The 57465-nt window shown below is 69.2% G+C and carries 53 protein-coding genes and 2 tRNA genes (2 of these 55 running past the window's edge); 31 read left to right on the top strand and 24 right to left on the bottom strand.

Annotated elements, in window-relative coordinates; translation table 11 throughout:
• Both CLV67_RS39025 and CLV67_RS39020 read left to right on the top strand, forming a co-directional pair.
• Positions 1-62, top strand: the 3' end of a protein-coding gene (locus tag CLV67_RS39025) for a chaplin family protein (RefSeq protein ID WP_106327812.1). The gene continues 1252 nt to the left of window position 1, outside the view; only the last 62 of its 1314 coding nucleotides appear in the window; its start codon lies off the left edge, out of view; its stop codon occupies positions 60-62.
• Between the two features lie 224 nt (positions 63-286).
• Positions 287-1444 (top strand): acyl-CoA dehydrogenase family protein, encoded by a 1158-nt coding sequence (locus CLV67_RS39020; protein WP_106327810.1) that lies wholly within the window; start codon positions 287-289, stop codon positions 1442-1444.
• 12 nt (positions 1445-1456) lie between these two features.
• Here the strand turns inward: CLV67_RS39020 and CLV67_RS39015 are convergent, their stop codons facing one another.
• Positions 1457-1942 carry a MarR family winged helix-turn-helix transcriptional regulator gene (locus CLV67_RS39015; RefSeq protein WP_239166495.1) on the bottom strand — a complete coding sequence of 162 codons (486 nt, stop codon included), beginning with the start codon at positions 1940-1942 and terminating at the stop codon, positions 1457-1459.
• Positions 1943-2042: 100 nt separating this feature from the next.
• Between CLV67_RS39015 and CLV67_RS39010 the strand changes: the two genes are divergently transcribed.
• Together CLV67_RS39010 and CLV67_RS39005 are read left to right on the top strand one after the other, a co-directional pair.
• Positions 2043-2621, top strand: a complete 579-nt coding sequence (locus tag CLV67_RS39010) for a YceI family protein (protein WP_106327806.1) — start codon at positions 2043-2045, stop codon at positions 2619-2621.
• Between the two features lie 157 nt (positions 2622-2778).
• Positions 2779-4251 (top strand): glutamate-cysteine ligase family protein, encoded by a 1473-nt coding sequence (locus CLV67_RS39005; protein ID WP_106327804.1) that lies wholly within the window; start codon positions 2779-2781, stop codon positions 4249-4251.
• A 6-nt stretch (positions 4252-4257) separates the two neighbouring features.
• On the opposite strand, the gene CLV67_RS39000 is transcribed toward CLV67_RS39005, so the two are convergent.
• The gene (locus tag CLV67_RS39000; RefSeq protein ID WP_239166496.1) at positions 4258-5460 is read right to left on the bottom strand and encodes a Hansenula MRAKII killer toxin-resistant protein 1; all 1203 of its coding nucleotides are present in this window, start codon (positions 5458-5460) and stop codon (positions 4258-4260) included.
• Positions 5461-5585: 125 nt separating this feature from the next.
• Here CLV67_RS39000 and CLV67_RS38995 point away from each other — a divergent pair, with 125 nt between their 5' ends.
• The gene (locus CLV67_RS38995; protein ID WP_170154169.1) at positions 5586-6227 is read left to right on the top strand and encodes a PASTA domain-containing protein; all 642 of its coding nucleotides are present in this window, start codon (positions 5586-5588) and stop codon (positions 6225-6227) included.
• Here CLV67_RS38995 and CLV67_RS38990 read toward each other — a convergent pair.
• A complete protein-coding gene (locus CLV67_RS38990) occupies positions 6224-6529 on the bottom strand; it encodes a hypothetical protein (RefSeq protein ID WP_106327800.1) in 306 nt (101 codons plus the stop codon). The genes CLV67_RS38995 and CLV67_RS38990 overlap by 4 nt on opposite strands.
• Positions 6530-6907: 378 nt before the next feature.
• On the opposite strand from CLV67_RS38990, the gene CLV67_RS38985 reads away from it, so the two are divergent.
• From CLV67_RS38985 to CLV67_RS38975, 3 genes are all read left to right on the top strand, one after another.
• Positions 6908-7789: a helix-turn-helix domain-containing protein gene (locus tag CLV67_RS38985; protein ID WP_106327798.1), complete on the top strand. Its 882-nt coding sequence runs from the start codon at positions 6908-6910 to the stop codon at positions 7787-7789.
• On the top strand, positions 7759-7977 hold the full coding sequence (locus CLV67_RS38980; RefSeq protein ID WP_373873166.1) for a DUF397 domain-containing protein: 219 nt from the start codon (positions 7759-7761) through the stop codon (positions 7975-7977). The genes CLV67_RS38985 and CLV67_RS38980 overlap by 31 nt, the downstream gene beginning before the upstream one ends.
• 221 nt (positions 7978-8198) lie before the next feature.
• On the top strand, positions 8199-8642 hold the full coding sequence (locus tag CLV67_RS38975; RefSeq protein ID WP_106327794.1) for a hypothetical protein: 444 nt from the start codon (positions 8199-8201) through the stop codon (positions 8640-8642).
• A 73-nt stretch (positions 8643-8715) separates the two neighbouring features.
• Here the strand turns inward: CLV67_RS38975 and CLV67_RS38970 are convergent, their stop codons facing one another.
• The 3 genes from CLV67_RS38970 to CLV67_RS38960 form a co-directional block, all read right to left on the bottom strand.
• Positions 8716-9339 (bottom strand): hypothetical protein, encoded by a 624-nt coding sequence (locus CLV67_RS38970; RefSeq protein ID WP_106327792.1) that lies wholly within the window; start codon positions 9337-9339, stop codon positions 8716-8718.
• A 174-nt stretch (positions 9340-9513) separates the two neighbouring features.
• A complete protein-coding gene (locus CLV67_RS38965; protein ID WP_203737243.1) occupies positions 9514-10338 on the bottom strand; it encodes a WecB/TagA/CpsF family glycosyltransferase in 825 nt (274 codons plus the stop codon).
• A gap of 471 nt (positions 10339-10809) precedes the next feature.
• Positions 10810-10892, bottom strand: a tRNA-Leu gene (locus CLV67_RS38960).
• A 232-nt stretch (positions 10893-11124) separates the two neighbouring features.
• Here CLV67_RS38960 and CLV67_RS38955 point away from each other — a divergent pair.
• From CLV67_RS38955 to pknB, 7 genes are all read left to right on the top strand, one after another.
• Positions 11125-11913, top strand: coding sequence for an FHA domain-containing protein (locus CLV67_RS38955; RefSeq protein WP_106327929.1), 789 nt, complete (start codon positions 11125-11127; stop codon positions 11911-11913).
• 5 nt (positions 11914-11918) lie between these two features.
• A complete protein-coding gene (locus CLV67_RS38950; protein ID WP_106327788.1) occupies positions 11919-12401 on the top strand; it encodes an FHA domain-containing protein FhaB/FipA in 483 nt (160 codons plus the stop codon).
• A complete protein-coding gene (locus CLV67_RS38945; RefSeq protein WP_106327786.1) occupies positions 12398-13762 on the top strand; it encodes a PP2C family protein-serine/threonine phosphatase in 1365 nt (454 codons plus the stop codon). Before CLV67_RS38950 ends, CLV67_RS38945 begins: the two co-directional genes overlap by 4 nt.
• 75 nt (positions 13763-13837) lie before the next feature.
• Positions 13838-15292 (top strand): FtsW/RodA/SpoVE family cell cycle protein, encoded by a 1455-nt coding sequence (locus tag CLV67_RS38940; protein ID WP_203737247.1) that lies wholly within the window; start codon positions 13838-13840, stop codon positions 15290-15292.
• On the top strand, positions 15289-16791 hold the full coding sequence (locus CLV67_RS38935; protein WP_106327782.1) for a penicillin-binding transpeptidase domain-containing protein: 1503 nt from the start codon (positions 15289-15291) through the stop codon (positions 16789-16791). Before CLV67_RS38940 ends, CLV67_RS38935 begins: the two co-directional genes overlap by 4 nt.
• Before the next feature lies 1 nt (position 16792).
• Positions 16793-18160, top strand: a complete 1368-nt coding sequence (locus CLV67_RS38930) for a serine/threonine-protein kinase (protein ID WP_106327780.1) — start codon at positions 16793-16795, stop codon at positions 18158-18160.
• On the top strand, positions 18157-19920 hold the full coding sequence (pknB, locus tag CLV67_RS38925; protein WP_106327778.1) for a Stk1 family PASTA domain-containing Ser/Thr kinase: 1764 nt from the start codon (positions 18157-18159) through the stop codon (positions 19918-19920). Before CLV67_RS38930 ends, pknB begins: the two co-directional genes overlap by 4 nt.
• Before the next feature lie 71 nt (positions 19921-19991).
• Here the strand turns inward: pknB and CLV67_RS38920 are convergent, their stop codons facing one another.
• The 4 genes from CLV67_RS38920 to CLV67_RS38905 all read right to left on the bottom strand — a co-directional run bounded on the left by CLV67_RS38920 (position 19992) and on the right by CLV67_RS38905 (position 23953).
• Positions 19992-20642 carry an aminodeoxychorismate/anthranilate synthase component II gene (locus tag CLV67_RS38920; RefSeq protein WP_106327776.1) on the bottom strand — a complete coding sequence of 217 codons (651 nt, stop codon included), beginning with the start codon at positions 20640-20642 and terminating at the stop codon, positions 19992-19994.
• Positions 20643-20646: 4 nt separating this feature from the next.
• Positions 20647-20910 (bottom strand): hypothetical protein, encoded by a 264-nt coding sequence (locus CLV67_RS38915; RefSeq protein WP_106327774.1) that lies wholly within the window; start codon positions 20908-20910, stop codon positions 20647-20649.
• A gap of 5 nt (positions 20911-20915) precedes the next feature.
• Positions 20916-22145, bottom strand: coding sequence for a class E sortase (locus CLV67_RS53840; RefSeq protein ID WP_203737249.1), 1230 nt, complete (start codon positions 22143-22145; stop codon positions 20916-20918).
• A gap of 986 nt (positions 22146-23131) precedes the next feature.
• A complete protein-coding gene (locus CLV67_RS38905; RefSeq protein WP_170154168.1) occupies positions 23132-23953 on the bottom strand; it encodes a DUF881 domain-containing protein in 822 nt (273 codons plus the stop codon).
• Positions 23954-24126: 173 nt separating this feature from the next.
• Between CLV67_RS38905 and CLV67_RS38900 the strand changes: the two genes are divergently transcribed.
• From CLV67_RS38900 to CLV67_RS38870, 7 genes are all read left to right on the top strand, one after another.
• Positions 24127-24390: a cell division protein CrgA gene (locus tag CLV67_RS38900; RefSeq protein WP_106327770.1), complete on the top strand. Its 264-nt coding sequence runs from the start codon at positions 24127-24129 to the stop codon at positions 24388-24390.
• 173 nt (positions 24391-24563) lie between these two features.
• Positions 24564-26717 (top strand): (Fe-S)-binding protein, encoded by a 2154-nt coding sequence (locus CLV67_RS38895; protein ID WP_106327768.1) that lies wholly within the window; start codon positions 24564-24566, stop codon positions 26715-26717.
• Positions 26718-26838: 121 nt separating this feature from the next.
• Entirely contained in the window at positions 26839-28173 is a 1335-nt protein-coding gene (locus CLV67_RS38890; protein WP_106327766.1) for a hemolysin family protein, read from the top strand.
• A complete protein-coding gene (locus CLV67_RS38885; protein WP_106327764.1) occupies positions 28166-29206 on the top strand; it encodes a hemolysin family protein in 1041 nt (346 codons plus the stop codon). The genes CLV67_RS38890 and CLV67_RS38885 overlap by 8 nt, the downstream gene beginning before the upstream one ends.
• Before the next feature lie 279 nt (positions 29207-29485).
• Positions 29486-30271 (top strand): LamG domain-containing protein, encoded by a 786-nt coding sequence (locus CLV67_RS38880; protein ID WP_239166499.1) that lies wholly within the window; start codon positions 29486-29488, stop codon positions 30269-30271.
• Positions 30272-30681: 410 nt separating this feature from the next.
• Complete coding sequence (locus CLV67_RS38875; protein WP_239166500.1) at positions 30682-32073, top strand: hypothetical protein; 1392 nt, start codon at positions 30682-30684, stop codon at positions 32071-32073.
• Positions 32074-32102: 29 nt separating this feature from the next.
• Positions 32103-33320 carry a glycosyltransferase family 2 protein gene (locus CLV67_RS38870; protein ID WP_249037981.1) on the top strand — a complete coding sequence of 406 codons (1218 nt, stop codon included), beginning with the start codon at positions 32103-32105 and terminating at the stop codon, positions 33318-33320.
• A gap of 868 nt (positions 33321-34188) precedes the next feature.
• Here CLV67_RS38870 and CLV67_RS38865 read toward each other — a convergent pair.
• Both CLV67_RS38865 and CLV67_RS38860 read right to left on the bottom strand, forming a co-directional pair.
• Positions 34189-34259, bottom strand: a tRNA-Gly gene (locus tag CLV67_RS38865).
• Positions 34260-34400: 141 nt separating this feature from the next.
• Positions 34401-34907 (bottom strand): pyridoxamine 5'-phosphate oxidase family protein, encoded by a 507-nt coding sequence (locus CLV67_RS38860; RefSeq protein ID WP_106327758.1) that lies wholly within the window; start codon positions 34905-34907, stop codon positions 34401-34403.
• A gap of 125 nt (positions 34908-35032) precedes the next feature.
• On the opposite strand from CLV67_RS38860, the gene dcd reads away from it, so the two are divergent.
• A complete protein-coding gene (dcd, locus tag CLV67_RS38855) occupies positions 35033-35611 on the top strand; it encodes a dCTP deaminase (protein ID WP_106327756.1) in 579 nt (192 codons plus the stop codon).
• A 15-nt stretch (positions 35612-35626) separates the two neighbouring features.
• Here the strand turns inward: dcd and CLV67_RS38850 are convergent, their stop codons facing one another.
• Positions 35627-36103, bottom strand: a complete 477-nt coding sequence (locus CLV67_RS38850; protein ID WP_106327925.1) for a YcxB family protein — start codon at positions 36101-36103, stop codon at positions 35627-35629.
• A gap of 114 nt (positions 36104-36217) precedes the next feature.
• Between CLV67_RS38850 and CLV67_RS38845 the strand changes: the two genes are divergently transcribed.
• A complete protein-coding gene (locus CLV67_RS38845) occupies positions 36218-36496 on the top strand; it encodes a YciI family protein (protein WP_106327923.1) in 279 nt (92 codons plus the stop codon).
• A 10-nt stretch (positions 36497-36506) separates the two neighbouring features.
• Here the strand turns inward: CLV67_RS38845 and CLV67_RS38840 are convergent, their stop codons facing one another.
• Entirely contained in the window at positions 36507-37049 is a 543-nt protein-coding gene (locus CLV67_RS38840) for a phosphoribosyltransferase (RefSeq protein ID WP_106327754.1), read from the bottom strand.
• 123 nt (positions 37050-37172) lie between these two features.
• Here CLV67_RS38840 and CLV67_RS38835 point away from each other — a divergent pair, with 123 nt between their 5' ends.
• On the top strand, positions 37173-38306 hold the full coding sequence (locus CLV67_RS38835) for a PP2C family protein-serine/threonine phosphatase (RefSeq protein ID WP_106327752.1): 1134 nt from the start codon (positions 37173-37175) through the stop codon (positions 38304-38306).
• Between the two features lie 2 nt (positions 38307-38308).
• Here the strand turns inward: CLV67_RS38835 and CLV67_RS52260 are convergent, their stop codons facing one another.
• Positions 38309-38464 carry a hypothetical protein gene (locus CLV67_RS52260; RefSeq protein WP_170154167.1) on the bottom strand — a complete coding sequence of 52 codons (156 nt, stop codon included), beginning with the start codon at positions 38462-38464 and terminating at the stop codon, positions 38309-38311.
• A 267-nt stretch (positions 38465-38731) separates the two neighbouring features.
• On the opposite strand from CLV67_RS52260, the gene CLV67_RS38830 reads away from it, so the two are divergent.
• Together CLV67_RS38830 and CLV67_RS38825 are read left to right on the top strand one after the other, a co-directional pair.
• Positions 38732-40588 carry an acyl-CoA dehydrogenase gene (locus CLV67_RS38830; protein WP_106327750.1) on the top strand — a complete coding sequence of 619 codons (1857 nt, stop codon included), beginning with the start codon at positions 38732-38734 and terminating at the stop codon, positions 40586-40588.
• Between the two features lie 166 nt (positions 40589-40754).
• A complete protein-coding gene (locus CLV67_RS38825; protein ID WP_146169465.1) occupies positions 40755-43247 on the top strand; it encodes a S8 family serine peptidase in 2493 nt (830 codons plus the stop codon).
• 3 nt (positions 43248-43250) lie between these two features.
• Here the strand turns inward: CLV67_RS38825 and CLV67_RS38820 are convergent, their stop codons facing one another.
• Positions 43251-43769, bottom strand: coding sequence for a SixA phosphatase family protein (locus tag CLV67_RS38820; protein ID WP_106327746.1), 519 nt, complete (start codon positions 43767-43769; stop codon positions 43251-43253).
• Between the two features lie 114 nt (positions 43770-43883).
• Between CLV67_RS38820 and CLV67_RS38815 the strand changes: the two genes are divergently transcribed.
• Entirely contained in the window at positions 43884-44162 is a 279-nt protein-coding gene (locus CLV67_RS38815; RefSeq protein WP_106327744.1) for a DUF6458 family protein, read from the top strand.
• Between the two features lie 57 nt (positions 44163-44219).
• Here the strand turns inward: CLV67_RS38815 and trhA are convergent, their stop codons facing one another.
• The gene (trhA, locus tag CLV67_RS38810) at positions 44220-44897 is read right to left on the bottom strand and encodes a PAQR family membrane homeostasis protein TrhA (protein ID WP_106327742.1); all 678 of its coding nucleotides are present in this window, start codon (positions 44895-44897) and stop codon (positions 44220-44222) included.
• A gap of 78 nt (positions 44898-44975) precedes the next feature.
• Here trhA and CLV67_RS38805 point away from each other — a divergent pair, with 78 nt between their 5' ends.
• The 3 genes from CLV67_RS38805 to CLV67_RS38795 are packed head-to-tail and all read left to right on the top strand — an operon-like array spanning position 44976 to position 47156.
• Entirely contained in the window at positions 44976-45581 is a 606-nt protein-coding gene (locus tag CLV67_RS38805; RefSeq protein ID WP_106327740.1) for a 5-oxoprolinase subunit B family protein, read from the top strand.
• A complete protein-coding gene (locus CLV67_RS38800) occupies positions 45578-46417 on the top strand; it encodes a 5-oxoprolinase subunit C family protein (RefSeq protein ID WP_106327738.1) in 840 nt (279 codons plus the stop codon). Before CLV67_RS38805 ends, CLV67_RS38800 begins: the two co-directional genes overlap by 4 nt.
• Positions 46413-47156, top strand: a complete 744-nt coding sequence (locus tag CLV67_RS38795; protein ID WP_106327921.1) for a LamB/YcsF family protein — start codon at positions 46413-46415, stop codon at positions 47154-47156. The genes CLV67_RS38800 and CLV67_RS38795 overlap by 5 nt, the downstream gene beginning before the upstream one ends.
• Here CLV67_RS38795 and CLV67_RS38790 read toward each other — a convergent pair.
• The 7 genes from CLV67_RS38790 to CLV67_RS38765 form a co-directional block, all read right to left on the bottom strand.
• Positions 47144-48007, bottom strand: coding sequence for a CU044_5270 family protein (locus CLV67_RS38790; RefSeq protein ID WP_106327736.1), 864 nt, complete (start codon positions 48005-48007; stop codon positions 47144-47146). The genes CLV67_RS38795 and CLV67_RS38790 overlap by 13 nt on opposite strands.
• Complete coding sequence (locus CLV67_RS38785) at positions 48000-48575, bottom strand: RNA polymerase sigma factor (RefSeq protein ID WP_106327734.1); 576 nt, start codon at positions 48573-48575, stop codon at positions 48000-48002. The genes CLV67_RS38790 and CLV67_RS38785 overlap by 8 nt, the downstream gene beginning before the upstream one ends.
• 31 nt (positions 48576-48606) lie before the next feature.
• Entirely contained in the window at positions 48607-50400 is a 1794-nt protein-coding gene (locus tag CLV67_RS38780; RefSeq protein WP_106327732.1) for an NHL domain-containing thioredoxin family protein, read from the bottom strand.
• An 818-nt stretch (positions 50401-51218) separates the two neighbouring features.
• Positions 51219-55250, bottom strand: a complete 4032-nt coding sequence (locus CLV67_RS38775; RefSeq protein WP_146169464.1) for an LppU/SCO3897 family protein — start codon at positions 55248-55250, stop codon at positions 51219-51221.
• A 339-nt stretch (positions 55251-55589) separates the two neighbouring features.
• Positions 55590-55730 (bottom strand): hypothetical protein, encoded by a 141-nt coding sequence (locus CLV67_RS52255; protein WP_170154166.1) that lies wholly within the window; start codon positions 55728-55730, stop codon positions 55590-55592.
• Between the two features lie 202 nt (positions 55731-55932).
• Positions 55933-57306, bottom strand: coding sequence for a dihydrolipoamide acetyltransferase family protein (locus tag CLV67_RS38770; RefSeq protein WP_106327729.1), 1374 nt, complete (start codon positions 57304-57306; stop codon positions 55933-55935).
• Between the two features lie 5 nt (positions 57307-57311).
• Positions 57312-57465 carry the final stretch of an alpha-ketoacid dehydrogenase subunit beta gene (locus CLV67_RS38765; protein WP_170154173.1) on the bottom strand. 836 nt of this gene lie beyond the right edge of the window, so 154 of the gene's 990 nt are visible here — the last part of the coding sequence; its start codon lies off the right edge, out of view; it ends in the stop codon at positions 57312-57314.

Below are 57465 nucleotides of genomic sequence, written 5' to 3'. Positions count from 1 at the left end.
ACCTCGGTGGCGTCGGCACCGCCGGTCTGGGTGGTCTGGACCTGCTGAACACGCTGCGCTGAACCCGCGTAGCGGAATACCGGGTTGCGCCGGTCCCGGGCGCGACTCGCGTCGGCTCCCTCAGGTGCCGATGACCGCCGGCGCTACTCCACGGTGCCGGTAGCAGTGAAAACGGACGGGAGTCCCCAGTGCTGGGGGCTCCCGTTCGCCGTTGCCCCGGTCCACAGAGTGAGATAGCCTAACGCTCGTTAAGTTCGGCGTCTCGGATGCGGATGCGAGGGTTGAGATGGTCGACTTCCGGCTCGACAAAGAATACGAAGAGTTACGGGACAGTGTCCGGCAGTTCGCCCGCGAACAGGTCGCTCCGGTCATCGCCGAGCACTACGAGAAGAAGACCTTCCCGTACGAAGTCATCCGCCAGATGGGCAGCATGGGACTTTTCGGGCTGCCCTTCCCCGAGGAGCACGGCGGGATGGGCGGCGACTACTTTGCGCTCTGCCTGGCTCTCGAAGAACTGGCGAGGGTGGACAGCTCGGTCGCGATCACCCTGGAGGCGGCGGTCTCGCTCGGCGCCATGCCGATCTATCGTTTCGGCACCGACGAGCAGCGCAAACAGTGGCTGCCCCGGCTGACCAGCGGTGAGGCGCTCGCGGCGTTCGGCCTTACCGAACCCGGCGCCGGATCGGACGCCTCCGGCACGCTGACCCGGGCGGTGCTCGACGAGAACACCGGCGAATGGGTGATCAACGGAACCAAGGCGTTCATCACGAACTCCGGCACCGACATCACCTGTCTGGTCAACGTGATGGCGGTGACCGGCACGAATCCGGACGGCAGCAAGGAGTTGTCGACCATCATCGTGCCGTCGGGGACCCCGGGCTTCACCGTGGCGCCCGGCTACTCCAAGGTCGGCTGGTGCGCGTCGGACACCCACGAGCTTTCCTTCGATGACGTACGGGTTCCGGCCGCCAACCTGCTCGGCGAGCGCGGCCGGGGGTACGCCCAGTTCCTGCGCATCCTCGACGAGGGCAGGATCGCGATCGCCGCGCTCTCGGTCGGCCTGGCCCAGGGGTGCGTCGACGAGTCGGTGACCTACGCGAAGAACCGCAGCGCCTTCGGGCACCCGATCAGCGACTACCAAGCGGTCAAGTTCCTGATCGCCGACATGGACCTGCGTGCGCACACGGCGCGGCTCGGCTACTACGACGCCGCCTCGCGGATGCTCGCCGGCGACGACTTCAAGCGGTACGCCGCGATCGCCAAGCTGAACGCCAGCAACGCGGCCATGGAGAACAGTCGCTGGGCCACCCAGGTGCACGGCGGCTACGGCTTCATGAACGAGTCGGCGGTCGGCCGGTTCTATCGGGACGCCAAGATCCTCGAGGTGGGCGAGGGCACGTCCGAGGTGCAACGCATGCTCATCGCCCGGGGCCTCGGGCTGTAGATCTCAAGGTCGTCAGGCGGGCAGTGCGGTCTCCGCGCTGCCCGCCGTCGCGCATGGGTTGACCGCGTCGCGGATCGTGCGCAGGGAGTCGAGCAGCTCGGCGAGTCTCGCCTCGGGCAGCAGACCCACATACCACCGCTGGACCAGCTCGAGGTGCCCCGGCAGGACGTCGGAGAGCCGCTGCATGCCGGCGTCGGTGATCACCGCGTAGGAACTACGCCGGTCGCTGGGGCACGCCTCCCGGCGGACCAGGCCGGTGCGCTCCATCCGGTCCACGACCCGGGTGACGCCGCTCGTGGACAGCGTGGTCTGCCCTGCCAGGTCGGTCATCCGCAGGTGGTTGCCGGGGGACCGGGCGAGCCGCATCAGCACCTCGAACTCCACCTGTGACAGGCGGTGCTCCTCGAACTGCGCGGCGAGCCGGTTCATCAATCCCGTGTACGCCTCCGCGAGCAGTCCGACTGCGGTGAGGCGTGGGTCGTCCAGGTCCTTGTTCACGAGGTCGACTCTAGCAGGCACTTGACAGGAGGAATATTGTCGAGCATATAGTTGCTCCGTCAGACAAGCATCCCGCAGAGCTTCGAGAGAAGGCAGTGTCATGACCGTCAGCACCCGTGAGTTCGAAGGCCTCCAGATCCCCGCCGCCGGCACCTACGAGCTGGACGCGGCGCACAAGCGGGTCGGCTTCGTGGTGAAGCACCTCATGGTGAGCAAGGTCCGCGGCCAGTTCGCCGAGGCCACCGCCACGATCGTCGTCGGCGAGAACCCGCTCGACTCCTCGGTCACCGCCACCATCAAGACCGGCAGCGTCGAGACCGGTCAGGTCGATCGGGACAACCACCTCCGCACCGGCGACTTCTTCGAGGTGGAGAAGTACCCGACCATGGAGTTCCGCAGCACCGGTGTGAAGTCGCACGCCGGCGCCGAGTTCGTACTCGACGGTGAGCTCACCATCAAGGACGTGACCCGGCCGGTCGAGCTGGTCGTCGAGTTCGAGGGCGCCACCACCAGCCCGTACGGGCAGCATGTCTTCGGTTTCAGCGCGCACACCGAGATCGACCGCGACGACTGGGGTCTGTCCTGGAACGTCGCCCTGGAGTCCGGTGGCTTCATGGTCAGCAAGAAGGTGAAGATCGAGATCGAGGGCGAGGCCGTCCTGCAGCAGCCGGCCGCCTGACGATCCACACTCGACAGCGCCGCCCGGGGATCCGGGCGGCGCTTTTCGAATCTCTGGCGGTCCTCTGCCCGAGATGGCAGGGTGAACCGAGCGCATGCGTTCGGTCACAGAGCGGTGATCGACGTCGGTTTCGTCCTCAGCCGTCCCGGGAGGGCACATGGGCAAGGATCTGGTGACCGCCGTCTTCTCGCCGCACGACCGGGTGCTCTTTCGCCGGAAGGTACGTGACTGCCTCGACGTGCTGGCGGGGATGCTGGACTCCGAACCGTTCGAGACGGACGGACCGACCACCGGCCTGGAGATCGAGATCAACCTGGTCGACGCGGACGCCGGCCCGGCCATGCGCAACGCCGAGATCCTCGCCGACCTCGACGATCCACGCTTCCAGCCCGAGCTCGGTCGCTTCAACCTCGAACTCAACGTGCCACCCCGGCGACTGGCCGGCTCGGGACTGGCCGAGTTCGAGGAGGACATATTGGATGCACTGCGCGGTGCGTCCGAGTGCGCCCGCAAGGACGAATGCCATCTGCTGCTGATCGGCATGCTGCCCACCCTCGCCCCGGATCACCTGGTGCTCGCCAACCTCTCCGACAACGAGCGGTTCCGGGCCTTGGACGCCGAGATCGCCGGGGCCCGCGGTGACGACTTCCGAATCCGGATCGACGGCACGGAGAACCTCGTGAGCAGCAGCGACACCATCGCGCCGGAAGCGTCGTGCACCAGCACCCAGTTCCATATCCAGGTCGCACCGGAGAATTTCGGGCGCTACTGGAACGCCTCTCAGGCCGTCGCCGGTGTGCAACTGGCGCTCGGCGCGAACTCGCCGTTCCTCTACGGCCGCCGGCTGTGGGCCGAGACCCGGATCCCGTTCTTCGAGCAGGCCACCGATGCGCGGCCGGAGGAATTCAGCGCGCAGGGGGTCCGTCCCCGGGTCTGGTTCGGCGATCGCTGGATCGACTCGGTCCTCGACCTCTACGAGGAGAACCTCAGGTACTTCCCGCCCCTGCTGCCGGAACTCAGCGAGGAGGACCCGGCCGCGACCCTCGCCTCCGGCGGCATTCCCCAGCTGTACGAGCTACGCCTGCACAACGGCACGGTGTATCGCTGGAACCGTCCCGTCTACGACGTCTCCGGCGGCCGCCCGCACCTGCGGGTGGAGAACCGGGTCCTGCCGGCCGGCCCCTCCGTCGCCGATCTGGTCGCCAACGCGGCGTTCTACTTCGGACTGGTGCGCCAGCTCGCCGAGGAGGACCCGCCGGTCTGGGCCTGTCTCGGGTTCGGCACCGCCGAGGCGAACTTCCGGGCCGGCGCCCGGGACGGCATCGCGGCACGTCTGACGTGGCCCGGTCTGGGTGAGGTGCCGGTCACCACCCTGGTCCGCGACGTGCTGCTGCCGCGGGCGCGAGCCGGGCTGGACCGACTGGGCGTGAACCCGGCTGAGCGCGACCGGCTGCTCGGGATCATCGACGACCGCTGCCGGACCGGCCGTAACGGCGCCACGTGGCAGACCGGAGCGGTTCACGCCGCCGAACAGCGCGGCCTGGACCGCGCGGCCGCGCTGCGCGAGATGACGCAGCGCTATCTCGAGTACCAGCGGTCGAACGAGCCGGTCCACACCTGGCCGGTCTGAACGCGCCTACTTGTCGGAAGCTGGTTTGTCCGGGTTGATCCGAGCGATCGTCGGGTTCGCCGGTGGCGGTGTAATGGTCTGACGAGGCGTTTCACCGTTGCCGTTCTTGCGCTTCGCCGGCGGACGGCCGGACGGCTTCGCGGCCGCGGCGATCTCCGGGTCGACGACCGGCGGCGTGGCCGGCTTCTCCGGGACGGTCGCCCGCTGAACCGGCGCCGTCGCGCGCCCGGTCGGCTTCGGCTTCGGCGTCTCCCTGACCTGCGTCGGCGCCTCGGCCTGCTGCGGCGCGGCGGGCAGGGCCGGCTTCTCGGCACGGTCGAGCCGGTTGCGCCAGCCCTTCCCGACACCCACGGCAAGCGCGGAGCCACCGATCCCGGCGAGAACGGCATAGGGAGCGATGAGGTACGCCGACTGGAGCGGCCCCATCGCAGCGGTCAACTGTGGAGCGAGCGTGAGGAACGAGAACGCCACGAGAAGCGGCCCGACCGCACCGGAGATCGCCGTACCCAGTCCGAACTCGCCCCGTGCCACCGCAGGACCGGCCGCGATGAGGCCGATGGCGAACGCCGCACCCAGGGTCAGCAGCGCACTCGGCCAATAGATCCCGCCGTACTGGAACGGGTTGACCGACTCGGCGAACTGCCAGCTGGTCAGATAGGTGGCGGACTCACCCCCGCCGGCCAGCTCGGCCACCACACCGGCGATCGCGAGGGCCCAGAGCCAGAGGGCTGTCCCGATCAGATTGACCGCGACCGGGCCGGACGACACCGCCCAGAACGCGATCACCAGGCCCGCGAGCAGACCGGCCAGCGCGTGACCACCGGCCACCAGCTGCGGTGAGAGGGTGTCGTCGCGGACCGCCTCACGCGCCGGCAATGCCACCAGGGCGACCGAGACGAGCGCGCCGAGTGCCGAGGAGACCGCCAGCGCGAACCGCCAGAGCGCACGCCACCGGCCGGGGTGACCCGCGCGGAGCCGCCCCGCGATCACCGCGCCGAGCACGGTCGCGCTCGCCGTGATCCAGGTGGCCCAGCCGAGACTGCCCAGCCAGACGCTGTCCGCCGCGGTGGCGGTCACCGGCCAGGCGATGACGCCCAGTCCGTATCCCAGACCCAGTTGCGCCGCGCCGGCGCCGGCCGCGATCCCGGCCGCCGTGGCGGCTTGTGATGTCCAGCCCTTGTCGGCCATGTCGCGCACTGTACTGGTCACCGCCGATGTCTGGGAAATGCTCCGCGGAGGTTGCTTTCCGCTGGTGGAAACCACACCGGTCCCGCATGATTCGATACCTTGACGCTGCGATGAGCGCGGATGTACGGAGCGGAAGGAACGCGGTGATGCCCGAGGAGCGCGATTCCGATCCCGTAGAAGACCGTCCAGAACCGGACGATCGTGACCGCGACGTGTGGACCGGCCGCGCCGGTGTCCGCCCGCACGGTGCCGTACCCCGTGATCCGTACGACGAGGAGGGCGACTGGGCCGACCGCGGACGCCCCGAGCCGTCCGGCCGCTGGTGGACACCGATCGCGGTCGGCAGCATCTCGCTCGTGCTCCTCACCCTTCTGGGGTTCGGGGTCGTGCTGATCGCGCAGAACCTCGGCGACGACACGGAGACACCGCAGGACACTCCTACGGCCGCTCAGCTTCCGACTGCGACGGGTCCTGGTGTCGCCACACCCGAGCCGGCGGTCACCGCGACGACGACTGAGCCCGCCGACCAGGAGGTCAACGTTCCGGCATTGCGTGGCATGCCGCTGGCGGACGCGCAGGCGGCACTGACCCGTAGCAATCTGGGATGGCGGGTGATCCGGCGGGAGAGCGACGCTGAGCCGGACACGGTGATCGACTGTGATCCCGCGGAAGGCCAACAGGTGCCCTCGGACACCCGGGTGACTCTGATCGTTGCCGCTGGGAGGGCGGGCACGCCGACATCGTCGACGCCCGTGACTACCACGCCCTCGATCGGCGTTTCCGACTAGCGGTTGGTGGTACGGACCGCCCGCGTGGGGAGAACCCCGGGACGCGTGGCGGGCTGGCGAGCGTTGCGTACTCGCGGGTCGGGTGCCTTTCCGACCGGGCGCAGGCCGTTGACCTGGACGAAGATGGATCGGCGTTCGACCGCGTCACCGGCCGAGTTCAGTTCGTAGCCGTCCAGCCAGACCCAGCCCTCATACGTCGGCCAGTCGTGGACCCGGATGACCCGGAACAGCATCGGTGATGCGAATTGGACGCTCGCCGCCTTCGTCACGTGGATGACATCACCGGACCGAGGTAAAACCACGTCATCTCCTGCCCTGAGACTCGTGTGGAGGATTTGGTGACAAGTGCATCAGTTTGCCGTCTGAGTGCACTTTGCAAGCCTTCGACTGATAGGACCATCGAAGGTGGTTGCGGAACGTCACTATCGCCGAACAACCCCACCCGTGTCAGGGCGAAAGTCCAAATCGGACTTCCCGAGGCTCGGCGCCCCGTGTTGGACGTCGTCTTGGTGCGTTTTGCCTGTCTTGCCCACGTCCCTCAAGAACATTAAGTGACGCTGGCCATACGGAAAGATTGCACCACCAGTCCCGTCGATGCAAGTTGCATGTCACGCTTCCGTGATTCTCCGTGATCATCCACTGTGCTTGAAGGATCATGGGCGGGTCGGGAGACTGGGCAGGTGAATCGACGCCGCAGTCCCACCCTTCGTCGACGCCGCCTCGGTGTGGAACTGCGCAGACATCGTGAGGCGGCCGGCGTGACCATCGACGTGGTGGCTGAGCGGCTTGGCTGCTCGACGTCCAAGATATCCCGCATTGAGACCGGGCATACCAACGCCAGCGCGACTGACGTAAGCGACATGTTGTTGTTTTACGGCGCTAATCCGGACATTGTGGAAAGTCTCGTCGGAATTGCTCGAGACGGTCGCCAGCGTGGCTGGTGGCACCCCTACTCAACCGTCCTGAACAGCACTTATGTCGACTTCGAGGCCGGTGCTAGATCAATTCGGACATATGAACAGCAGGTCATTCCGGGCCTGTTGCAGAGTGAGGAGTACGCGGCGGCTCTCATTGGATCCGCCCGATGGGATGACACCGATCAGAGAATCGCGCAACGGGTCCGCGTCCGCATGCAACGCCAGTCGTTGTTGATTCAGGACGATCCAATCGATCTCTGGGTGGTGCTCGATGAAGCGGTGGTGAGTCGGCCGGTCGGTGGCGACACGGTCATGCGCGAGCAGTTGCGACATCTGCTCGACTCGGCCCGCCTGCCGAACGTGACTCTCCAGATCCTGCCGTTCGCCGTCGGTGCACATGCCGCGATGGACGGTGCGTTCGCGATCCTCGACTTCCCCACGGACGGAGACCCCGCCCTGGTGTTCGCCGAGAACGCGGCCGGTGGGGTCTTCCTGGAGAAGGACGACGAACTCCGCAAGTACCGGGAGGTGTTCGACACCATCCGGGACGCAGCCCTGGATCCGGAGGCGTCCAGCGACATGATCGAGATGCTGGTAGAGGAGCCATTGTGGAAATCGAGGCGAAGGGCCTCCGAGTCGATCTGAACCACGCACAGTGGTTCAAGAGCACGCGAAGCGGCCCCAACTGCGACAACTGTGTTGAGGTCGCGTTCGTCGGCGAGGCGATCGCGGTGCGGGACTCGAAGAACCCGACCGGACCGGCACTGATCTTCACGTCGGCCGAGTGGGACGCGTTCGTGGGTGGTGCCAAGGACGGCGAGTTCGACCTCTGAGAAACATCGGCACGGCCGGCACGGCGATCTGATCCGCCGGGGCCGGCCGTTGCTATTTGCCCGATTCTGCCGTCGCCTGTGTACGACCCGCCTCGTTGAAATGTCCAAGCGCGGACCGGACCGCGCTGTGGGCCGGGACACATCACCGGCTGTGTCACACCGCTGTCTCACAACGATCGAGACAGCGGTACGCCACAGCCCGAACGAGGCAAGGCAGACAGATGACGATTGGTTCCGAGAACCTCAGCAACGGTTCGTCGACGGCGCAGGACCGGTTCAGTGGCGGAGTGAGCGCGTACCGGCAGGGCCGGCGTGAGGCCCTGTCCACCGACAGCGACAGTGACCTCGTGCCGCGTAGCAGCTCAGGGCTGCCGACCCGGTCGCCAGGGCGGTCGCACAGCAGCATCGAGCCGACCAGCCCGCTGGATCGGGCCGCCAAGCTTCCCTCACTCGACCTGCAGGGTCTCAGTGACCCGGTCTTCTCGGCCACCGGCTGGACCGACTCCTCGAGCCAGTCCATGGCGGACCACCCGCTGTTGCGTGGTCTGCTGCTGGAGCTGCCGGCCCGCGGCACACTGCCGCCGTCGGAGTGGTTGGACCGCTGGTTCGAGGCGGCGCGCTCCATTCTGGAGCTGCTTTACGTTCAAGAGGCCAAGAAGCACTAGAACGCACGGCTGCCGCACTCCGCTTTCTTGGGCGCGCCGAGAAAGTAGTGTGCGGCAGCCGTGAAGATCGAGCTCAGCGGACGACGCCGGCCGGGATCTTCTCGCGGTCCCGGTCGAGCGGCGCCAGCACCAGCGGTGCGAGGCGGCTGTGCCGCAGGCCGGCCCGGATGCCGATCAGGGCGACCGCGAGGACGGTCGTGATCACCGCGATGCCTGCCACGGCGGTGGCCTGGCCACCCGGCAGGGCCACCGCGCCGGCCGCGATCGGCAGGCCGGCGAGCGCGGCCAGACCGGTCACTTGCAGCGGCGCCGCCAGCAACGGATGGGCGGCGGCTGCTCGCAGCGCCGGGGGAACCGGCGTGAGCGGCGCGGTCGCGAAAGCTCCGGAGCCCCGCCGGACCCAGCCGAGGCGACGGATGGTCGCGGTCAGCACCACGAAGGCCGGCACCGCCGGGAGCAGGGCGGCCGTGGGAGCTGCCGAGAGGCCCGGCACCATCCCCGAGATGATCGGCACCGCGGCAAACACCGCGACACCCGCGACGACGAGCGCGGAGAGGAGTCCGGCCCGGCGGCGGAGCTGACGGGCGGAACCGACGGCCGACATGCCGTCGGCCAGCATTCCGGCGGCGAGCCAGACTGCGGCGAGAATGCCGATCAGGATGACGTCCACAGCGGTGTTCACATCGACAGCGTTCACCGTTAACGCAACTTGCGAAACCGGGATATGCCCCGACGCTGAACCCTTACGGGTGTGAAGTTACGTTCAGTGCCTTCGCTGTCGCTGCATGTTGTGGAACCGGCGGACTATGTGGACAAAGTCCACAATCCGAGAGTGACGTGCACCTCACTGTCGGGATAAAGATCTTTTATGTCAGACGGCGAACTCGTGCACCGGCTCGGTCGCCGGGGCAGGCGGGGCCGCTTTCCACAGGCCGAGCTTCTGCGCGCCGAGGCGGCTCAGGTAGGCCGGGTTCAGCAGGATGTACCGCTTCCACAGCCGCTTCGGCTCGAGGCCGAGACGCCACAGCCACTCCAGTGCATACTTCTGCATCCACGCGGGCGGGTTCTTCAGCAGGCCGGCGTGGTAGTCGAACGCGGCACCGACGGCCAGCAGCGGCATGTCCAGCAGCGGCCGCATCGCGTAGGTGAAGATCTCCTGCCGCGGGCAGCCCAGCCCGACCAGCACGATCCGAGCCCCGGACGCCTTGATCCGCTCGGCGATCGCCTCCGGCTCGCCCGGCTGTGACTTACGGAACTTCGAGGCCTCCACGCCGGCGATCTTCAGCGCCGGGAACATTCCCTGCAGGGCCGGAACGAGTCTCTCGAGGGTCGGCTCCGTCGAGCCGTACAGATAAATCGGCAGACCCTCGGCGGCGGCCTGCTCGACCACCTTCAGGGTCAGCGTCGGTCCATACACCCGGTCAGCGAGTCCAGCGCCGTGCAGCGTATTGAGCGCCCACCGAACGGGCTGGCCATCGGGGGTGACGAGGTCGAAGGAGTTGAGCCGGGCGTTGTGAGCCGGATCCTCGACACCGGTCATGACCCCGTGCACGGCCAGAGCCGTCACAGCGAACCCACGGTGCTCCCGAGCAGCCTCGATGATCCGAGCCGTAGCAGTCGCATAGTCAGTCGCATCCACAAGCACACCGAGCACGTTGCGCTTGCCCTGCCCGACACCCGCACCAGTCGCCGTCACGACCGAACCCCACCCCTGAAGACCGAATAAGGCGGCGAGCATAGCGCTCCACACACCTTCACCTGAAAGTGAACGCCAACCCCACATCAACCATCAGCCAGGAAAGGCCGGTCGACAATCCCCGAACAGTGTCAGTACGCGCTGGGCGTACACCCGCAGGGTTTGTATGCAGCCCAACCGCCAACAGCGCCGAACCGCAAAACCGCGCCCACCCCAGGACCACCCAGGCCCACCGCAACCGGACCACTCACCGCGCCCACCGCGGCCCACCGCAACCGGACCATTCACCGCGCCCACCGCGGCCCACCGCAACCGGACCACTCACCGCGCCCACCGCGGCCCACCGCAACCGGACCACTCACCGCGCCCACCGTGATGCGGGGTTCCCGGGGGCTCGGCCCACGGGGTAGAAAAGACGAGAGCGACCCGAGTCCGCGCTTTCCGCGGACAGGGTCGCCCAATTCGATCTCGTGGGGATGGGGGGAGTTGAACCCCCACGTCCTTTCGGACACACGGACCTGAACCGTGCGCGTCTGCCATTCCGCCACATCCCCATGTGACTTGCCGCCAAGATCATACATCTGATCTTTTTGGCTTGAAGCGGACCGTCGGGCCTGCTTCTTGTTACTGGCTGCGACAGACTACGCTGTCGCACGTCACCTAGCGAGTTGATATCGCCCCGGCAACGGAGGAAACATTAGCACGGCGTTGCGGGGCGCCATACGAGGGTCAGAAGTGCCGGCTGCTCTTGGGCTACAGATGCGCAAGCGGTCGCCGGATACCATCATGTCCTCGGAACCCGAGGAGGAGCCGGTGAGCGTGCTGCAGCGCTTTGAGAAGCGATTGGAAGGCCTGGTCGAAGGGGCCTTCGCCAAGGTCTTCAAGGGTGTCGTGCACCCTGTGGAGATCCTGAATGCCATGCAGCGGGAGGCCGAGGCGCACAAGGCCATCCTGGCCGGTGGTCGCACTCTCGTGCCCAACCGCTATGTGATCGATCTGTCGCCCTACGACCACAGTCGGCTCGCGCCGTACGCGGCCGCTCTGGCGCAGGAGCTGGCGCAGTCCCAGGCCGAGTTCATCGGTGAGCAGGCCTGGACCGTCTACGGCGACGTGATCGTCGAGATCGAGCGTGGAGACGGCCTGGACACGGGCATGTTCCGTGTCACGGCGGAGGTCTACACCGGCGGCGAGGTCGCCCCGGTGCAGCAGCCCGCCTACGACGCCGGCCCGCAGTATTCGCCGTACGACCAGCAGGGTGGCTACCAGCAGCACCACGGTGGTCACGGCGGTCCACGCAGCGTCGGGCTGGTCTCCGGTGACGGGCGGACCTACCCGCTGCAGATGGGCTCGACCGTGATCGGCCGTGGTGACCAGGCGAACCTGCGCCTGCCCGACGTCGGTATCTCGCGTCGGCACGCCCGGCTCGACTACGACGGCAATCAGGTCGTGCTGACCGACCTGGGCTCGACGAACGGCACCATGGTCAACGGCCAGCGGGTGTCCGCCGTCGCGCTCAACCCGGGCGACATGATTCAGCTCGGCACGACCACGCTCACCTTCCGAGTGGACGGCTAGCCACCTTGCCCGAATTCGTCCTCACCGTCGCCCGCTTCGGATTTCTCATCCTTCTGTGGATCTTCGTGTTCACGGTGGTCGGGGTGATCCGGCGGGATCTCTTCGCAGGTGGCCGGACCAAGAGCATCGTCGCCAGCCCTCGGGGGGTGGGTGGCGCGGTGCTCCAGGGCCGGCCGGCGAAGGCGAAACGCGGTAAGGCAGCGCGGCAACTGGTCGTGACTGCCGGCAACCTGGCCGGCACGAGAATCACTCTCGGTGAAGCAATGATCACGATCGGTCGGGCCGAGGATTCGACGCTCGTCATCACGGATGACTTCGCGTCGGCCCGCCACGCCCGCCTGGTGCCCCGCGAGGGCCAGTGGTTCGTCGAGGACCTCGGCTCGACCAACGGCACCTACCTTGATCGCGGTAAGGTCTCCGGACCCACTCCAGTCCCCCTTGGCGTTCCGATCCGGATCGGGCGCACTTCTCTCGAGTTACGGCCATGACCCTGACCCTGCGCTATGCCGCTCAGAGCGACCGCGGTCTGATCCGAGACCTGAACCAGGACTCCGTCTACGCCGGTCCGCGACTTCTCGCTGTCGCGGACGGCATGGGCGGCATGGCCGCTGGTGACGTCGCGTCCAACATCGTCATCGCTGCGATGGCCCCTCTCGACGACGACGTCCCCGGGGACGCCATGGTCGACGCCCTGCGGCATGCCGTCGGGACCGCCAATCAGCAGCTCCGCGACACCGTCGACGCCAACCCTCAGCTGGAGGGGATGGGGACCACACTCACCGCGGTCCTCTTCTCCGGCAGCAAGTTCGGGATGGTGCACATCGGCGACTCCCGGGCCTACCTCCTGCGCAAGGGTGAGTTCGCGCAGATCACCAAGGACGACACGTACGTCCAGATGCTGGTCGACGAGGGCCGTGTCAGCCCGGAGGAGGCGAGCAGTCATCCACAGCGCTCGCTGCTCACCCGCGCGCTGGACGGGCGGGACATCGACCCCGAGTACTCGGTCCGCCAGGTCTTCAAGGGCGACCGCTACCTGATCTGCAGCGACGGGCTCTCCGGCGTGGTCAGCGGCGAGACGATCGCGCAGACCATGCGCGAGCTGACCGACCCGAAAGCGTGCGTCGAGCGGCTGGTGCAGCTGGCACTGCGCGGTGGCGGGCCGGACAACATCACGGTCATCATCGCCGACGCCATCGACAAGGACATCGTCGAGCAGGCCCCGATCGTGGGAGGCGCCGCGTCACTCGACCGGGGCAACACCACGGTCGCGGACAGCTCCACCTCGGCGGCGCGGGCCGCGGCTCTCAAGCCGCCACGTCCGGCGGCCCAGCCGGAGCCGGCGAACGGTTACGACCGCGACGCGGAGCCGGCCGGGCACCCGGTGCGGACTGTGCTGCTGGTCCTGGTGCTGCTCGCAGTGCTCGGCGGCGGTCTGTGGGCCGGCTGGCAGTACACCCAGGACCAGTACTACGTCGGCGCCACCGAGCAGGGGCAGCTGGCCATCTTCCGGGGAGTGCCCGGACAGGTCGCCGGTGTCGAGCTTTCGACGGTGAGCGAGACCAGCGCGGTTCGGCTGGACGACCTGACCACTGCCGCGCAGGACCGCGTCAAGCAAGGCATCCACGTCGCCGATCAGGCTGCCGCCCGGACCACGCTGACCGACCTGACGGCGGACGACCCGTCGAACGCGAACCTCAAGCCGGTCTGCACGCCTGCCGGCACGACGCCGTCGACCTCGGCGACACCGACTCGCCCGACCGGTGCGAGTGCGCCGGCCGCCTCCGCTCCGGCCGCCTCCGAAAACGCTCCGGCGACGACCGACCCGGTCGGGTGCCGGACCGTCGACTGAGCACGGCCTACACGTCTGGGGAAATTCTTGACCGCGTCCGCCGTACCGGCTCCCACGCCCACCTCCACGGGCGAGATGTCGCGTATCCGGGGATTGAAGACCCGCCGCAACGCCGAGCTCGGGCTGCTGGTGTTCGCCATGCTGCTCGTCGCGGCGTTCGGTGCGACGGTGGAGGCCAACCAGTTCGATGAGATCCGGCCGGGCTTCTGGTTGCCGGCCGCACTGATCGGAACGCTGTTCCTCGGCCTGCACATGGTGGTTCGGTTCACCGCGCCGTACGCCGACCCGGTGCTGCTGCCCGCGGTGGCCCTGATCAACGGTATCGGGGTGGCGTTCCTGCGCCGGCTCGACATCGCCCGGGCCATCGCGCAGGAGACGCCCGAGCCGGGGCTCTTCGCCGACACCAGTGGCCGTCAGCTGGCCTGGACATTGCTGTCGCTGGTGCTGGCCTCGGTGCTGCTGCTCGTGCTGCGCGATCACAAGATCATTTCGCGGTACGCCTACACGCTCGGCCTGGTCGGCATCGTGCTGATGATGATCCCGGCCGTGCTCCCGGAGGACTACTCCGAGGTCAACGGCGCGAAGATCTGGATCAAGTTCGGTGCGTTCTCGATCCAGCCCGGTGAGTTCGCCAAGCTCGCACTGGTCTCGTTCTTCGCGTACTACCTGGTCCGCAAGCGCGAGGTGCTGTCGCTGGCCAGCCACCGGTTCCTGGGCATCGACTTCCCGCGCGGCCGTGACCTCGGCCCGGTTCTGACGGTCTGGCTGTTCAGCCTCCTGGTCCTGGTCTTCGAGAAGGACCTCGGCACCGCGCTGCTCTACTTCGGTCTCTTCGTCGTGACGCTCTACGTCGCGACCGAGCGGTCCAGCTGGCTGATCATCGGCCTGCTCCTGTTCTTCGGCGGCGTCTACGTCGCCTACCTGCTGGGCGCCGCGATCGGCGGCCCCTTCGCGAACTTCTACGACCGCGCCGAGCTCTGGCTCGACCCGTTCTCCCAGGAGAACTACACACGGGAGAGCGGCAACAGCTACCAGCTCGTGCAGGGTCTGCTCGGTCTGGGCACGGGCGGGCTGTTCGGCACCGGCCCGGGCGCCGGATCACCGGGCAAGGTGCCGGAGGTCCGGACCGACTTCATCTTCGCCGGCCTCGGTGAGGAGATCGGTCTCTTCGGTCTCTCCGCGATCCTGATCATCTACCTGCTGATCGTGGAGCGCGGCCTGCACGCGGCCCTGGCGGTCCGGGACTCGTTCGGCAAGCTCGTCGCCGGTGGTCTCGCGTTCACTCTGGGCCTGCAGCTCTTCGTCATCCTCGGTGGCATCACCGGCCTGATCCCGCTGACGGGTCAGACCACCCCGTTCCTCTCGGCCGGTGGTTCGTCCCTGATGGCGAACTGGTTGTTGATCGCCATGCTGCTACGGATCTCGGACGCCGCACGGCGTCCCGCGAACACTCCCGCTGAACGGGCCGGCGGGCCCAAGAAGGCACCCACCCAGTTGCACGGCGCCATGACGGAGGTGATCAAGCCGTGAACGCCCCTCTCCGACGTGCCGGCGTCGTCGTCCTCGTCCTGTTCGCCCTGGTCTTCGGCAAGTTGAACTGGGTCCAGGCCTACAAAGCCGACGACTACCGCACCGACCCGCGTAACAACCGGGTCCAGGTCGCCGAGTACGAACGCCCCCGCGGCGCGATCGAGGCCGGCGGTCAGACGCTGGCCTCGAACACCGAGACCGAGGGCGAGCTGAAGTACCAGCGGATCTACCCGAAGAAGGAGATCTACGCGCCGGTCATCGGCTACAAGCCGGTCAACCTCGGTGCGACCGGTGTCGAGAACTTCGAGAACGACATCCTCTCCGGCTCCAGCGACAAGCTCTTCGCGGACCGGGTCAGCGACATGTTCACCGGTGACAAGACCGGTGGCGGCAACATCGTGCTGTCGTTGATCCCGGCTGCCCAGGAGAAGGCCTGGAAGGAGATGGTCAACAACGAGCGTGGGGTCAAGCGGGGCGCGGCGGTCGCGATCGACCCGACCACCGGGGCGGTCCAGGCGATGGTCTCGATGCCGAGCTACGACCCGAATCCGCTGGCCAGCCACGACGACAAGATCGCGGTGGCGGAGTACCGGAAGCTCGACTCGGAGAAGGGCCAGCCGCTGCTGAACCGGGCTGTTGCGAGCACCCTGCCGCCCGGCTCGGTCTTCAAGGTGATCATCTCGGCGGCGGCGCTGGAGTCCGGTGCCTACAAACTCGACACCGAGGTCCCGGCGGGCGCCGTCTACCAGGAGGGCGGTGCCACGATCCGCAACTCCGCGGACGAGGTCTGCCCCGGCGGCGAGATCACTCTCAAGGAAGCCCTCACCACGAGCTGTAACACCGCGTACTCGAGGATGGGCGTGAAGCTCGGCCGCGATGTGGTGATTGACACAGCGAAGAAGTTCGGCTTCGAGGACGAGTCGCTCCGTGTAGGAGACCTGGAGGACCTGAACACGGGCCTCAGCGTGGCGGCCAGCCGGACCGGCGCGATCGCCAACCAGGACGGCAGCGTCGACAAGGCGGCACTCGCCCAGTCGTCGCTCGGCCAGCGTGACGTGCGGATGACCCCGCTGCAGGGCGCGCTGATCGCCGCCACGGTGGCCAACGACGGCAAGCAGATGCGGCCCTACCTGGTGCAACAGCAACTGGACTCGGATCGGCGGTCGATCTACACCGCCAAGCCGAAGGTCCTGCGCGAGCCGGTCACCTCGGACGTCGCCGGCGGCCTCCGGGAGATGATGATCAGTGTCGTTCAGAACGGCACCGGTAAGAATGCCAAGATCAGTGGCTTCAGCGTCGGAGGCAAGACCGGCACCGCGCAGAACGCCGAGGGAGCCGACGACCACGGATGGTTCATCGGGTTCGCGTACGACAAGGACGGTAAGGCGGTGTCCGCGGTGTGCGTCATGCTGGAGAACGTGCCCGGTGGTCATGCGAGTGCCGAGGCAGCCCGCATCGCCGGGGAAATCATGAAGGCCGCCGGCCGGGGAGGGGACTGACATGATCCGCCCAGGGGTCATGCTCGGTGGGCGATACCGCTTGGAGGAGCGGATCGCCGGTGGCGGCATGGGTGATGTCTGGCGAGGCATCGACGACGTGCTCGGCCGTACGGTCGCCGTCAAGATCCTGCTGCCCGCTCTGCTCGACGAACCCGGCTTCGCCGAACGGTTCCGGGGCGAGGCGCGCACGATGGCGACCATCAACCACCCCGGCGTCGTGGACGTCTACGACTACGGCAGTGACCAGGAGATCGCCTTCCTGGTCATGGAGTACGTGGAGGGTGACGCGCTCTCCCGCACGCTGAGCCGGGTCGGCCGCCTGACTCCGGCGCGCACCATGGCGCTGGTCGCTCAGGCCGCCGACGCGTTGCAGGCGGCGCACGGCAACGGCATCGTCCACCGCGACGTCAAACCGGGCAATCTTCTGGTACGCCCGAACGGCACCCTGGTCCTGACGGACTTCGGTATCGCCCGTTCCGCCCTGGTCGGGCAGCTGACCGTGGCCGGCGCGGTGCTCGGCACGGCGTCCTACATCTCTCCGGAGCAGGCCGCTGGTGACGTCGCGACCGCCGCGTCCGATGTGTACGCCCTCGGCGTCGTCGCGTACCAGTGCCTCTCCGGCCATCGCCCGTTCGACGGGGCCACCCCGATCGAGATCGCGATGAAGCACGTCCGGGAGACTCCCCGCGCGCTGCCCGCCGACATCCCGCCCGCGGTCCGCGCGATCGTGGAACGGGCCATGGCCAAGGACCCGGCCGCTCGCTGGCCGAGCGCGTCGGCGATGGCCGCGGTGGCCCGGCAGGCGGCGTCCTCGCTGACCACCGCCCAGCAGCCGGTCGCCCAGCAGGCTCCCCCGCCGGTGCACAACTCGCGGCCGACGAGCGCACCGCCGAACCGTCCGCAGTCGGGTGGTCCCACCTCGGGCGCTGCCCGGGCGGCGGTCCCGCAGCGGCCCGTGTCGGGCGCCCGGGGCGCGGCGTCGGTCCCGTCGCCGCCGCAGATGGCGCAGCCGATGTCGCCGCCGGCACCTCCGCCCTACCGTCCGCAGTCGGGTCCGCCGGTCAACGCGTACCACGCTCCCGCTCCGGCTCCGAAGCAGGAGAGCTCGTTCGGCCGTCAGGTCCTGGTTGTTCTGGCCGTGGTGCTGGCGCTGCTGGTGCTGCTCTGCGCCGGTGTCATCTCTTTCCTGTTACGACAAAACAACGAGAACAACGCCTCAGGCAGCACGCTGGGTCATCACAGCAGCTCTGAGGCTATCCTCCGCTCGGGCGTGGTCGTCGACCCTGTGTCGGTGGCGTCGTACCGTCTTATGAAGGCCGATGCCCAGCTCGGCCGGTTCCGACCGAACGAAGGACGACAGACGTTATGACGGCCCAGGCCCGCCTGCTCGGTGGCAGGTATCAGGTCGGCGAGCTGCTCGGCTACGGCGGCATGGCCGAGGTGCACCGCGGCCGTGACCTTCGCCTCGGCCGCGACGTGGCCATCAAGATGCTCCGGACGGATCTGGCCCGTGACGCCACCTTCCAGGAGCGGTTCCGTCGTGAGGCCCAGAACTCCGCCGCCCTGAACCACCCCGCGATCGTCGCCGTCTACGACACGGGCGAGGAGATCTCCGCGACCGGGGAGAAACTTCCGTTCATCGTGATGGAGTTCGTCAACGGGCGGACCCTCAAGGAGGTCCTCGCCCAGGAGCAGCGGCTGCAGCCACGCCGCGCCCTGGAGATCACCGCCGACATCTGCGCGGCTCTGGAGTTCAGCCACCGGCACGGGATCATCCACCGGGACATCAAGCCCGGCAACGTGATGATCACGCAGAACGGCCAGGTCAAGGTGATGGACTTCGGCATCGCGCGGGCCCTGGCCAGCGGTGCCACCACGATGACGCAGACCAGCGCGGTCATCGGCACGGCGCAATATCTGTCACCCGAGCAGGCACGTGGCGAGTCGGTCGACGCCCGCTCCGATGTGTACGCGGCCGGCTGTGTCCTCTTCGAGCTGGTCATCGGCCACCCGCCGTTCGTCGGCGACAGCCCGGTGAGCGTGGCTTACCAGCACGTCCGCGAAGAGCCGAGGGTCCCGAGCTCGATCAACCGGGAGGTTCCGCCGGACGTCGACGCGATCGTCCTGAAGGCGCTCTCCAAGAACCCGCTCAACCGTTACCAGAGCTCCCAGGAGATGCGCGCCGACGCGCTGCGTGCCGTCTCCGGCCGTCCGGTGATGGCCACCCCGGTGATGAACCAGGCCGAGACCGTCGCGATGCAGGGCGGCCCCCGCCAGTGGCAGCCGCAGGGCGCCACCACGATGCAGCGGCCGATCCCGGCGACGATGGCTCCTCCGCAGAAACCGGAGAGCCGGTCCTCGTGGGTGATGGCCGTGGTCGCGGGTCTCGCGGTGCTCGTCGTGGTGGTCCTCGGCGTCGCGCTGGCGATGTCCGGCGAAGACAAGAAGACTCCGACGACCAACGAGCCGGCGAAGACCGCGATGATCCGGATCGAGGGGTTGAAACCCGACGCGGCGGAGAAGCAGCTCACCGCAGCCGGCTTCACCAACGTCACGGCCGGAAAGCCCGAGACGAAGAAGGGCTGTGACGGCACGATCGTCACGCAGAACCCGCTCGAGGGCACCACGGTGCAGCTCACCGACAAGGTCACCTACACGGTCTGCACCGCGCCGGATCCGGTCACGGTGCCGAAGGACCTGATCGGTAACTCCGCCAGTTCGGCTGAGGCCCGGTTGCGGGAGCTGGGACTGATCCCCGAGACCCGGTCGGTCGACGACGCGGCCAAGAAGGACGAGGTCCTCGAGGTCGAGAAGGCGGGCCAGGAGGTCGACCCCGGCACCAAGATCACCCTGACCGTTTCGAACGGTGAGCTGGTGAAGGTGCCCGACGTCGAGAACGAGACGTTCGAGACGGCTCAGGTACTGCTCGAGCGCGAGGGCCTGATCGCCGAGCCCGTCTTCGTGCTGGTCGACGGCGAGCCCGGCACGGTCATCAAGCAGCTCACCAAGGCCGGCAAAGAGGTCAAGAAGAACACCAAGATCCAGCTCCAGGTCATCCAGGAGGCCAACCCGAACCCGGATCCGAGCGGCTCCACCGGCACCGGTGAGGGTGGCGGCGAGGGCGAGTAACCCGCCGCGCGCAGAGACGGCGAAGGCCGGTGACCCTCTCGGGTCACCGGCCTTTCTCGTGGATCAGCGGATCACGCGGTGGCGAACGCGGCCCGGCGGCGGGTCTCCACCTCGGCGGCCAGCTCCGGCGCCTTCTCCAGTGCGGAGGGCAGGCCACAGGAGGCCAGCCAGTTGGCCAGCATGGTGTGACCGCCCTCGGTCAGCACCGACTCGGGGTGGAACTGCACACCCTCGATCGGCAGCTCACGGTGACGCATCGCCATGACCACGCCGGACTCGGTCGTCCCGGTCACCTCGATCTCGGCGGGCAGCGTCTCCGGCAGAACGGCGAGGGAGTGGTAGCGGGTGGCGGTGAACGGGTCGGGCAGCCCGGCGAGCACACCGACGCCCTTGTGGTGCACCTCGGAGGTCTTGCCGTGCAGCAGTTCGGGGGCGCGGGTGACAGTGGCCCCGAACGCCGCCCCGATCGCCTGATGACCGAGGCAGACGCCGAACATCGGGATCTTCCCGGCGTACTCCCGGATCACGTCCATCATGATCCCGGCGCGGGTCGGCTCGCCCGGACCGGGCGAGAGCAGGATGCCGGCCGCACCGAATGAGCCGACGTCAGCGACCGAGATCTCGTCGTTGCGGCGCACCTCGCACTCGGCGCCGAGCTGGCCGAGGTACTGAACGAGGTTGAAGACGAACGAGTCGTAATTGTCGATCACCAGAATGCGCACGTCATCACCTGCTGGGGCTCGGCTTGGGCTGGTTGGAGGTGGTGCTGTAGGGCGGTTCTTCCGCGGCGCCCTCGTCACCGGGGATGGCGCCACCGGCGTCCTGCCCGGTGCCGGCCTCGACCTGCACGTCATCGAACGGCAGCAGCGGCGTCGCCCACGGGAAGATCACGTACCAGAGCAGGGTGCCGACCGCTGAGACGAGCACCAGCGAGAAGGTCAGCTTGCTCCAGACGCCGCCGGGGAACTTGCGCCAGATCCACGCGTACATCGCCGTCAGGTCGCCTTCATCTCGGGCGGCATGCCGGCGTCGGTGACGGTCTGGTCCCGGGGCACCGTCTTGACCAGCTCGGCGTGGATGATCAGCCGCTCGTAGTTGTTGAACTTCGGGTTGCAGGTGGTCAGGGTTAGCAGCGCCTTCGTCGGCTTGGCCTTGGGCTTGCCGGGGACAGCGGCGACCACCTCGACCTGGTTCGGTTTCACGACCTCCTGCTGGTAGACGTGGTAGACGTACCAGCTGTCGCGGGTCTCGACACCGATGACGTCGCCGTCCTTCAGCTCGTCGAGCCGCCAGAAGATCTTCCGCACCCGGTGACCGGCGACCGAGAAGTTGCCGACCTGCCCGGGCTTCGCGGTCTCCGGGTAATGGCCAGGCGCGTACCGGATGTCGTCGGGCTGCACGCCGTCGACGACCACCCACTTCTTGTCGAGTTTCGGGATGTAGAGCCGTCCCACGAGCCCGGCGCCGGGCGCTTTCGGCCCCTTGACCGCGGCGCTCGCGGTCGGAGCCACCGTCGGATCGGCCCAGGCCTGGTCGAGTTCCTCGGCGAGGTGGTCCTGCTCGTCGTCCACCGCCGCCGAGTTGCCGAAGACCTGATAACCGGCGAAGAGCAGCACCACCAGACCGAAAGTGATCATCAGCTCACCGGACGTGCGAATGCCGGTCCGGATTCGCGAGCCGATGGTGGGCCGGGTCAGCTCGGAGTAGACGCTCTTGTAGCCCTCGTCGGTCTGTTCCGGGCGGAGCTTGACCACGCGTTCGCCCCGCTTCGCCTTGACGGGTTCGGACGCGTCGGACTCCGCGTCCGCACCGGGACGGGCTCCTGCGGGAGCCGGGGACACCGAGGCAGCGCCGAGAGCGGCACCCGGGCCGGCGGCCTGCCGTGCGGCCTGCGCCGCGTCGCCGGGCGCGCCCCCGGCGGGCTTGGCCGGCGGAAGCGTGGGCAGGATGCCGGTGGGGGCGTCGACAGTCCGGATGATCGTCGTGACACTCGGATCGCGGGTCGGTCCGGCCGTCCACGCGGGTGCGGGCCCGGCTGCCGGCTCCGCCGGAGCGGGTAGCCAGTCGGCCGGGGCCGCCGGGGGTGTGGCGGTGCTGTGGCGTTCCGGCGGGGGCCAGACGTTGTCCGATCGCGCCCATCCCGGCCGAGTCCGGCCCTGCTGATCGTTCGCCGGCGCCCAGGCGGTCGTCGAACCGTCATAGGCCTCCGCGGATCCCCCTGGCATCTGCGGAGCCGGAGCCAGGGGCGAAGCCGGAGTCGCGGCCGGAGCCAGGGGCGAAGCCGGAGTCGCGGCCGGAGCCATGGGTGGAGCCGGAGTCGCGGCCGGAGCTATGGGTGGAGCCGGAGTCGCGGCCGGAGCCATGGGTGGAGCCGGAGTCGCGGCCGGAGCTATGGGTGGAGCCGGAGTCGCGGCCGGAGTCATGGGCGGAGCCGGAGCTGCGGCCGGAGTCATGGGTGGAGCCGGAGCTGCGGCCGGAGTCATGGGCGAGGCCGGAGTCGCGACCGCAGGCGGGGGCGAGGCCGGGGACGGCGTCGAAGCCGCCATGGAAGGCTGACTCGGAGCGGGAGGCGCGGTCGCAGCGGGGAGCGCGGTCGGAGCGGAAGGGACGGTCCGAGCGGGAGGCGCGGTCGGCGCTTGAGCTGCGATCGGTGCATGGGCTGCGCCCGGTGCCTGAGCTGCGACGGGCGCCATGGAGGTGTCGATGCGGGCGGTCACCGCCGGGTCCCACACCGGTTCGGCGTGGGCCGCCGGTCGAGGAGCCGGGCGAGGCGACGGGGCGGGTGCTTGCGCGCCGCTCAGAGGCTCGCTGGGCGATCGGGGCGGCTGGCCGGTGGTCATGGCGGGGAGCGGCGCGGTAGAGCCGTTCAGGCCGTTCTCGGGGGCCGTTGCGCTGAAGAAGGCGAAGCCCGGGTCCGCCGGTGCGGCGGGAGGCTCCACCGACCGTCGCCGGGCGGCCGCAGCCGCGGCGCCGATCTCGTCGAGCCCGGTGCCGGGCGCGGGGGCCGCGGACGGCTGAGGCACGGCCGACCGGGGCGGCCGGGGGTCGACGTTGCCGCCGAGGCCGACCGGGGGCGCGAGCGGGCCGCCGGGTACGCCGTCGGGGGAGGCATCGGTGATACGCGGGATGTATGCGGTCTGGGCGTCGCCGTCCGGCGCGCGGTGACGACCCGACCCGGACGGCTTCGCGGGGTGCTCGGGGGGAGGAGCCATCACCGGGCAGCCTGTGCCGATCGGAGATCGGTCGATCCGTCGTACGCCTGCACTGTCACGTCCTTCTCCACCTTTTCCTGGTAACCGAGCCCGAAGTCGGCGACGGCCTCCCGGAACTGCCTGACTCCCTCTGCCGAGTCCAACGCGTGACTTAGCGCTGTGGGTTCGCCAATCGCGGTGATCTTGAAGGGTGGTGAGAAGACCTGGCCGTGAAGGAGCAGGGTGTTGCCGACACAGCGTACCGCGCTCGTGGATATCACACGGAGATCCATAATCGTCATGGCCTCGGCTCCGCCGGCCCAGAGCGCGTTGACGACGGCCTGGACATCGCCCTGGTGAACGACCAGATCGTCGTTGTCCGGAGCGTTGTCGCCGAAGTCCGATCCGCGGCGCGGTGAGTCGTTGAGCGTCACGGTGATGCCGGGACCTCGCAGGGCCGAGAAGCCGGCCGTCTGCCGCAGCGCGTTCGCCTGATCCAGTGCCGGCGGATCCAGCTCTGCCAGACGGCCGGTCTGCTGATCGACCTCGGCCAGCAGGCGGGCGGCCTTCTTCTCGCTGGCCGCCAGCCGTTCCCGTTTCTCGGTGATCAGCTGGGTCAGCCGCGGCCGCCGGTCGTCGCGCAGCGCCGTGCCGTCGGCGGTGGTCGCCGACGTGGTGAAGAGCAGGCCGGCGGCCAGGGCGATCAGCGGAACGCCGGCCGACCAGGCTGATCTGCGGCGGTCGCGCAACGGCCGCAGGCCCCGCGCGACGCGCCGGAGCACCAGCTGCCAGGAGGCCCCACCGGCGCCGTTCGGTACGTCGCCAACCCCACGAAAAGCCACCCAGCCCCCTCAAGAACAGACGCTCGGGGTATTTTCTCGCCCCGGCGGGTGCCTGTCTGCGTACCGCCTTGACTACGCTAGCGGTCGAACAGTATTCGCCACGGGCAGCATTCGGGAGTTCCGGAGCCGCTCAGCGGTGGGTTGTTCACCACTTGTTGCCCTCAGGAGACGCCGTGCCCAAGTCAGTGGTTCGCAAGAAGAAGGTCTACACCCCGCCGTCGGACATCAGCCCGGCCGTCAAGGGTGCGTCCAACAAGCCGAGTCCGGTGTGGGTGCCCGTCACCGCGGTGACCCTGATCGTGGTCGGCATCGCCTGGTTGGTCGTCTACTACCTGTCCTCGCAGCAGTGGCCGGTGGCCAGCTGGGAGTACTGGAACCTGGCAGTCGGCTTCGGCTGCATGGTGGCTTCCCTGGGCCTGCTCTCGCGCTGGCGCTGAATCTCACAGTCCGCAATCACGCGGATGGTGGAAAACTCCACAAGAAAGCGCACCCCCGCCGGGCGTGGGGTGCGCTTTCGGCGTGGGGACTCGCTTCCTTGACCAGCGGCCCGCATGCGTCTATTACTCGTGGGTAACATGGCCTGGCGCACCGCCGACCGAGGAGGCACCAGATGGGCTACGCGCAGATAGTCGCCACCGTCTTAGCGGGGGCAATCACGGTGGCAGCCGTCTACCTTGCGGTCCGCGCCGTCCTGACCATCACCGCGGTGATCCGGCAGGGTCAGCCCGACCCCGCCCGGTTCGCCGAGCCGAAGGTCCGGACCAAGACCATGCTGGTGGAGACCGTCGGTCACACCAGGATGTTCAAGTGGAGCGCGATCGGCGCGGCCCACTGGTTCGTGATGGTCTCGTTCGTGATCCTCTCGTCGCTGGTGCTCGAGGCGTATTTCGAGGTCGTCGACCCGAACCTGGGCCTGCCGATCATCGGGCACTGGGTCGTGTTCGGCCTGGTCACCGAGTGGATCGGTATCCTCGGCACGATCGGCATCCTCTACCTGGTGCTCGTACGCCAGCGGCAGAAGCCGGGCGCGGTGAAGCGGAGCCGGTTCCTCGGCTCGACCATGTGGCAGGCGTACTTCGTCGAGGCCGTCATCGTCGGCGTGCTCGTCTTCGGCTTCCTGATCCGGGGTTTCAAGGTCGCCACCGAGCACTTCGAGTACCCGCTGTGGGCCACCCCGCTGAGCCACGCGATCGGTTCGGTGCTCCCGGCCTGGGAGGACGGCGCCACCTGGGCCGCTCTCGTGAAGATCATCATCTCGATGACCTGGCTGATCACCATCTCGCTGAACCCTACGATGGGTGTGGCCTGGCACCGGTTCCTGGCGTTCTTCAACATCTACTTCAAGCGCAGCCCGGAGAAGCCGGCCGGCTCCGGTCTCGGCGCGCTCAAGCCGATGATGAGCGAGGGCAAGCCGCTCGACTTCGAGGAGGCCGACCCGGAGAAGGACCTCTTCGGCGTCAACCAGGTCGAGCAGTTCACCTGGAAGGGCCTGCTCGACTTCTCCACCTGCACCGAGTGCGGCCGCTGCCAGTCGCAGTGCCCGGCCTGGAACACCGCCAAGCCGCTGTCACCCAAACTCCTCGTGTTGTCGTTGCGCGATCACGCGTACGCCAAAGCCCCTTATCTCCTCGCCGGAGGCGGCAAGGATCTGATGGGCGAGGAGAAGGCCACCGAGGCCCAGCTCGCGCACATGGACGTCCTCGCCCTGGCCGAGGCCGAGCGCCCGCTGATCGGCGGCGTCGACGAGAACGGGATCATCGACCCGGACGTGCTCTGGTCCTGCACCACCTGCGGCGCCTGCGTCGAGCAGTGCCCGGTTGACATCGAGCACATCGACCACATCGTCGACATGCGCCGGTACCAGGTGCTGATCGAGTCGAGCTTCCCCTCCGAGGCCGGCGTCATGCTGCGCAACCTGGAGAACAAGGGCAACCCGTGGGGCGCCCCGCAGAACACCCGCGAGGACTGGACCAAGGGCCTGGACTTCGAGGTGCCGCGGGTCGGCGAGGTCGAGGAGTTCGAGTACCTGTTCTGGGTCGGCTGTGCCGGCGCGTTCGAGGACCGGGCCAAGAAGACCACCCGCGCCGTGGCCACGCTGCTCAACGAGGCCGGCGTCAGCTACGCCATCCTCGGTGAGGGCGAGACCTGCACCGGCGACCCGGCCCGGCGGATCGGTAACGAGTTCATCTTCCAGATGCTCGCCCAGCAGAACGTCGAGACGCTGACCGAGGCGTTCGAGGGTCAGAAGTCCAAGAAGATCGTCGCGACCTGCCCGCACTGCTTCAACACCCTCGGCAACGAGTACGAGCAGCTCGGCCTCAAGGTCGAGGTCGTGCACCACACCCAGCTGCTGGCCCACCTGGTCGCCACCGGCAAGCTCACCCCGGTGCAGCCGGTCGACGGCGGCGTCACGTATCACGACCCCTGCTACCTGGGCCGCCACAACCGCGTGTTCGACGCCCCGCGTGAGCTGCTCGGCACCGCGATCGGCGGTGACGTGGTCGAGATGCCACGCAACCAGGAACGCTCCTTCTGCTGCGGCGCCGGTGGCGCCCGGATGTGGATGGAGGAGCGGATCGGCAAGCGGATCAACGTCGAGCGCACCGAGGAGGCGCTGGCCACCGGCGCGAAGACGATCGCCGTGGGCTGCCCGTTCTGCTACACGATGATCGGTGACGGCGTCACCGGTAAAGGCAAGCAGGAGGAGGTGGAGGTCATCGACGTGGCCACCGTCCTGCTCCGCTCGCTGAAGCAGGAAGCCTGAGACGAAGCGGATCGAGGGCCGGTCGTGCAGCGCGCGACCGGCCCTCGGCCGTCTCCGTCATCGGCGCGGTTGGTGGTGAGATGCCCCGGTCCGGCACAATGAGGTCCGAGGTGAAGCGATCATGGACGGCCTGATCCTGACCGCGGTGCTCCCGTTGGTGGCATTTGCGCTGCTCACGGCGGGCAACGCGTTCTTCGTGGCGGCCGAGTTCGGGTTGGTCACCGTCGATCGGGTGGAGATCGAATCCCGGGCCGTCGCGGGTGATCGCCGGGCGCGCAGAGTCCGCACCGCTCTGCGGGAGCTGTCCTTCCAGCTCTCCGGGGCGCAACTGGGCATCACACTCACCGCGCTGCTCACCGGCTACCTGGCCGAACCCGCCCTGTCGGAGATCTTCGCGCCGCTGGTGGAGCCGATCGCCGGCTCGTCCACCGATACGGCCACACACGTGATCGCCCTGGTCGTGGCGACCCTGATCTCGATGCTCTTCGGTGAACTGGTCCCGAAGAATGCCGCTCTGGCTCGCCCGATGGGCATAGCGCTGCGCACGGCAGCCCCCCTGCGCGGTTTCTCGATCGTCCTCAAATGGCTCATCGCGGCGCTCAACGGCACGGCGAACTGGCTGGTCCGCCGTTTGGGCATCGAACCGCAGGAGGAGTTGGCAAGCGCACGCTCCCCGGAGGAACTGGGCCTGCTGGCGGCGATCAGCGCCTCGGCCGGAGCACTTCCCACCGAGACGGCCACCCTGCTGCGCCGGACCATCCGGTTCGGGGAGAAACGCGCCGCGAAGGCGATGACACCCCGTGTCGACGTGGTCGGGCTGAAGACCACCGCGACCGTCGCGGACCTCATCACGGTGGCGCGGGAGACCGGACACACCCGCTTTCCGGTGTACGAGAACACGCTCGACGTGGTCACCGGTGTGGTCGGCGTGAACGATGCTCTCGGAGTGCCGCCCGAACGGCGGGCCGCGACCCGCGTCTCCGCCGTCGCCCGGGAACCTGTCTACGTGCCGGAGAGCCTCAACCTCGACAAGGTGCTGGAGGCGCTCCGAGCGGCCGGAGCCGACCTGGCCATCGTGGTCGACGAGTACGGCGGCACCGACGGCGTGGTGACGATCGAGGACCTGGTCGAGGAACTGGTCGGGGAGATCGCCGACGAGCACGACACCGACCTTGACGAGACCGGTAGCCAGGAGCTCACTGCGCCAGGTGGTGAGAAGACGTTCGTGGTCGACGGCCTCCTGCGGGAGGACGAGATGCACGAGCAGACCGGATTCCGGCTGCCCGAGGGGCCGTACGAGACGCTCGCCGGGTTCCTGCTCGCCCGCCTCGGCCACATCCCGGTCGCCGGGGAGTCGCTGGAGGAACTCGGGTGGGAGTTCACCGTGATGGAGGTCGACCGGCACCGGATCGAGCAGGTGCGCGTGGTCGCGCCCCCGGAGCCGGCCGATGACTGAGCTGCTGTTCGTCGCGGTCCTGCTGGTCGGCAACGGCCTCTTCGTGGGCGGCGAGTTCGCCCTCATCGCGTCCCGGCGTACCGTCCTCGAACCGCTGGCCGAGACCTCGCAGGCGGCCCGCTGGGCACTGTCCGCGATGAGCCAGATCCCGCTGATGATCGCCGGGGCGCAGCTCGGGATCACGATCTGCACGCTGGTGCTGGGCGCGATCGCCGAGCCGACCGTGGCGCACCTGCTGGAGGGGCCGCTCCACGCGATCAGCCTGCCGGACAACGCGGTGCACCCGATCGCGTTCGTGGTCGCCCTGATGATCGTGACCTTCCTGCACACGGTCATCGGCGAGATGGTTCCGAAGAACATCACGCTGGCCGGCCCCGAGCGGTCCGCGCTCATCCTCGGCCCGTTCATGCTGGCCTTCTGCAATGCCACGAAGCCGCTGCTCAACGCGATGCGATGGGCTTCGCGGAACATCCTGAAGCTCTGGAAGATCGAGACCACCGACGCGGTGAAGACGGTTTTCACCGCTGAGGAACTGGCCGGCATGGTCACCCAGGCGCGTAGTGAGGGCCTGCTCGGCTCGGAACAGTACGCCCGCATCCACGCCGCCCTCGGCCTCAGCAGCCGGACCGCGGCCGACACGCTCCTGCCCTGGTCGCGGGTCACCACGGTCGCCGCCGACGTGTCGCCGGCGACGCTGGAGGCGGTGGCCACCCGCAGCGGTCGGTCGCGGTTCCCGGTGGTGCAGCGTGACACCCGGCGGGTGCTGGGATTCGTGCACGTCAAAGACATCCTCGGGTACGCCGGGGCGCAGCGCCGCCTACCGGTGCCGGCCGAGGTGATCCGTCCGCTGGCAGTGGTTCCGCCGGATCGGAGCCTGGCCGACCTGCTCCTCACCATGCGGCGCGACCGGTTGCACATCGTGCTGGTCAGCGACGGACGGCGGCCGCTCGGCGTGATCACTCTGGACGACGTGCTGCACGCGGTGATCGGCGAACCGGCCGGCGCGGGGCATCCGGTGTCACGGATGCGGTGATTTCCGTTACCCCGGTTCGGCTTCGGTGGTTCGGGCTAACGCTTTCGGGTGGTTCTCCGGCGTGCCGGTGCGCCGGTTCGGTACGCAGGTGACAATCCGGACAATAGTCCCATGCATCACTCACGGCGGCGCGCTGTCCCGATCGGCGCCCTGTCGGCGGCCCTCGTCCTGGCCGGGGTGTCACTCCTTATCCAGCACACCCCGTCCGTCGCGGGACCGCCCATAGCCACTGTTCGTAGTCCACTCGCCACAGCGGCCGCACGGACTTCGGTTCCGGCCGTGCCCGCACGCAGTTCACCAGTGCCGATGCCGTCACCCGGCAAGGTCCGTGCCGATCCGATGCCGGGCTTCCTCAGCAACGTCAGCGCCTTCTCCGCACCCATCACGCCCGGGCGCATCCGCATCGCCGGCCGGCCGTTCGAGGTGCGTTACGACTTCGACGGCGGGGTGGGCCGTCCCATCGCCGATGTCGAGGGCGGGCACGAACTGCGTCCGCTCGGACAGAACGGGGGCGCGCTTCGTCTCGTACCGCAGGGATCCGGTCTTGCCCTCGCCTATCCGGACCGATGCACCCTGCCCCGGGAGAGGGACTGCCCTCGCGCGATCCTCGAAGGCCTGCGCGACGACAGCCTCAATCCCGGCCGCCGGTCGCTGAGTTACGGCGCCTCGATCCGGATGACCCACGCCGACCTCGCCGACGGCGCGAATGTGCTGCAGAAGGGCTATTCGGTCGGAGGGGTCAGCCAGTACAAGCTCCAGGTCGACCATCGGCAGGGGCATCCCAGCTGCGTGATCGCGGGGCAGCGGGATCACATCTATCGGGCCGAGCCGTGGATCGACGTGGCTGACGGCCTCTGGCACGATCTCGAATGCCGTCGTACGCCCACTCGCCTGATCATGCTGGTCGACGGCATGCCGCGGGCCTGGGTGCCGGTTCCGCCGCAGCTCGCGATCGCCAACGCCGAGCCGCTGCGCGTCGGCGGCAAGGGCCCCGCCCCCGGCAACGACCAATTCGCCGGCTCGATCGACGACGTCTTCATCGCCATCGGAGAGTTCGGCCGCTGATCACACAGAGTGCCGGAGTCCTCACTGGACTTCGGCACTCTGCGTGATTCACCGTCCGTTTCTGGCGCTAAGCGTAGCCACGTGGTCACCGAGGCGTACGCATTCAAATGGATTGCCGCAATCGTCACGAACATTGACCGTCCGGAGCTGACCGCGCGTGGAATCCCCTGCTAAGTTCGGCTGCAATTTCGTGGATAGACGTTGGGTGATCATTGCTAGCCGATACCGAGACGGGACGTTCCACGTCGGAGCAGAGCTCTGACGCCGTCACTCCTTATCACCGACGCCTGGTCGCACTGGCTCGCAGGCATGTCGTGCTCCTCCTGGTCCTGGCTGTCGCGATCGCGTTACGGGTAGCTTTTACCGTTACTTACCAATACGCGTTCTTTTTTCCGGACAGTCGGTTCTATGTGGATGCGGCCGCCACCGGGATACCCAGCCAGGTCCGTCCGCACGGCTACTCCTTCCTGATCCAGCCGTTCGTGCAGAAGCCCTATATCTGGCTCGCGATCGCCCAGCACGTGATCGGTGTCGTCCTGCTCGTCGTCGGATACGCCTTCGCCGTCCGCCGGGGTATCAAGCCGTGGATCGCCGCGGTCGCCTTCATTCCGCTCGCCGTGGACGCACGCCAGCTCACTCTTGAGCACTATGTGCTCACGGAAACGGCATATGTCGCGCTGACCGCCGGTGGACTCTTCGCGATCGCCTGGCGCGACCGCCTCGGCTGGGCGGCCGCCGCTCTCGGTGGAACCCTGCTCGGCTTCGCCGCCGTCACCCGTACGACGGGTCTGCCGATCATCGCGCTGGCCGGCGTCTACCTGCTGATCCGGCGTGTCGGGATCACGCGGCTGATCGCGTTCTGCCTCCCGATCCTGGCGGTTCTCGGCAGCTACCTGGTCTGGTACGAGCACAGCCACGGCGTCTACGCGTTCGGGCAGTACTCCGGACGATTCCTGTACGCCCGTGTCGCACCGATCGCCGACTGTGACCGGCTCGAACTGACCACGGAAGAGCGATTGCTCTGCATGCCAGAGGTTCCGGACAATTGGGACCAGCGGCCGGACATGTACATCTGGAGCAACGCCAGCCCGGCACGCAAGTACTACCCCGACGTGGAGGACGACAAGATCCTCGGTGGGTTCGCGAACGCGGTGATCAAGCAGCAGCCGGGAGATTATCTGCTCATGGTCGCCGAGCAGACGTCCTGGCACTTCTACCCGCGTCCCCCCATTGTCGGCGGTGCCGCCTGCCTGGCGAACTGGTGGATCCCGCCGGTCGCGCCCGGCAAGGCCGACTGCGAGCCGCGACAGTACACACCGGTCACCGAGCCTCTCCTCGCGCCGCTGCCGTCCGACCCCGGTACGATTCCCGGCGCACGTCAGTTCCACGCCTACGGTGAGATCGTCACCACCCCCGGACCGCTCTACCTGATCGGCTTCCTGGCAGCCGTCTTCGCCGCCGTCTGGCGCCCCCGCCGAGGCTCATGGCGGAACGCCGCCGACGCTCTGCTCTTCGTCGGCGCCGGAATCGGCCTGATGGTCCTCACCGTGGCAACGAGTCTCTTCGACCACCGTTACGCCATTCCCGCGGTGCTGCTCATCCCCCTCGGGCTGGTGCTGGCCATCAGCCGGATCAACGAAGTTGCAAGAACCCCCCGACCCGCCGTCAGCCGGGTCAACGAAGTTGCGGAGACCCCTCGACCCGGCGTCAGCCGGGTCAACGAAGTTGCAGAGACCCCTCGACCCGCCCTCGGCCGGGTCAACGAAGTTGCAAGAACCCCTCGACCCGAAGGCGAAAAATGAGTTCCGCCGATCTTGAAGTCACAGTCCTGATGCCGTGCCTCAACGAGGCCGAGACCCTCGAGGTCTGCGTCCGCAAGGCGCTCGCCTCCCTCGCTGAACTGGGCGTCGAAGGCGAGGTGCTGGTCAGCGACAACGGCTCGACCGACGGCTCGCAGGAGATCGCGCGCGCCGCAGGCGCCCGGGTCGTGCACGCTCCGCAGCGTGGCTACGGCGCCGCACTGATCAACGGCATCAAAGAGGCCCGCGGACGCTACGTGATCATGGCGGACGCCGACGACTCGTACGACCTGTCGACACTCGGCCCCTTCATCGAGCAGCTCCGCGCCGGCCACGACGTCGTCATGGGCAACCGCTTCCGGGGTGGCATCGCGCCCGGCGCCATGCCGTTCCTGCACCGCTACCTGGGCAACCCGGTCCTCTCCTGGCTGGGCCGGGCGCTCTTCGGCCTCAAGGGCATCGGCGACTTCCACTGCGGCATCCGTGGTTTCAACGCCGACCGGATCCGCGCCCTCGACCTGCGGATGCCCGGCATGGAGTTCGCCTCCGAGCTCGTCGTCCGCGCCGCCCTCAGCGGTTACGACATGGTCGAGGTGCCGACCACCCTCAAGCCCGACGGCCGCAGCCGCCCGCCCCACCTGCGCACCTGGCGCGACGGCTGGCGGCACCTGCGCTTCCTGCTGGTCTTCGCCCCGCGCCGCACGCTGCTCTGGCCCGGCCTGATCCTGTTCGTCCTGGGCCTGCTCAGCACCGCCGCGCTGTCCACCGGAGCCCGCACGATCGCAGGCGTCGAATTCGACATCAACGCGCTCGTGTACGCCTGCCTCGCCGTCCTGATCGGAGCGCAGATCTTCCTGTTCGGCGCCGCGGCACAGCTTTACGGCGAATTCGAGGGATTGGTACGCCGCGCGCGACCCAGCCGTCTCGCCCGGTGGCTCGGCTTCGAACGGTCCATCCTGGGCGGCCTTTCGCTGGTCGTGCTCGGTCTCGTCGGCACGGTGATCGCGCTGACCACGTGGGGCGAGGCCGACTTCGGCAACCTCGACCCGCGCGGCACCATCCGCCTGGTCCTCCCGTCGGCGACGGCCATCGGTCTCGGCGTGATCGGCATCTTCTCCGGCCTCTTCACCAGCCTGGTCACCTTGCGTGGTGCTCGCCCGGTCCCGGAGACCGTTGCGGCCACGCCCGCGGTGACGATTCCCCGCCAGAAGACCCCGGAGACAGTCGCGGCGACGCCCGCCGACCGCTGAACCTGGGTCTTTCACCCTCAGCTGCCGTAGCAGCCAGAAGCCCGGCCGGTCTCGTTACCGGCCGGGCTTTCCCACGGGCGGCCACGCCGCCAAGGGCGGGTGTCGCCAGCGGCCCGGCCGCCCAGCAAAAGCAACTAATTCCAGCTCACCCGTCGTCACCCGTCGTCACCCCCGGCGATCTTGTGAGGTTTCGCCGCGTCCGCAACCCCAAGCTCCCAAGATCTATAAGGTGGCGCCATGTCGCCCACCGTGAGGCTGGTCGCAAGCTGCTGAACCTCGGCCGGGCCGATGCGATGCGATGCCATGCCATGCCGCGCCGTAGGCCACGAATGGATTGGCGTCCGCAATCCGTTCGGAGGGACAGCTCGCGGTTCATCGTGCGCTCGTGTTGCGGCCCCCGCAGCCGCCGCTGAGGGCTATAGCGAAGCGCGACGCCCGGATGGACAGCGGCTCCCACAGCGGCGCAGCATCGTCCGATGCCGTCGGACACCTCGACCGACCAGGATCGCCGGTGCGAGCCAAGCCGACACGGCGAAGCGGCAAGCCACCAACCAGGCGCAATTGGCACCATCGATCCCGCCTGAGATACGGGCTCCCCGTTGTCACCTGAGATACGGGCTCCCGTTGTCACCCGAGATACGGGCTCCCCATTGTCAGAGGCGTAGACCAGCATCCGCGAGGTCAAGGCCGAGGTCGAGGTCGAGCCGCCACGCAAAGCGTGGCCGGCGTGAGCGCCAGCTCACCGCCGAAGAACGCTGCAACCCGCTGACCGAGAGTGCCCGTAACGCGGGGTCTGGGGGCTCGGCCCCCAGTAGAAATGCGAAGAGGCCCGGTCCACGCACTCCGTGGACACAGGCCTCCGCCTCTGAGCGGGTGACGGGAATCGAACCCGCGCTGTCAGCTTGGGAAGCTGATGTTCTGCCATTGAACTACACCCGCAAGCTGCCTCACTGTACCTGATTATCCGACTCGGTGGCGGCACCGCCCCGGGTTCGGCATCCCCGTGCTGCCGAACCCGGAGCAGCCCTACTCGGCCGTGCCCGTGACTGAACCGGATCGGCCGAGCGCATTCAGCGGCCGTCAACTGGCGACGGCCACCAGGGTGGGTAAGCGGCTCGGTGCATGCCAGGTCCGCGCGTACGCCGGGAGGAACGGGGTGGCTGCCAGTGGCAGGGCGCCCGCCGGGCCGTGGCGGCGGAGCATGGCGGTGTCGACGGTGAGCTCGAAGAGACGCCAGTCGACGTCCGGTGAGGCGTGCAGGGTGCCGGCCAGGTGGGTGATGACGCGGGGATCATGGACGGGAACGGCGTGGCCGGTCAGTGTGGCCTCGTCGTCGTTGTCCTCTGGTGGGTAGGCGTGGAGGGCGTAACGCCCGTCGCGTTCCAGGTCGCGGCGCTTCGGCGAGTCGACGATGAAGCAGAAGAGGCCGTCGCCGGTGAAGACCGGCGAGACCGGGTGGACGCGTGGACCGCCGTCGGGGCGGATGGTCGCCAGGTAGCCCATGCCGGGGCCGTACTGCTGGAGAAGCGCACGGATGCCGTCGGCGAGCGCCGGCTCGGCGGCGGCGAAATCGGACCAGGAAGCCATGGCCGTATTCTATCGAACATACGTTCGAGACAGCCAGCGAACACGCCGGTTCGGGTGATTTCGAGCCTGCCCGATGCGGCGCGCCCGAATCGGGCATGTCGCCGGATGGTCGGTATGGTGTCAGCGTGCTGCTCTCCGACCGCGACCTCGTCTCCGAAATCAAGGCCGGCGGGCTCTCGCTGGAGCCGTTCGAGCCGTCGCTCATGCAGCCGTCCAGCATCGACGTCCGGCTGGACCGGTTCTTCCGGGTGTTCAACAACCACCTGTACACGCACATCGACCCGGCGGAGCAGCAGGATGAGCTGACCGCGCCGGTGGAGGTGGAGGACGGCCAGCCGTTCGTGCTGCACCCGGGTGAGTTCGTTCTGGCCTCGACGCTTGAAGTGATCACTCTCGGACAGGATCTTGCTGCTCGGCTGGAGGGTAAGAGCAGTCTGGGCCGTCTCGGCCTACTGACTCACTCGACGGCGGGATTCATCGACCCGGGATTCTCAGGGCACGTCACGCTGGAGCTCTCCAACGTGGCCAACCTGCCGATCAAGCTCTGGCCGGGGATGAAGATCGGTCAGCTGTGCATCTTCCGGCTGTCCAGCCCGGCCGAACACCCGTATGGGTCGGCCGTCTACGGCTCCCGCTACCAGGGGCAGCGCGGGCCGACAGCGAGCCGGTCGGCACAGAACTTCCGCACCTGGCCCACCCTCTGACGGGCGTTGGCCCGGTCAGGCGAAACGCCGTACCCGAAGGCCGTTGGCCGAGGCCGCACCGAGGACCTGCTCGATCTCGGCGGGGCTGAGTCCGGCGGTCGGGACCGGCAGGAGGCGGGCGCCACGCATCCGGAACAGCAGCTGCCCGGAGAGGTGTTCGACCGAACGGACGGCACGCCAGGCGTACGAATGCCGGCTCTCCGTATTTGAACTGGCGATGCCGCCCGTGCTGATCTCGTAGGTGGTGACCTGTTCGGTTCGCAGGCTGCGCGCGGTGTGGTTGAGCAGCGCCACCGGAACGAGTACGGCGAGCGCCGCCCCGCCCACCAGCAGCGTCGGACTCAGATCGCCGGTGACGGCCAGCGAAAGAGCGGCGAGCAGCAGGAACGCCCACCCGACGAGACGGGCCGCCAGGACCGGACGGCGTAGGCCGTGCCGGGTGGCGGCCGCGATCAGCGCCGGGTCGGAAACCGCGGTGATCTGGATCTGCACCTGATGAAAGGTAGCTTCCGCCTCGGGCATATCGGCACCATCCGGACGGCCGACCCGGCATCGCCGCCCGAGCGGTGCAGGTCTGACGCGATCTACGATGGTGGCGTGTATCTGATGATCTCGACATACCTGAAGCCGCTCGCCGAGGTGGACGCGGCACGTGCGGACCACCTGGACTTCATCGCCGAGCTGGAGCGCGGCGGATACGCGGTGACCGCCGGCCGGATCGACCCACCGACCGGCGGCATCATCCTGCTGGACGTCGACACCGAGGCCGAGGCGCAGGAAATCATCGCCCGCGACCCGTATGTGGTCCGGGGCCTGGCCGCCTACACGGCGACCGGCTGGCACCCGACCCGCGGAGCGCTGGCGGACTACAAACGCGCCCGTTAGTCCACCTTGATCAGGGGTCGAGGTCCATTCCGGTCAGCAGGCCCCTGATCGAGAGCTCGGCCGAGACCGCGGGCGGGCATTCGTCGACGATCACCGCAGCACCCAGGTACCGGTCACCGAGCAGCCCACGCAGCCCGCGGGCTTGCGAACCGGTGGATGCCCAGTCGTCGACGACGAGAACACGGTCGGTGGGCGCGAGCAGTCTCTCCCGCACTCCCAGGCGCTGAACGTCGCCACGGTGGTCGGCGGGTACGTCGCCCCAGATCATCGGCTCTGCGATGGCTCTGCGGGCGCCGGCGCGGTATGCCTCGACGAATCCCACCCCGAGCGCGCGCGCCACGAGCGGCCCGACCATGAATCCGGTCACTTCGGGCGACACGACGACGGTCGGCCGATCGGCGCGGAACAGAGCGGCCAGAGCGGGTCCCAAACCGTCGAGGATCCTCGGATCGCGCCACCAGCCGGAGCGGTCGCTGACCAGATAATCGTGGCCGGGACCGAGATCGGTCCAGGTGAAGGCGGTTCGCAGGAGATCACGGAGATCGTCGGTCACGCGAACATCCTGTCACCGGCGGCCGTTCTTCTTGGACCGACCGAATGACACCGGTACGAACGTCGGGTCAGAACCGACTCAGCCTACGGGTCAAGTTGATGCCCGACGTCAGGTCGATCGGGCATGCTGTTCGGCGGAACCATGCCTGATTTTCTGGCGGGACGACACCCGCTGAGCCCAGGGAACCGCGCCGGCCTCGGCGCGGCCCTTGTGCTGCTCGCTGTCGTGTCCGCCTTGGAGCTCGCGGATCGCGATCCGGAGCCGCGCTACGTCGGCCTGCTGGCGGCGCTTCCGTTCCTCACCGCGGTCTTCGCCGTCTGGCAGGTGGTCCTCGGTGCCGGCGTCCTCGCGACCGTGGTCGGGGCCGTCTTCGTCGGGATGGCCGGCGACGTGCAGGGCATGGCCGGTCTGGTCAATCTGATGGGCATCGTGCTGGCCACCGGTGTCGCGGCGGCCGGAGCGACCGTCCGGGAGCGGCAGTCGGAGAAGATCACCGAGCTGGTACGCCTCGCGTCGGTGGCCCAGCAGGCGGTGCTACGCCCGATCGGGCCGCAGGTGGGCGCGCTCGCGGTGGCCGGCCGGTACATCTCGGCGACCGCGGCCGCGGACATCGGCGGTGACCTCTACGAGGCGCTGAACACGCCGTACGGCGTGCGGATCATCATCGGCGACGTGCGGGGCAAGGGCCTGGACGCGGTTCGCCTGGCGAGCATCGTGCTCGGCTCGTACCGGCATGTGGCGTACGAGCGTGCCGATCTGAAATCGATCGTCCAGGATCTGGACCGTGCCGTGGCCCGCAGCGTCGGCGATGAGGACTTCGTGACCGCCGCGCTGGTCGAGGAGCGTGGCGGCACCCTGACGATCGTCAACTGTGGACACCCTGCGCCGCTGCTGCTGCGGCGGGGACAGGTCATCCCGCTGGAACCACCGGCACCGGCTCCGCCGCTCGGGTTCATGCCCGAGGTGAAGGCACGTGTGGAGCGGCTGGAGCCGGGTGACCGGCTGCTGTTGTTCACGGACGGGCTCGGTGAGGCCCGCCGGGAGGGCGAGTTCTTCCCGACCGCCGACCGTGCGTGGCGCCTGCTGGGCCACGGCACTGTCGGGGACGGCCTGGCGTCGCTGGAGACGGCCCTGGTCGACTGGGTCTACGGGCGTCTCGAGGACGACATCGCGCTTGTGCTGCTGGAATACGCCGGTCCGGATGGCGACGCTGCCGTCCCGGTGCCGAGCTGGGAAGTCGGAGCTGCGGGCAGCTGACGTCAGGCCGCGTCGTCCTCGGGCTCGACAGGTGCGGCCGGCGAGGTCGGGGCCGGGACCGGTGGGACAGGGTCGGCCTGGCGATGCCGGCCGATGTAGTGGCGCGGCTGGTTGGCCTGGCGCGGCTCCGGAATCAGGCTCTTGATCGTGGCGAACATGGCGTCCCCCTGTTCGTAGCTGTCTATCCGGTGAAACGAACCTCCTGCGCCCGCGATACGTGGATCGAGAGTCGAAGTCCGCAAATGGCCGAACGGCTGTATCGATTGCCACCTGATCGGAGACGTTTGACACACGAACCGACGGACAACGGGCCCTCAGCGGTGGGTTCGCCGGAAAACCCTGGCCGGGTTGTCGATGGCTACCGATCAGTAATACAGTGGGGTTACTGACGGGTAACTCGCGTCCGGAGAGCGGGGCCAAGCACCATGACGCACTACAAGAGCAACCTTCGTGACCTCCAGTTCAACCTGTTCGAGGTCTTCGGAGCGGAGAAGTCGCTCGGCCAGGCGCCGTTCGACGAGTTCGACCTGGAGAGCGCCCGCGACGTGCTCGCCGAGGTCGATCGGTTGGCCCGGGAGGATCTCGCCGCCAGCTACACCGACGCGGACCGCAACCCACCGGTCTTCGACCCGGCGACGCACACGGCGCCGCTGCCGGAGTCGTTCAAGAAGTCCTTCGAGCAGTTCATGGCTTCCGAGTTCTGGCGCCTCGACCTGCCGATCGGCCTGGGTGGCACCCCGGCGCCGCGGAGCCTCGTCTGGGCCGTCGCCGAGCAGATCCTGGGCGCCAACGCCCCGATCTGGATGTACTCGTCCGGTCCGTCCTTCGCCAATGTCATCTGGCACGAGGGCACCGAGGAGCAGAAGGAGTGGGCCAAGCTCTTCGTCGAGAAGCAGTGGGGCTCGACCATGGTCCTCACCGAGCCGGACGCCGGTTCGGACGTCGGCGCCGGCCGTGCCCGCGCCATCCCGCAGCCGGACGGCTCGTGGCACATCGAGGGCGTCAAGCGCTTCATCACCTCGGGTGAGCACGACCTGAGCGACAACATCATCCACTACGTCCTGGCCCGCCCGGTGGGCGTCGAGGGCGTCGGCGGACCCGGCACCAAGGGCCTCTCGCTCTTCATCGTGCCGAAGTACCACTTCGACCCGGCCACCGGCGAGCTCGGTGAGCGCAACGGCGTCTACGCCACCAACGTCGAGCACAAGATGGGCCTCAAGGTCTCCAACACGTGCGAGATGACCTTCGGTGAGCACGGCACCCCGGCCAAGGGCTGGCTGCTCGGCGAGGTGCACCAGGGCATCCGGCAGATGTTCCTGATCATCGAGAACGCCCGGATGATGGTCGGCACCAAGGCGATCGCGACCCTGTCGACGGGTTACCTCAACGCGCTCGAGTACGCGAAGAACCGCGTGCAGGGCGCCGACCTGGTGCAGAGCAGCGACAAGGCCGCTCCGCGCGTCACGATCACCCACCACCCGGACGTACGCCGGTCGCTGATGACCCAGAAGGCGTACGCCGAGGCGCTGCGTGCTCTGGTCATCTACACCGCGACCTGGCAGGACAAGGTCGCCATCGCGCAGGCCGCCGGTGACGAGAACGCCGCCAAGCAGGCCAACAAGATCAACGATTTCCTGCTCCCGCTGGTCAAGGGTGTCGGATCCGAGCGGGCGTACGAACTGCTCGGCGCCGAGTCGCTGCAGACCTTCGGTGGTTCCGGCTTCCTGCAGGACTACCCGCTGGAGCAGTACGTCCGGGACGCGAAGATCGACACCCTGTACGAGGGCACGACCGCGATCCAGAGCCTCGACCTGATCTTCCGCAAGATCGTCAAGGACAACGGTCAGGCGCTCGGTGTGATCGCCGCCGACATCCAGGCCTTCGTCGAGAGCAACGCCGGCAACGGCCAGCTCAAGGAGGAGCGCCTCGGGCTCGGCAAGGCCCTCGGCGAGATGCAGAACATCCTCGGCATCACGCTGGGCTGGCTGCAGGCCGTCGGCAACGGCGAGGCGCGGGAGCTCTACAAGATCGGTCTTAGCTCGCGCCGGATCCTGCTCGCCCTCGGCGACGTGGTCCTCGCCTGGCTGCTGCTGCGCCAGGCCGAGGTGGCCCTGACCGCCCTGGGCGGCGAGGTCTCCGAGGCGGACAAGAAGTTCTACTCCGGCAAGGTGGCCGCGGCCCGGTTCTTCGTCCGCGAGATCCTGCCGCGGATCGGCGCCGACCGCCGGATCATCGAGAACACCACCCTCGACCTGATGGACCTGGACGAGGACGCGTTCTGATCAAGCTTTTCCCACTCTCCTGAAAAGACTCAGGCCCGGCGGACAACGACGTCCGCCGGGCCTGAGTCTTTTCAGCGGTTTGACGACAACGGGGCAACGGTGCCGTATCGACGTGCGCTACGATGATCATCACTTTCATGTGGATCATTGGGCACGGGGGCCATCGGTGCGCATCGTCTCTTCCTCTCTTGCTGCTCTCCTGATGTCCGGCCTGGTGGCGGCACCAGCGGCGGCTGCCACCTCGACCACCAGGCTCGTCGTCGGCCTGACCACCCGTGCCGATCCCGCCGCCGTGGTGGCGCTGCTCGGAGCGAGTGCTTCCGACGCGCGTCCGGTGTCCGGCCTGGAGGCGATCACGGTGAACGTGCCGGCCACCGACCGGGCGGCCGCGCTCGCCACCCTGACCGCCGATCCGAGCGTGCGTTACGCCGAGGTCGACCCGGTGGTCAGCGCGGACGCGGACCCGAACGAGTCGTCGAACCGGGGTTCCGGCTGGTTCAACCAGATCCCGGTCGCCTGGTCCTGGAGCATCGGCAAGCCGTCGGTCACCGTGGCGGTCGTCGACAGCGGTGTCTCGCCCAACGACGATCTGCGCGGCGCCCGGCTGCTTCCGGGCCACGACTTCGTGGACGGCGACACCGACGCGGCCGACGACGACGACCACGGCACCCTGGTCGCCAACACCATCGCCGCCCAGCACGGCAACCAGCTCGGCGGGGTGGGCGTCTGCGGCGGGTGCTCCGTGCTCCCGGTCCGGGTGCTGGGCCACCAGGAGGCCGGGCCCGCGACCGGGTACGCGTCGACCGTGGCCTCCGGCATCGTGTGGGCCGCCCGGCAGGACGCGCAGATCATCAACCTGTCACTGAGCACGCCCACCCGCAGCCGTGTGCTCGAAGAGGCCGTCGGGCTGGCGAGCGAGGCCGGTTCACTCCTGATCGCCTCGGCGGGTGACGACTCCAGCCTCGCCCCGCACTACCCGGCGGCGTTCGAGCCGGTGCTGGCCGTGGGCTCGGCAGGGTGGTACGGGCGCCCGCTCAACGCCTCGAACCGGAACGGCGCGAACTCGGCCCCGTGGGTCGACATCGCGGCCGACCGGGGCTATCTCGCGTTGAACGCCAAGTCGCAGGCCGAGATGCTGGCCGGCACCTCCACCTCGGCGGCGCTGGTGTCCGGCACCGCCGCGCTCGGCCTCTCGGTGAAGCCGGAACTGGACGCGGCGGGCCTGCGGGCAGCGGTTCTGGCCTCAGCCGGCCGGGGCGGCCGCATGGAGGCCGAGGACGCGCCGGCCCTCGACGCGGCGGGCCTCCTCCACAGCCTGGGCGCGGTGGACGAGACCGGCCCGGTGATCACGTCGATCACGCCGTCCGGGAACGAGGTGCTGCCCGGATGGCAGTTCACCCCCACTCCGCGGATCTCCGAGGACCACGCCATCAGTCGTTCCGAAGTGGAGTTCGAGGGCAAGATTGTCCGGCGGAACCACATGTGGGAGTCCCCGGCGACGGTCACGCCGCCGACCGGGCGGAACGGGTCGCTGACCTACACCTTCCGGGTCTACGACTACGCCGGACGGATGGCCGAGCGAACCGCGACCGTGATGATCGACTCCACGCCGCCGACCGGCACCATCGACGCCCCGCTCGAGGGTGAGCTCGTGCCGGGCGGACCGATCGACTTCGTCTTCACCGCCGCGACCGCCGAGCAACTCAAGCTGGTGCGGGCCAACGACGTCGCCCTGACGCAGACCGCGCCGCGGCGGTGGACCGGGCGGGTCACACCGAACTCGCTCGGCGTCATCCACCTCAACGTCTACGACGTCGCCGGCAACCTCACCGACATGACCCGGACCGTCGAGGTGGACGACGTTGCACCGGGCGGAGCGATCACGAACCCGGTCGCGGGTGCGCACGTGCGCGGCCCGGCCGATGTGCTCTACACGGCAGCGTCGACCGCCGAGCAACTGCGGGTCACCGCCAACGGGACGCCGATGACGCAGCTCGGAGACACTCCGATGTGGGCGGCCACCATCGTCCCGCCGGCGAACGGTGAGATCCGCGTGATCGCCGAGGACCGGGTCGGCAACCGGACCGAGCTCGTCCGGAAGGTGGTCGTCGACAATGACGGCCCCACGGCGACCTCGATGAACCCGGCGGCCGCGGCCCGGGTCCGGGGCACGTTCACCACCGGCTTGGGCGGCGTGGCCGACGTCTCCGGCGTGGCGCGGGCGGAACTCTGGGTCGACGGCCGGTACCTGGGAGCCGACACCACGGCGCCGTACGCGCTGGCGGTGCGGACCGGCTCGTACAGCGGAAACGTCAAACTGACCTGGCGGCTCACCGACAGGCTCGGCAACACCAGGACCTACACCCGGACGGTGATCGCCGACAACGCCGGGCCGACGGTGACGATCACGAAGGCGCCGAAGAACAAGGCAAAGATCAAGGGCACGACCAGGGCGTACGTGAAAGCGACCGACCCGAGCGGTGTCGCCCGGGTCGAGCTGCTCGTCAACGGCAAGGTCGTGTCCCGTGACGCCGCCTCCGGCTACGTGCTCAGTTTCAATGCGAGCAAGCAGAAGAAGACGATGAAGGTGCAGGTCCGGGCGTACGACAGGCTCGGTAACGTGAAATACACGAGCACCCGGACCTGGTACCGGAGGTAGGACTCAGCCGCGAGCGGTGTGGGACCGGGACAGACGCATCGAACCCGGTTCCACCGAAGACCACGGCTTCTCGCCGGTGTGGACGGCCAGGCCGGACGTCTTCATCTCGACGACCGTGCCGGTGTACTGCTCGTCCGGTAGCAGCAGAGCGGACACTTCGGACATCGTCGGGTTGTGGCCGATGATCAGGACCGTTCGAGCCGTGTCCGGAACGTCGTGCAGCAGGTCGAACACCTCACCACTGCGGCCCAGATACAGCGACTCCGGGTAATGGACCTCGGGCATCGGCTGACCGGACCGGCCCTGTGCCAGCGCGATCGCCGCGTTCTGCCAGGTCTGCCGGGTGCGCTTGGCCGGCGAGCAGATCACCAGGTCAGGGTGCAGCCGCTCGTCCACCAGCCAGGCGCCGGCCGCGTCGGCGTCGGCACCGCCCCGTTCACTGAGAGCACGGTCGAAGTCGTCGAAGTCGCCGGGTACCTCCGCCTTGGAGTGCCGCAGCAGGATGAGCGTCCGCGTGGTCATCGGTACAGCTTGCCTGATTGGGATTCGACGTGGACGGGTAAACGGTCGACCGACGCATTCATCACGGTCGAGCGAGCTCGCACGGCCGCGCGGACACCATTCGAGGAGGGTCCGATGGGTATCGGTGCAAGCATTTTCCTGCTCGCCGTGGGGGCGATCCTGGCGTTCGCCGTGGAGGCGGACATCAGTGGTCTCGACATCGGCGTGATCGGCTGGATCCTGATGCTGGCCGGGCTGGCCGGCCTGGTCATCACGCTGGCGTTCTGGAGCAATCGTCGCCGCACCGTGGTGACGCGGACGCAGGCCCCGGTCGCCGGGGTGGGGCACACCACCGAGTACCGCGAAGTCCGTCGGGACGACGTCCCGCCGCCGCCTCCCCCGGCGTACTCCTGACGCACGACGGCCCGGACTCCTCGGAGTCCGGGCCGATCTCTTACGCCTACAGATCTCTTACGCGTACAGAGCGAAGTAGACGGCGATGTGGTGACAGATCGCCGCGACCAGTGTGCAGGCGTGGAAGAACTCGTGGTGACCGAAAACGGTCGGCCACGGGTTGGGCCGCCGCAGCGCGTAGAACACCGCGCCGATCGTGTATATCGCGCCGCCCACGAGGAGCAGCACCAGGCAGGTGACCCCGCCGACGTGCAGCACCTCGGGAATGATCGCGACGGCCACCCAGCCGAGCGCGACGTAGAGCGGCGCACCGGCCCAGCGCGGCAGGTGTGGCCAGATCATCTTCAGCGCCACACCACCGACAGCGCCGCCCCAGACCAGGCTCAGCAGGACGACCTGCTGGGTGCCCTCCAGCAGGAGGACGCAGAATGGCGTGTAGCTGCCGGCGATGAAGATGAAGATCATCGAGTGGTCGGCCCGTCGCATGATCTGGTAGCCGCGTTCGCTCCAGACCCGCCGGTGGTAGAGGGCGCTCGTGCCGAACAGGCCACAGACCGTGATGCTGTAGATCAGGCAGCTGAGGAACGGCGCGATGCCGGGCCTGCTCAGCGCTATCGAGCTGAGCACGACGCCGCAGACCAGGGCGACGAAGAACGCGTACTGATGCAACCGGCCGCGTAGTCGCGGCTTGCCGAGGTCGGTCGGCTTCATCCGAAACGGGGCTGAGGTCGTCACGCGCTCCAGGTTACGGCACCGTAGGTTACTAGTGGGTAGTGATGCCCGATACGGTTGACTCCGCAGGATGATTTCCTCATGAAGATACGACGGGTGGGAGCGGCCGGACTACTGATTGAGTGCGCGGATGCCGACCGGGTCGAGGATTGGCGCGCTGAGCTGTGGAGACGTCGCGAAACCGGTGAGCTCCGAGCGGTGGAGATCGTGCCCGGTGCCCGGACCGTCCTGCTCGACGGCGTGGCCCCCGGCACCGCCGAACTTCTACCCGAATGGGAACCCGGGCACGGGGAGATTCGGGCCGAAGGTCCTCTCGTGCAGATCCCGACGATCTTCGACGGCGACGATCTCGAGTCGGTCGCCGGACTGTGGGACGTCACCGCCGACGAGGCGGTGCGGCGTCTGGTCGAGACTCCGCTGAGCGTCGCCTTCTCCGGCTTCGCGCCCGGTTTCGCCTATCTGCGCGGACTTCCGGACGCGTGGGCGGTTCCCCGGCTCGCCGCTCCGCGGCCTCGCGTTCCGGCCGGCGCGGTCGCCCTGGCCGGCGGCTACGCGGGCATCTATCCCACCGCGTCTCCGGGCGGGTGGCGGCTCGTCGGGCGGACCGATCAAAACCTCTTTGACGTACGGCGTGAGCAGCCCGCACTCCTCACACCCGGGACTCGCGTCCACCTGGTGGCGGCATGATCACGGTGCTGCGGGCCGGGCCGCTGACCACCGTGCAGGACCTGGGCCGACCGGGCTGGGCGCACCTCGGCGTGCCCCGTTCCGGAGCGCTCGACGAACAGGCCCTGCGACTCGCCAACCGATTCGTCGGCAACCCCGACGACACGGCCGGGCTGGAGACCACCCTGCTCGGCTGCACCCTTCGGTTCGCGGAGGCGACCGTCGTGGCGGTCACCGGAGCGGTCGCACGCGTCGACGTCGACGGGCGGCCGGTCGAGCGGCCGCACGGGCACCAGCTGTTCGAGGTGCCTGCCGGTGGGGTCCTCGACGTGGGGCAGGCCGCCCGGGGAGTGCGGTCCTACATCGCGGTGGCCGGCGGGATCGCCGTCGAACCGGTGCTCGGCAGCCGCTCCACCGACACCCTCTCCGGGCTCGGGCCGGAGCGCCTGACCGACGGCACGGTACTGCCGATCGGTGTGCCGGGCGGGGCGCCGCCGCTGGTCGGGGAGCCGTCACGGATAGCCGGTGAACTGGTGCTCGGCATCCGGCTCGGGCCGCGCGACGATTGGTTCGACACGAGTGGGTTGTTCGCTTCGTCGTACGACATCAGCCCTTTGAGCAACCGCATCGGCGCCCGGCTCGCCGGGCCCGCCCTGACCCGCGCCCACGCCGGCGAATTGCCCTCCGAAGGTGTGGTCCTCGGCTCCGTGCAGGTGCCGGCCGACGGGCAGCCGATCATCTTCCTCGCCGACCACCCGACGACCGGCGGTTACCCCGTGGTCGGCGTGGTGGGGAACGTCACACCGCTCGCACAGGCACGCCCGGGGACTACGGTGAGATTTCGTGAGCTGGATTGATCTCAACGCCGACCTCGGCGAGGGCTTCGGCGCCTGGCGGCTGGGTGACGACGATGCCCTGCTCGACGTTGTGACCTCGGCGAACGTGGCCTGTGGCTTCCACGCCGGCGATCCGTCCACGATGGCCGGCGTCTGCCGGCGGGCCGTGGAGAAGGGTGTCGCGATCGGCGCGCAGGTCGGTTACCGGGACCTGGCCGGATTCGGGCGGCGGCGGATCGACTACGCCCACGACGAACTGCGCGACGACATCGTCTACCAGATCGGGGCACTCGAGGCGTTCTGCCGGATCGCCGGCGACCGGGTGCGGTACGTGAAGCCGCACGGTGCCCTCTACAACACCGCCGCTGTGGACGAGCTTCAGGCGTCCGCCGTGGTGGCGGCCGTCGTCGCCTACGACGCCGCGCTGCCCGTCCTCTGCCAGCCCGGATCAGTGCTCGCCGTACGGGCCGCCGAGGCCGGACTGGGCGTGGTCGGCGAGGGCTTCGCCGACCGCGGCTACCTGCCGGACGGCCGGCTCGTGCCGCGATCCCGGCCGGACGCGCTGGTGCACGACCCGGACGAGGTGGTCGCCCGGGTCGTGCGGATGGCCGTCGACGGCGAGGTGGTCGCCGTCGACGGCACGGTCACGCCCTGCCCGGTACGGTCCGTCTGCGTGCATGGGGACACCCCCGGAGCGGTGCAGCTGGCCCGCGCGGTCCGGGACGGTCTCGCGGCGCACGTCCGGGTTCAGGCCTTCTGACGCACCCGGTCGACCAGCGCGATCTCATCGATGCTCGACTCCGGCGTACCCAACATCTCGAAGGTCTTCGGGTTGAAGATCCACACCGCGCGCTCCTCCGTCTGGCCCGAGGGGACCCAGGCCACCCCGACGCCCTCCCGGCCGCGGGAGTCCTGCACACCCTCGACCAGCCGCACGCCGTCGATCAGCCCGATCGACCGGTAGAGCGCGGCCCGCTGCGCCGGTCGCATCCAGAGCCGCGTCGAAATGGTGCCGAGATACTTCGTGACGGCGTCGAGGCTGTCCGAACCGAAATCCTCCTTCGCCGACTTCCGGAGCCACGCGACGGTCGCCTCCGGGTCCGTCGGCATGTCGTCCCGGTAGTGAGCGGTCACCTCACAGCCGGCGCCGGCCCGGCAACCCGGGATGGTGGCGTACTCACCGTCCTGGTCTCGGCCCCAGCCGTCGTGCCGGCCGTCGATCGACAGCCAGGCCTCGCTGGCGGTGCCGTCCCACTCGATGAATCGCAGATAGAGGAACTGGTCGCCCCGGGGGACGAGATCGGGTTCGTTCTCGGCGGAGGTGGCGGCCTGATTCAGGAAGGCGGCCACCGGGGTCAGCTTCGGGGCCACAGCCTCGGTCGGGCCCGGCGCGGGCGGCTGCGCCGACGGCGTCACGAGCTGCGGGACGGTGATCGCCGCGATGCCCGCGGCGGCGGCCGCGGCCAGCAGCGTGGCCCACCGGCGGCTCCTCCGGTTCTCCCTCGGCGGCGCGACTTCGGCCATCACCCGGGCGCGTGCCGCGGCCAGACGGTCCGGCGACGGCAGCGACGTCTCCCGGCCCAGCTCCTTGACCAGAGTGATCTCATCCATGACGAACCCCTTCCTCGGCGCTGTTCAACGGGTTGCTGCCGCCCAATGCGGCACGCAGGACGGAGCGGGCCCGGTGCAGCCGGGAACGGACAGTTCCCACCGGGATGTCGAGCGCGGCCGCGACCTGCTCGTAGGTGAGCTCCTCCTGCACGACCAGCAGCAGGACGTCACGGTCGCCGTCGGCCAGATCGCTCAGCGCCGAGGTCAGGACATCCCGCAGCGCGGACGCTGTGACGTCGGCCGCCACCCGGTCCGCGTGGCACGAGGAGTCCGGCTCGGCCGGGACGACCCGGTGCAGCCGCAGCCGCCGGACCTCGTCCCGGCGGTGCTGGGCGACCAGGTGGGTGGCGATCCCGTAGAGCCACGGGCGGGCGTCCCGCTGATCCGTCCGGAACGAGTCCCGGCGACGGAACGCGGTCAGGAACGTCTCGGCGACCAGATCGTCGGCCGTCTGGTCACCGAGACGTCGTGCCAGGTAGCGGTGGATGTACGGGGCATGCCGGTCGAACACCGCCGCGAAGTCCTCGCGGAGCAACGCGGCGTCGTCCGGCTCGCTGTCGCTTCTCATGCCCCTTATCCGTCACTCGGCGGCTATGAGTTCACGCGTCCAGCCCTCGCAGGATCAGCGGCAGACGGTCGGGGCCGGCCGGGTCGATCACGATCGGCACACCCCAGTCCTGGCGGGTCAGGTGGCACGCACCGAATTCGGCGTCGACATCGCAGGTCGCGGCCTGTGCGACGACCTGAAGGACACCCTTCGGTACGGCCGGATTGAGCACGATCCTCCGCGACAACTCGGTGGTCGTGCCCTCACCCTCGAGGAGCAGCTCAGCCGGAGACGCCGACACGACCAGGCGTACCGGCGAGCCGAACTGGCCGTCCAGTTTCTGGCCCGGCGCCGGGGTGAAGATGACGTCGAGCGTCACCTCGCCCGGAGCCAGGTGCGACGGCGGACGCTCGGTCTTGTGCCGCTCCCCGTCGACCCGCTTGACCACACCCGGAGCCAGCCGGGTCAACCGGTGCGCGGCCGACTCCACCACGATCACCGTGCCGTCGTCGAGCGCCAGGATGTCACTCGGCTCGGCCAGGCCCGAATCCACCGTGGACACCTCGTTCGACGCGGGATCGAAGCGGCGAACCGCCCCGTTGTAGGTGTCGGCGACCAGCACCGAACCGTCCGCCAGCGCGGACACACCCAGCGGGTGCTGGAACAGCGCCTCAGCAGCCGGGCCGTCCACATGACCGAAATCGAACAGCCCCTGGCCGACTGCGGTGTGCATCACGCCGTCCTCGACGAACCGCAGAGCCGACGTCTCGCTGTCCGCGATCCACAGCCGCTTGCCATCCGGGCCGACCGACAGGCCGGACGGCTGCGCCATCCACACGTCCGGGATCGGGCCGTCCCGCAGCGCCTCCACGGTAGTACCCGCGTAGACACCGACCGTCCGCTTGATCGGATCGAACCACCACAACTGGTGGATGCCCGCCATCGCGATGATCACCCGGTCGTCGAACCAGGCCAGATCCCACGGCGACGACAGGTCCGCGGCGAGTGCGTCATGGGCGTGATCGTCGACCGCCGACCGCCACGGCCGACCGGAGCCGGCCACCAGGGTCACCTCGCCGGTCCCGGTATCGAACCCGCGGAGCTGGTGATTGACGGTGTCGGCCACCACCACGTCGTAGCCGGCGATCGCGGCCACCGAGGCCGGCAGCAGGACGAGACCCTGGGGCTCGCTGAACGGCTCGCCACGGACGCCGCTGCCGATCCGGCGTACCAGCGTCTCCCCGTCCGGCGTCAGCTCGACCAGAGAGTGCCGGGCCGAGTCCGAGACCAGCAGGTTCTTGTTCGGCAGCTCGATGACCTTGCCGGGAAAACGGAGCAGGCCCTCCGGGGCTGGCGGGGGCACGTACGGCCCGTCACCGCGGTGCAGGGTGCCGTTGGCCTCGTGCTTCGTGATCAGCTCGTCGATCAGCCGGGCCAGGCCCTCGGCGTGTCCCTCACCGGCCATCGAGGCGACCAGGTAGCCCTCAGGATCCACCACGGCCAGGGTCGGCCAGGCCTTCGCCGCATATTGCTGCCAGACGTGCATGTCCCCGTCGTCGACGACCGGATGATGAACGCCATACCGCTCGACGGCGGCGGCCAGAGCCTCCGGGTCGCGCTCGTGCTCGAACTTCGGCGAGTGCACACCGATCACCACGATGGCGTCGCCGTACTTCTCCTCCAAGGGCCGCAGCTCATCCAGGACGTGCAGGCAATTAATGCAGCAGAACGTCCAGAAATCCAATATTAGGATTTTGCCCCGCAGATCGGCCAGGGTGAGGGCCTTACCGCCGGTGTTGAGCCAACCGCGACCCTTGAGTTCGGGCGCACGCACGCGAAATTCCATGCGCCAATGGTGCCCTAGCCACCCCGCCTACCCTCCGGCCCATCCCGCCGCGCCGCTGCCTGCCCCGACCTCCAACCACGCCCGTCTCCGGCCCTGCATCCGGTCCGTCTCGGCCAGCCCTGTGCCCGGTCGGTCTTCGGTTGGTCCTGTGCCCGGTCGGTCTTCGGCTGGTCCTGTGCCCGGTCGGTCTCCGATTGGTCCTGTGCCCGGTCGGTCTTCGGCTGGTCCTGTGCCTGGTCTGTCTTCGGCCGGCCCCGGCGCCCGGTCCGCCTGCGGCCCCGCGGTCCGGTCCGTCTCCGGCCCGCGGCCCGCCGGGTCCACCTGTGTCGGGCCTGTCTGTCGGCCCCGCTAGCGCGGTCGGCTTCGCCCACGCGTCCGTCCTGCTTTTGTTGGCCCGCTCGCAGATCTTGTGAGGTTGGGGCAGAAATGAGGGCGAAACCTAACAAGATCGTCTCGCGGAGCGAGGGGGACGTTCGGCGGTCATCCCTTGTCACCCTTGCTTCTCACAGATTTTGTGCAGTTCGGGCGGGCGTGGCGGAGGAACCTCACAAGATCCGCTTGCGGGGTGGGGCGGCTGCCCGCCTCACGCCATCCCGTTGGCGGACCTTGTGAGGTTGAGGTTGGCGAGGCGGCGGAAACTCGCAAGATCGGCATGGGGGTGGGTGCGGCGTTCGGTGGTGGCGGCGCGTTGGGTGGTAGGTGTGGCGTTCGGGCCTGGCGGTGCGTTTAGGCGGCGGTGGGTGGTGGCCAGCCTGTTGGGGAGACGGAACGGCCCCGCTCCCTCGGGGAGCGGGGCCGTTCTGCGAAGCGAAGGTGTGTCAGCCGTTCTTCTGCAGACAGAGCACCTGGTTGCCATCGTCCTTCGGGATGATCACGTGGGGCTGCTGGGCGTCGCCGCACTGTTCCTTGGCTGTTCCGACGGAGATCACCTTGAAGGTGTCCGGCTCGGAGCATTCGGCCGCTACCGCGGTGTCGCCGCTGCGCTTCACACAGTCGCCGGTCGCCACGTCCAGGCCGCCGCCGCGGGAGATCAGGTAGACCAGGCCGAACACCACGGCGAGGATCAGGGTCGCACCGAGAACCACGGCCAAAGCCACGGGCACGGTACGCACGTTCGTCTTCGCCGGCGGCGGAGTCGGCGCCGGTTCGGCCTTGAACTGGTCGAACCTGCCCTGCTCCTCGGCCGGGCCGGGCCAGCTCGTGGTGTCCTCGGGACCGGGCGGGGTCACCGTGGCACGGGCCGCCGGGCTGTTCGGGTACACCCCACCGCCGGGCTGCTCGCCGGGCATCGGCGGCAGTGCGGGCTGCGGAACGTACGGCGAGTTGCCGCGTCCGGAGACATCAGTGGTGTGCTCGTTGAACTGGTCCGGCGGGCCACCGCGGCCGGCGACGTCCGTGGTGAACTCGCTGTACGGCGGGCCGGACTGGTCACCGGGGCCACCGAACAGCGGCTGACCGGAACCTCCGAACGGCGGCTGACCCGAGCCTGGGAACTGCGGTGAACCGGGCATGCCGGCCGGGCCACCGAACGGCGAACCGGGTTGATCACCGGGCCCCCCGAACGACGTGCCGGGCTGGTCGCCGGGAACCCCGAACGGGGAGCCGGGCTGGTCGCCGGGGCCACCGAACTGGGAACCGGCCGGGTTGCCCGGAGTTCCGAACGGCGGCTGGCCGCTACCCGGGAACTGGGGCGAACCCGGAGCGCCGGCCGAACCGGAAAACGGCGGGGTTCCCGGGGCGCCGGCCGAGCCCGAGAACGGCGGGGTTCCCGGGGCGTCGCCGCCCGGGAACTGCGGGGAACCCGGCATCGCGAACGGCGATCCACCCGCGGGCGGCTCCGGCGGAGAGACCCGGGCGCTCGCCGTCGCCCGAGCGGTAGCCCGGGCCGGGGACTGCGGGGCGACACCGGGGGTACCCGGAGCGCCGGAGCCGTCACCGGACGGAGGCTGGAACCGGTCGTCGTCGCCGGGCCCGCTCCGAAGCGGCGCCGCGGAACCGTAGGTGCTTCCGGCAGGCGGGAAGCCACCGGACGGTGATTCGTCGCCGGACTGGGAACCGGCCGGGAACGACGCGTTCCCGCCACGGTCGTCGGCGCCGCGCTGGGGCAGGCCGAACCCGCCGGACGGGCTTTCGTCCTGCGGCCGCGTACCGAAGCCACCCTGGTCCTGGGGCCGTGCCCCGAACGGGCTGTCACCCTGGCTCCGGGCGCCGAAACCGCCATCGTCCTGCGGGCGACCGCCGAACGGCGAGGTAGGCGCGGGTGGGAACCCGGACGGACCGTCGCCGGGCCGGTCGCCGAACGGACCGGCTCCGAAGCTGCCGGCGGGGTTGTCACCCGCCTGCCCTGGCTGGCTGCCGTATGGGGATGTCGGTGCCGGTGGGAACCCGGACGGGCCGTCACCGGACTGCCCCGGCCGGTCGCCGAACGGACCGGCCGCGAAGCCGCCGGACGGACCGTCGCCGGCCTGGCCGGCCTGGCTGCCGTACGGGGAGGTGGGCCCGGGCGGACCGTCGCCGTACGGGCTGGCCCCGCGACCGCCCGGCTGGTCGTCGCCGGGCTGGCCATGCTGGCCACCGTAGGGGGACGCCGGTGCGGGCGGGAGCCCGGAGGGTCCGTCGCCGGGCCGGTCGCCGTACGGGCTGGTCCCGCGACCGCCTGGCTGGTCGTCGGGCTGACCATGCTGGCCGCCGAACGCGGAGGCAGCGGAGCTACCAGCCTGCTGGCCGCCGAACGCGGAGGCGCTACCGGCGTGCTGATCGCCGAACGGGGACGCTCCGGAATCCCCGGCCGGCTGGCCGCCAAACGGGGACGGTGCCGAGCCGTCGGACTGCCGGCCGTCGTACGAAGAAGGCGCGAAGCCGCCGGCCTGATCGTCCAAAGACTGGCCGGGGCGGTCACCGAACGGCGAGGTGGACGCCGGCGGGAAGCCGGACGGGCCGTCGGCCTGAGGCTGTCCTCCGAAGGGGGAGGTCGGCGCGGGCGGGAAACCACCGGCAGGGCTCTCGTCCCGGGGCGGCAGGCCGCTGGGCCTGCTCGGCTGGCCTGGAGCGAACGGCGAAGCCGAACCACTGTCGCCGCGCTGGGGCAGACCGCTGGGCTGCCCGCCGCCGAATGACGGCTCGTCGGCGCGGGACGGGGTGTCCGCGGGCTCGTCGGGTGCCGGTTCGGCCGGGCGGCCGTAGACCCGGGCCTGCGGTGCCACGCTGGGCGGCGGAATCTCGGCGGCCTCGGGCGGGGTGACGCGGACGCCGGGTACCGAGGCGCTGGCGGTCACCGGGCGGGCCGAGCCGACAGCGGGCTTCTTCACCGGGTCACGCGGCTGCGGGACCGACGAGGAACTCTGCGGGTCGAGTGCCGCGGCGAGCGGGTCGGAGCCGGACGCGTCGGAGCCGGCGGCCGGGGGAAGAGCCCCGCCGCTGGCGAGCGCCGCCCCGGGCACACGCTGCGGGTAACCGGCGGGGGAGGCCGGCGGCTGGTCGCCGGGGCCGCCACCGAAGGCGGGACCGGCGGGCGCGCTGCCGAAGGACTGATCGCCGGACCCGCTACCAGCGGGGACGCCACCGAGAGACGAATCCCCCGAACCGCCGCCGAAAGGCTGGTCGCCCGAACCGCGGCCGCCAGGCGTGCCACCGAGACCCTGGTCACCGGAACCGCCGCCGAAGGGCTGCCCAGCGGCACCGCCACCGAACGGCTGCTCCCCGGAACCGCCACCGAAGGACGGGCCGGTGGAACGGCCGCCGAAGGCCGGGTCGGACGAGCCACCGCCGAACGGCTGGTCAGCAGGCCCGCGGCCGAAGGACTGGTCGGCGCCTGTACCGCCGAACGGCTGGTCAGCGCCCGCGCTGCCGAACGGCTGCTGGCCACGGACCGGCAGGTCGAGGCCGGGCTGGGCACCGGATGGTGACTCGGCCGCCGGACCGGCCGGGGCGCGCAGCGGGAAGCCGCCGCCCTCGCCGCGCCGGGACGGGAAGGTGTTGCTGGTGGCCGAGGGAGGAGCCGGCTCGGCCGGGGCCTCCGGGGTGCGGACGCCCTGCATCCAGCTGTTCTGTGCCGGGCCGGCGCTGAACGAGCCGGGCGCGGAGTCCTCCGGAAGGTCGGAGAGGCTGGCGCCGGGAACACGGACCGGCTGGTCACCGAACGCGGAGAAGGAACGGCCGAGTCCGCCGTCCTCGGGCGCGGTGGCACCGGGCGTGCGGGCCGGCAGACCGCTGGGGGTGAGCCGTCCGCCGGGTGCGGACTCCGGAGTGGCGGGCGCGGGCGGCGGCGGGACCGCGGCCGAGGCGGCTGAGCGGCCGGGCAGCGGAGCGGAGCCCCCGAACGCCGGAGCACCCCGGTCGGCGGGGCCGAACGACAAGGGACCGGAAGACGGAGCGCCCTGGGCATAGGGGTCGCCCTGGGCAGAAGGGTCGCCGGCACCGGGCGGAGCCCACTGCGCCGCACCGGCGTCGAACGGCGCGGGAGCCGGAACCGACGCGGCGCCGGAGGCGGGGGCGGAACCGTAGGTGGGAGTGCCGGGCGACACCGAGCCGTAGGGCGATGCGCCGGCGGCCTCGGGGGAGACTGAACCGTACGGCGAGGCCTCGGGTCCCCGGGCGGAGCCGTACGGCGTACCACCGGAGTTGGAGCCTGCGCCGAAGGTGGAGACGGCGGGCACGACGAACGGCGAACCACCGCCGGGTGTCGTGGCTGGAGGTGGCCCGTACGAGTTGGGGAATCCCTCGGCGGGCGGCTGGGCTGATGCCCGGCCCGCGACCCGCTGTGCGTCGGGGTCATGGGGGAACCCGCCCGACGTGGGTCCGCCCGACGTGGCCTCGGCCGGCTGACCGGCGTGCTGCCCCTCGGACGTCATACGCGCCTCCTCATCGATGCGGCCGTGCCAGCTTTGCACGGACGCGGCCCCATCGGCTTCCTTACCGCCGCAGGGCCGTGCCAGCTTTCCGGCCTGGCAGTGCTGAGGCCTGGGCGCTGTCGTCGCCCGGTGGCCCCGGTCCTCATACCGACCGGCCGTGCCGGTTTGGGGACCGTGCCCACGGTACCGGGCGTGCGCGGCGGGAGGAATCCCGGTGTACGCCCCGCGGGGAGGTCTCAGTGATCTTCAAGGGTGTGTTCGGACACGAAACAGGGTGCGACCGGACACGAAACGGCCCGCCCGGGTGATCCGGACGGGCCGTGAAGGTGTCGGTTGATCTCAGCTCGTCCAGCGCCGCTGGGCGATGACGGCGATCTCGTCACGCATCGCCTGGGTGGGCGCCGCCTGCATGGCCCGCTCGATGGCGCGGTTCTGGCGGCTGATCATCCGGTTCCGGCGAATGCGGTCGATCATGTTCATGGCACTGCTCACTTCTCTCCCGCGGTGGCGGGTGTCGCTATGACGAGCGTCGCCGGACCGCTTGTGGCGGACCTCCAGGGCGCGCGTCCCGTTGTTGACTCAAGTATCCGCCGACAACGGCGACGCGGCCAGTGATTTAGAGGGTGAGCTGGGTCATGAGCCTAAGGATCGAAAGTCAACCAGCCGACAGAGCCGAAGGACCTTAGGTCCAGCTGAGCAAAGTGCCCTCCGGATCGGTCAGGAAGACGCCGATGTCGCGCAGGAATTTCGAGCCCAGCTCGCCATCGATGATCCGGTGGTCGAACGAGAGCCCGAGGGTGGTGACCTGGCGGATCTTGATCTTGTCCTTGTGTACCCACGGGGTCGGCCGGATCGCGCCGAACGCCAGGATCGCCGACTCGCCCGGGGGCAGGATCGGCGTTCCGGTGTCGATCCCGAACACGCCCACGTTGGTGATCGAGAGCGTGCCGCCGGTCATGTCCGACGGCGGGGTCTTACCCGACTTGGCGGTACGGACCAGCGCGTTCAGTGCCTCGGCCAGCTCCGGCAGGGCGAGCCGGCCGGCGTCCTTGATGTTCGGCACGATGAGGCCACGCTCGGTGGCCGCCGCGATGCCGAGGTTCACGTAGTCCTTGACCACGATCTCCCCGGTCGCCCCGGACCAGGTCGAGTTGACCATCGGGTGCCGTTTCGCCGCGAGTAGTACCGCCTTCGCCACCAGCAGCAGTGGCGAGATCCGCTTCTCGGCGAACTCGGGCCGGCCCTTGAGCTTCTCCAGCAGCTTCATCGAGCGGGTCACGTCGACCGTGAGGAACTCGGTGACGTGCGGCGCGGTGAACGCCGACGCGACCATGTTCTCCGCCGTGAGCTTGCGCACCCCCTTGATCGGGATGCGCTGCTCACGGGCGTTGTCGACAACGACGACAGGCGAAGAAACTTCGACAGGCTTGGAAACGGCCTGCTGTACGTCGTCACGCGTGACCGACCCCATCGGCCCGGTCCCGTTGAGGGTGGTCAGGTCGACGCCGAGATCACGGGCGAGCTTCCGGACGGGCGGCTTGGCGAGGACCGGCCCGGTCCGCACGACGGGAGCCGGAGCAGCCGGGGCAGGTGCCGGGGGCGGGGCAGCCGGAGCAGGTGCCGGGGCCGGAGCGGCCACCACAGCCGCCGGGGGTGTGGACGCGTTGGCCGTACCGCTGCGGGGTCGTCTTTTTGCGGTTGTGGTTCGCGGGCCGTAACCGACAAGCACCGCGGTACGCCCGCCGGGCGCCGGTCCCCCGATGAGGCCGGCCTCCGTCTCCTCTTCAAAGGTGGGAGACGGCCCGGCGCCGGGGTCGGTGTCGATGGAGACGATCGGCTGACCGACCTCGACCACCGCACCGGCCTCGTGGAAGATCCGGGTGACGACGCCGCCCCACTTGGCGGGGATCTCGACCGCAGCCTTGGCAGTCTCCACCTCGACGATCGGCTGGTTGAGCTCGATCGTGTCACCCACCTTGACCAGCCACGCCAGGATCTCGCCCTCGGTCAGTCCCTCACCGAGGTCGGGCAGGGTGAACTCCTTGATCCGGGTCATCGCCGTCACCAGCCGAACGAGCGGTCGACGGCGTCCAGAACCCGGTCCAGGTCCGGCAGGAACTCCTCCTCCAGCCGCGACGCCGGGTAGGGCACGTCGTAGCCGGTCACCCGCAGGACGGGCGCCTCGAGCGAGTAGAAGCAGTTCTCGGTGATCCGG

It is taken from the genome of Actinoplanes italicus (genome assembly GCF_003001815.1).
GTDB classification, from domain to species: Bacteria; Actinomycetota; Actinomycetes; order Mycobacteriales; family Micromonosporaceae; genus Actinoplanes; species Actinoplanes italicus.
This window is presented reverse-complemented; position numbering and strand designations above follow the sequence as displayed.

Coding starts and splice junctions, on each gene's coding strand:
- CLV67_RS38870 (WP_249037981.1), top strand. CDS start 32,103: ATGCCGTGCCTCAACGAGGCCGAGACCCTCGAGGTCTGCGTCCGCAAG.
- CLV67_RS38890 (WP_106327766.1), top strand. CDS start 26,839: ATGGACGGCCTGATCCTGACCGCGGTGCTCCCGTTGGTGGCATTTGCG.
- CLV67_RS38820 (WP_106327746.1), bottom strand. CDS start 43,769: ATGACCACGCGGACGCTCATCCTGCTGCGGCACTCCAAGGCGGAGGTA.
- CLV67_RS38995 (WP_170154169.1), top strand. CDS start 5,586: ATGCCCGAGGAGCGCGATTCCGATCCCGTAGAAGACCGTCCAGAACCG.
- CLV67_RS38860 (WP_106327758.1), bottom strand. CDS start 34,907: ATGGCTTCCTGGTCCGATTTCGCCGCCGCCGAGCCGGCGCTCGCCGAC.
- pknB (WP_106327778.1), top strand. CDS start 18,157: ATGACGGCCCAGGCCCGCCTGCTCGGTGGCAGGTATCAGGTCGGCGAG.
- CLV67_RS38790 (WP_106327736.1), bottom strand. CDS start 48,007: ATGGATGAGATCACTCTGGTCAAGGAGCTGGGCCGGGAGACGTCGCTG.
- CLV67_RS38895 (WP_106327768.1), top strand. CDS start 24,564: ATGGGCTACGCGCAGATAGTCGCCACCGTCTTAGCGGGGGCAATCACG.
- CLV67_RS38805 (WP_106327740.1), top strand. CDS start 44,976: ATGAAGATACGACGGGTGGGAGCGGCCGGACTACTGATTGAGTGCGCG.
- CLV67_RS38915 (WP_106327774.1), bottom strand. CDS start 20,910: ATGTACGCGTGGATCTGGCGCAAGTTCCCCGGCGGCGTCTGGAGCAAG.
- CLV67_RS38955 (WP_106327929.1), top strand. CDS start 11,125: ATGTCCTCGGAACCCGAGGAGGAGCCGGTGAGCGTGCTGCAGCGCTTT.
- CLV67_RS39005 (WP_106327804.1), top strand. CDS start 2,779: ATGGGCAAGGATCTGGTGACCGCCGTCTTCTCGCCGCACGACCGGGTG.
- CLV67_RS38830 (WP_106327750.1), top strand. CDS start 38,732: ATGACGCACTACAAGAGCAACCTTCGTGACCTCCAGTTCAACCTGTTC.
- CLV67_RS38945 (WP_106327786.1), top strand. CDS start 12,398: ATGACCCTGACCCTGCGCTATGCCGCTCAGAGCGACCGCGGTCTGATC.
- CLV67_RS39020 (WP_106327810.1), top strand. CDS start 287: ATGGTCGACTTCCGGCTCGACAAAGAATACGAAGAGTTACGGGACAGT.
- CLV67_RS38885 (WP_106327764.1), top strand. CDS start 28,166: ATGACTGAGCTGCTGTTCGTCGCGGTCCTGCTGGTCGGCAACGGCCTC.
- CLV67_RS38845 (WP_106327923.1), top strand. CDS start 36,218: ATGATCTCGACATACCTGAAGCCGCTCGCCGAGGTGGACGCGGCACGT.
- CLV67_RS52255 (WP_170154166.1), bottom strand. CDS start 55,730: ATGAACATGATCGACCGCATTCGCCGGAACCGGATGATCAGCCGCCAG.
- CLV67_RS38835 (WP_106327752.1), top strand. CDS start 37,173: ATGCTGTTCGGCGGAACCATGCCTGATTTTCTGGCGGGACGACACCCG.
- CLV67_RS39010 (WP_106327806.1), top strand. CDS start 2,043: ATGACCGTCAGCACCCGTGAGTTCGAAGGCCTCCAGATCCCCGCCGCC.
- CLV67_RS38770 (WP_106327729.1), bottom strand. CDS start 57,306: ATGACCCGGATCAAGGAGTTCACCCTGCCCGACCTCGGTGAGGGACTG.
- CLV67_RS38800 (WP_106327738.1), top strand. CDS start 45,578: ATGATCACGGTGCTGCGGGCCGGGCCGCTGACCACCGTGCAGGACCTG.
- CLV67_RS38940 (WP_203737247.1), top strand. CDS start 13,838: ATGTCGCGTATCCGGGGATTGAAGACCCGCCGCAACGCCGAGCTCGGG.
- CLV67_RS38775 (WP_146169464.1), bottom strand. CDS start 55,250: ATGACGTCCGAGGGGCAGCACGCCGGTCAGCCGGCCGAGGCCACGTCG.
- CLV67_RS38785 (WP_106327734.1), bottom strand. CDS start 48,575: ATGAGAAGCGACAGCGAGCCGGACGACGCCGCGTTGCTCCGCGAGGAC.
- CLV67_RS53840 (WP_203737249.1), bottom strand. CDS start 22,145: ATGCCAGGGGGATCCGCGGAGGCCTATGACGGTTCGACGACCGCCTGG.
- CLV67_RS38815 (WP_106327744.1), top strand. CDS start 43,884: ATGGGTATCGGTGCAAGCATTTTCCTGCTCGCCGTGGGGGCGATCCTG.
- CLV67_RS38780 (WP_106327732.1), bottom strand. CDS start 50,400: ATGGAATTTCGCGTGCGTGCGCCCGAACTCAAGGGTCGCGGTTGGCTC.
- CLV67_RS52260 (WP_170154167.1), bottom strand. CDS start 38,464: ATGTTCGCCACGATCAAGAGCCTGATTCCGGAGCCGCGCCAGGCCAAC.
- CLV67_RS38930 (WP_106327780.1), top strand. CDS start 16,793: ATGATCCGCCCAGGGGTCATGCTCGGTGGGCGATACCGCTTGGAGGAG.
- CLV67_RS38975 (WP_106327794.1), top strand. CDS start 8,199: ATGACGATTGGTTCCGAGAACCTCAGCAACGGTTCGTCGACGGCGCAG.